The 57,671-nt window shown below is 73.1% G+C and carries 50 protein-coding genes (2 of these 50 only partly in view); 30 read left to right on the top strand and 20 right to left on the bottom strand.

Annotation, left to right across the window (positions count from 1 at the left end; all coding sequences use genetic code 11):
- From dmpG to IE272_RS23125, 10 genes are all read left to right on the top strand, one after another.
- Positions 1–906: the 3' portion of a 4-hydroxy-2-oxovalerate aldolase gene (gene dmpG / locus IE272_RS23170; RefSeq protein WP_057667477.1), read on the top strand. It extends 108 nt beyond the left edge of the window; only the last 906 of its 1,014 coding nucleotides appear in the window; the start codon falls outside the window, past its left edge; the stop codon is at positions 904–906.
- A gap of 39 nt (positions 907–945) precedes the next feature.
- Entirely contained in the window at positions 946–1,815 is an 870-nt protein-coding gene (locus IE272_RS23165; protein WP_198544859.1) for a cupin-like domain-containing protein, read from the top strand.
- The gene (locus IE272_RS23160; protein WP_050362751.1) at positions 1,812–3,065 is read left to right on the top strand and encodes an 8-amino-7-oxononanoate synthase family protein; all 1,254 of its coding nucleotides are present in this window, start codon (positions 1,812–1,814) and stop codon (positions 3,063–3,065) included. Before IE272_RS23165 ends, IE272_RS23160 begins: the two co-directional genes overlap by 4 nt.
- Positions 3,062–3,931 carry an HpcH/HpaI aldolase/citrate lyase family protein gene (locus IE272_RS23155; protein ID WP_190007790.1) on the top strand — a complete coding sequence of 290 codons (870 nt, stop codon included), beginning with the start codon at positions 3,062–3,064 and terminating at the stop codon, positions 3,929–3,931. The genes IE272_RS23160 and IE272_RS23155 overlap by 4 nt, the downstream gene beginning before the upstream one ends.
- The gene (locus IE272_RS23150) at positions 3,928–4,953 is read left to right on the top strand and encodes an ornithine cyclodeaminase family protein (protein ID WP_190007789.1); all 1,026 of its coding nucleotides are present in this window, start codon (positions 3,928–3,930) and stop codon (positions 4,951–4,953) included. The genes IE272_RS23155 and IE272_RS23150 overlap by 4 nt, the downstream gene beginning before the upstream one ends.
- Positions 4,940–6,298 carry a hypothetical protein gene (locus IE272_RS23145; protein ID WP_056704800.1) on the top strand — a complete coding sequence of 453 codons (1,359 nt, stop codon included), beginning with the start codon at positions 4,940–4,942 and terminating at the stop codon, positions 6,296–6,298. The genes IE272_RS23150 and IE272_RS23145 overlap by 14 nt, the downstream gene beginning before the upstream one ends.
- Positions 6,299–6,387: 89 nt before the next feature.
- Positions 6,388–6,939 (top strand): MaoC family dehydratase, encoded by a 552-nt coding sequence (locus IE272_RS23140; protein WP_007454441.1) that lies wholly within the window; start codon positions 6,388–6,390, stop codon positions 6,937–6,939.
- 111 nt (positions 6,940–7,050) lie between these two features.
- Entirely contained in the window at positions 7,051–7,500 is a 450-nt protein-coding gene (locus tag IE272_RS23135) for a nuclear transport factor 2 family protein (protein ID WP_007454440.1), read from the top strand.
- A complete protein-coding gene (locus IE272_RS23130) occupies positions 7,497–8,702 on the top strand; it encodes an MFS transporter (RefSeq protein WP_190007786.1) in 1,206 nt (401 codons plus the stop codon). Before IE272_RS23135 ends, IE272_RS23130 begins: the two co-directional genes overlap by 4 nt.
- Positions 8,703–8,779: 77 nt before the next feature.
- On the top strand, positions 8,780–9,445 hold the full coding sequence (locus IE272_RS23125) for an ATP-dependent endonuclease (protein WP_190007784.1): 666 nt from the start codon (positions 8,780–8,782) through the stop codon (positions 9,443–9,445).
- Between the two features lie 15 nt (positions 9,446–9,460).
- Here the strand turns inward: IE272_RS23125 and IE272_RS23120 are convergent, their stop codons facing one another.
- The 5 genes from IE272_RS23120 to IE272_RS23100 form a co-directional block, all read right to left on the bottom strand.
- Positions 9,461–10,480, bottom strand: coding sequence for a LacI family DNA-binding transcriptional regulator (locus IE272_RS23120; RefSeq protein WP_050362758.1), 1,020 nt, complete (start codon positions 10,478–10,480; stop codon positions 9,461–9,463).
- Between the two features lie 262 nt (positions 10,481–10,742).
- Complete coding sequence (gene rhaS / locus IE272_RS23115; protein ID WP_050362759.1) at positions 10,743–11,825, bottom strand: rhamnose ABC transporter substrate-binding protein; 1,083 nt, start codon at positions 11,823–11,825, stop codon at positions 10,743–10,745.
- Between the two features lie 75 nt (positions 11,826–11,900).
- Positions 11,901–12,899 (bottom strand): ABC transporter permease, encoded by a 999-nt coding sequence (locus IE272_RS23110; protein WP_056704791.1) that lies wholly within the window; start codon positions 12,897–12,899, stop codon positions 11,901–11,903.
- Positions 12,892–13,932: an ABC transporter permease gene (locus IE272_RS23105; protein ID WP_050362761.1), complete on the bottom strand. Its 1,041-nt coding sequence runs from the start codon at positions 13,930–13,932 to the stop codon at positions 12,892–12,894. Before IE272_RS23105 ends, IE272_RS23110 begins: the two co-directional genes overlap by 8 nt.
- A complete protein-coding gene (locus tag IE272_RS23100) occupies positions 13,929–15,446 on the bottom strand; it encodes a sugar ABC transporter ATP-binding protein (RefSeq protein ID WP_190007783.1) in 1,518 nt (505 codons plus the stop codon). Before IE272_RS23100 ends, IE272_RS23105 begins: the two co-directional genes overlap by 4 nt.
- 260 nt (positions 15,447–15,706) lie before the next feature.
- On the opposite strand from IE272_RS23100, the gene rhaI reads away from it, so the two are divergent.
- The 4 genes from rhaI (at position 15,707) to IE272_RS23080 (ending at position 23,848) form a co-directional block, all read left to right on the top strand.
- Entirely contained in the window at positions 15,707–16,867 is a 1,161-nt protein-coding gene (gene rhaI, locus IE272_RS23095; protein ID WP_190007780.1) for an L-rhamnose isomerase, read from the top strand.
- Between the two features lie 226 nt (positions 16,868–17,093).
- Entirely contained in the window at positions 17,094–19,133 is a 2,040-nt protein-coding gene (locus IE272_RS23090; RefSeq protein ID WP_190007778.1) for a bifunctional aldolase/short-chain dehydrogenase, read from the top strand.
- Positions 19,130–20,605, top strand: coding sequence for a rhamnulokinase (locus tag IE272_RS23085; RefSeq protein WP_190007776.1), 1,476 nt, complete (start codon positions 19,130–19,132; stop codon positions 20,603–20,605). The genes IE272_RS23090 and IE272_RS23085 overlap by 4 nt, the downstream gene beginning before the upstream one ends.
- Before the next feature lie 42 nt (positions 20,606–20,647).
- Complete coding sequence (locus IE272_RS23080) at positions 20,648–23,848, top strand: alpha-L-rhamnosidase (protein ID WP_190007774.1); 3,201 nt, start codon at positions 20,648–20,650, stop codon at positions 23,846–23,848.
- Between the two features lie 70 nt (positions 23,849–23,918).
- Here IE272_RS23080 and IE272_RS23075 read toward each other — a convergent pair whose 3' ends face one another.
- From IE272_RS23075 to IE272_RS23065, 3 genes are read right to left on the bottom strand one after another with little or no spacing between them, the layout of a single operon-like run.
- Positions 23,919–26,066, bottom strand: a complete 2,148-nt coding sequence (locus IE272_RS23075) for an iron ABC transporter permease (protein WP_078961500.1) — start codon at positions 26,064–26,066, stop codon at positions 23,919–23,921.
- Between the two features lie 2 nt (positions 26,067–26,068).
- On the bottom strand, positions 26,069–27,043 hold the full coding sequence (locus tag IE272_RS23070; RefSeq protein ID WP_098891239.1) for an ABC transporter substrate-binding protein: 975 nt from the start codon (positions 27,041–27,043) through the stop codon (positions 26,069–26,071).
- Between the two features lie 8 nt (positions 27,044–27,051).
- Positions 27,052–27,852 (bottom strand): ABC transporter ATP-binding protein, encoded by an 801-nt coding sequence (locus tag IE272_RS23065; RefSeq protein WP_050363195.1) that lies wholly within the window; start codon positions 27,850–27,852, stop codon positions 27,052–27,054.
- 526 nt (positions 27,853–28,378) lie between these two features.
- Between IE272_RS23065 and IE272_RS23060 the strand changes: the two genes are divergently transcribed.
- On the top strand, positions 28,379–28,822 hold the full coding sequence (locus IE272_RS23060; protein WP_190007772.1) for a subtilase-type protease inhibitor: 444 nt from the start codon (positions 28,379–28,381) through the stop codon (positions 28,820–28,822).
- A gap of 227 nt (positions 28,823–29,049) precedes the next feature.
- Here IE272_RS23060 and IE272_RS23055 read toward each other — a convergent pair whose 3' ends face one another.
- The 5 genes from IE272_RS23055 to rpmG all read right to left on the bottom strand — a co-directional run bounded on the left by IE272_RS23055 (position 29,050) and on the right by rpmG (position 32,751).
- Positions 29,050–30,663, bottom strand: coding sequence for an MFS transporter (locus IE272_RS23055; RefSeq protein WP_056704768.1), 1,614 nt, complete (start codon positions 30,661–30,663; stop codon positions 29,050–29,052).
- A gap of 76 nt (positions 30,664–30,739) precedes the next feature.
- Positions 30,740–30,988 carry a 30S ribosomal protein S18 gene (gene rpsR / locus IE272_RS23050; RefSeq protein WP_007449729.1) on the bottom strand — a complete coding sequence of 83 codons (249 nt, stop codon included), beginning with the start codon at positions 30,986–30,988 and terminating at the stop codon, positions 30,740–30,742.
- A gap of 99 nt (positions 30,989–31,087) precedes the next feature.
- A complete protein-coding gene (locus tag IE272_RS23045) occupies positions 31,088–32,242 on the bottom strand; it encodes a CobW family GTP-binding protein (RefSeq protein WP_057667505.1) in 1,155 nt (384 codons plus the stop codon).
- The gene (locus tag IE272_RS23040) at positions 32,239–32,493 is read right to left on the bottom strand and encodes a type B 50S ribosomal protein L31 (RefSeq protein WP_007449727.1); all 255 of its coding nucleotides are present in this window, start codon (positions 32,491–32,493) and stop codon (positions 32,239–32,241) included. The genes IE272_RS23045 and IE272_RS23040 overlap by 4 nt, the downstream gene beginning before the upstream one ends.
- Positions 32,494–32,586: 93 nt before the next feature.
- Positions 32,587–32,751: a 50S ribosomal protein L33 gene (gene rpmG, locus IE272_RS23035; protein ID WP_003964410.1), complete on the bottom strand. Its 165-nt coding sequence runs from the start codon at positions 32,749–32,751 to the stop codon at positions 32,587–32,589.
- Positions 32,752–32,822: 71 nt separating this feature from the next.
- Between rpmG and rpmB the strand changes: the two genes are divergently transcribed.
- Positions 32,823–33,059, top strand: a complete 237-nt coding sequence (gene rpmB / locus IE272_RS23030; RefSeq protein ID WP_050362772.1) for a 50S ribosomal protein L28 — start codon at positions 32,823–32,825, stop codon at positions 33,057–33,059.
- Complete coding sequence (rpsN, locus tag IE272_RS23025; RefSeq protein ID WP_057667507.1) at positions 33,059–33,364, top strand: 30S ribosomal protein S14; 306 nt, start codon at positions 33,059–33,061, stop codon at positions 33,362–33,364. Before rpmB ends, rpsN begins: the two co-directional genes overlap by 1 nt.
- Positions 33,365–33,434: 70 nt before the next feature.
- Here rpsN and IE272_RS23020 read toward each other — a convergent pair whose 3' ends face one another.
- Positions 33,435–34,712 (bottom strand): hypothetical protein, encoded by a 1,278-nt coding sequence (locus tag IE272_RS23020; RefSeq protein ID WP_190007770.1) that lies wholly within the window; start codon positions 34,710–34,712, stop codon positions 33,435–33,437.
- Positions 34,713–34,903: 191 nt separating this feature from the next.
- On the opposite strand from IE272_RS23020, the gene IE272_RS23015 reads away from it, so the two are divergent.
- From IE272_RS23015 to IE272_RS22970, 11 genes are all read left to right on the top strand, one after another.
- Positions 34,904–35,887, top strand: a complete 984-nt coding sequence (locus tag IE272_RS23015) for an ABC transporter substrate-binding protein (protein WP_190007768.1) — start codon at positions 34,904–34,906, stop codon at positions 35,885–35,887.
- The gene (locus IE272_RS23010; RefSeq protein ID WP_190007767.1) at positions 35,884–36,945 is read left to right on the top strand and encodes a FecCD family ABC transporter permease; all 1,062 of its coding nucleotides are present in this window, start codon (positions 35,884–35,886) and stop codon (positions 36,943–36,945) included. Before IE272_RS23015 ends, IE272_RS23010 begins: the two co-directional genes overlap by 4 nt.
- The gene (locus IE272_RS23005; RefSeq protein ID WP_190007765.1) at positions 36,942–37,997 is read left to right on the top strand and encodes a FecCD family ABC transporter permease; all 1,056 of its coding nucleotides are present in this window, start codon (positions 36,942–36,944) and stop codon (positions 37,995–37,997) included. Before IE272_RS23010 ends, IE272_RS23005 begins: the two co-directional genes overlap by 4 nt.
- Before the next feature lie 91 nt (positions 37,998–38,088).
- A complete protein-coding gene (locus IE272_RS23000) occupies positions 38,089–38,994 on the top strand; it encodes an ABC transporter ATP-binding protein (RefSeq protein ID WP_078961501.1) in 906 nt (301 codons plus the stop codon).
- Positions 38,995–39,068: 74 nt separating this feature from the next.
- Positions 39,069–39,203: a streptamidine family RiPP gene (gene amiA, locus IE272_RS39150; RefSeq protein WP_007452728.1), complete on the top strand. Its 135-nt coding sequence runs from the start codon at positions 39,069–39,071 to the stop codon at positions 39,201–39,203.
- Between the two features lie 128 nt (positions 39,204–39,331).
- Complete coding sequence (locus IE272_RS22995; RefSeq protein WP_190007763.1) at positions 39,332–40,342, top strand: hypothetical protein; 1,011 nt, start codon at positions 39,332–39,334, stop codon at positions 40,340–40,342.
- On the top strand, positions 40,339–42,042 hold the full coding sequence (locus IE272_RS22990) for a CocE/NonD family hydrolase (RefSeq protein WP_190007761.1): 1,704 nt from the start codon (positions 40,339–40,341) through the stop codon (positions 42,040–42,042). The genes IE272_RS22995 and IE272_RS22990 overlap by 4 nt, the downstream gene beginning before the upstream one ends.
- A complete protein-coding gene (locus tag IE272_RS22985; protein WP_190007851.1) occupies positions 42,039–43,406 on the top strand; it encodes a YcaO-like family protein in 1,368 nt (455 codons plus the stop codon). Before IE272_RS22990 ends, IE272_RS22985 begins: the two co-directional genes overlap by 4 nt.
- Before the next feature lie 14 nt (positions 43,407–43,420).
- On the top strand, positions 43,421–45,049 hold the full coding sequence (locus IE272_RS22980; RefSeq protein WP_229897422.1) for a nitroreductase family protein: 1,629 nt from the start codon (positions 43,421–43,423) through the stop codon (positions 45,047–45,049).
- Positions 45,046–46,785: an ABC transporter ATP-binding protein/permease gene (locus tag IE272_RS22975; RefSeq protein ID WP_190007756.1), complete on the top strand. Its 1,740-nt coding sequence runs from the start codon at positions 45,046–45,048 to the stop codon at positions 46,783–46,785. The genes IE272_RS22980 and IE272_RS22975 overlap by 4 nt, the downstream gene beginning before the upstream one ends.
- The gene (locus IE272_RS22970; protein ID WP_190007754.1) at positions 46,782–48,593 is read left to right on the top strand and encodes an ABC transporter ATP-binding protein; all 1,812 of its coding nucleotides are present in this window, start codon (positions 46,782–46,784) and stop codon (positions 48,591–48,593) included. Before IE272_RS22975 ends, IE272_RS22970 begins: the two co-directional genes overlap by 4 nt.
- A gap of 42 nt (positions 48,594–48,635) precedes the next feature.
- Here IE272_RS22970 and IE272_RS22965 read toward each other — a convergent pair whose 3' ends face one another.
- The 3 genes from IE272_RS22965 to IE272_RS22955 form a co-directional block, all read right to left on the bottom strand.
- Positions 48,636–51,101 (bottom strand): SpoIIE family protein phosphatase, encoded by a 2,466-nt coding sequence (locus tag IE272_RS22965; RefSeq protein WP_190007752.1) that lies wholly within the window; start codon positions 51,099–51,101, stop codon positions 48,636–48,638.
- Positions 51,102–51,326: 225 nt separating this feature from the next.
- Positions 51,327–52,574 (bottom strand): glycoside hydrolase family 26 protein, encoded by a 1,248-nt coding sequence (locus IE272_RS22960; protein WP_190007750.1) that lies wholly within the window; start codon positions 52,572–52,574, stop codon positions 51,327–51,329.
- Between the two features lie 122 nt (positions 52,575–52,696).
- Positions 52,697–53,986, bottom strand: coding sequence for a cytochrome P450 (locus IE272_RS22955; RefSeq protein WP_190007748.1), 1,290 nt, complete (start codon positions 53,984–53,986; stop codon positions 52,697–52,699).
- 254 nt (positions 53,987–54,240) lie between these two features.
- On the opposite strand from IE272_RS22955, the gene IE272_RS22950 reads away from it, so the two are divergent.
- Positions 54,241–54,720: a tyrosinase family oxidase copper chaperone gene (locus IE272_RS22950; RefSeq protein WP_190007746.1), complete on the top strand. Its 480-nt coding sequence runs from the start codon at positions 54,241–54,243 to the stop codon at positions 54,718–54,720.
- 19 nt (positions 54,721–54,739) lie between these two features.
- Positions 54,740–55,603, top strand: coding sequence for a tyrosinase family protein (locus IE272_RS22945; RefSeq protein WP_057667531.1), 864 nt, complete (start codon positions 54,740–54,742; stop codon positions 55,601–55,603).
- Between the two features lie 67 nt (positions 55,604–55,670).
- Here IE272_RS22945 and IE272_RS22940 read toward each other — a convergent pair whose 3' ends face one another.
- The 3 genes from IE272_RS22940 to IE272_RS22930 all read right to left on the bottom strand — a co-directional run.
- On the bottom strand, positions 55,671–55,952 hold the full coding sequence (locus tag IE272_RS22940; protein ID WP_050362787.1) for a chaplin: 282 nt from the start codon (positions 55,950–55,952) through the stop codon (positions 55,671–55,673).
- 137 nt (positions 55,953–56,089) lie between these two features.
- On the bottom strand, positions 56,090–57,238 hold the full coding sequence (locus IE272_RS22935) for a GNAT family N-acetyltransferase (protein ID WP_050362788.1): 1,149 nt from the start codon (positions 57,236–57,238) through the stop codon (positions 56,090–56,092).
- Positions 57,235–57,671, bottom strand: the 3' portion of a protein-coding gene (locus IE272_RS22930; protein WP_050362789.1) for a YveK family protein. Its footprint extends 238 nt past the window's final position; only the last 437 of its 675 coding nucleotides appear in the window; its start codon lies beyond the right edge, outside the window; the stop codon is at positions 57,235–57,237. Before IE272_RS22930 ends, IE272_RS22935 begins: the two co-directional genes overlap by 4 nt.

Raw genomic sequence — 57,671 nt, 5'->3', positions numbered from 1 at the left:
GCGCGGATTCCGGTGGTGGAGGTCGGCCACGGCAACGGCCTGGGCGCCTCGTCGCTGCAGGTCGGGCTGGCCGCCGCGACCGACGACGCGATGCTGTCGACCGTCCGCGAGGCGCTGCGCCACAGCCGGCTGGGCACCTTCATGCTGCCCGGCTGGGGTACCTCCGACGACCTCCGAAAGGCGATCGCTCACGGGGTCGACGTCTTCCGCGTCGGCGTGCACGCCACCGAGGCGTCCTTGGCCGAGCACCATCTGGGCTTCCTGCGCGATGCGGGCGCCGAGGCCCACTGCGTCCTGATGATGAGCCACATGGCCTCCCCGGACGAGCTGGCCGAGCAGGCCGCACGGGCCGTCGGATACGGCGCGCAGGCTGTGGGAATCATGGACTCCGCCGGCCACTTCCTCCCTCCGGACGTCACCGCGCGGATCGGCGCGATCGTCGAGGCGGTCGACACCGTCCCGGTGATCTTCCACGGACACAACAACCTCGGTATGGCCGTCGCCAACTCGGTGGCCGCCGCCGACGCCGGCGCCCTGATCATCGACGGCTGCGCCCGTGGCTTCGGAGCCGGGGCGGGCAATACCCAACTCGAAGTGCTGGTACCGGTGCTGGAGCGCAGCGGTTTCACCACGGGCATCGACCTGTACGCGCTGCTGGACGCCGCCGAGCTCGCCGAGCGCGAACTCATGCCCGCACCACCGGTGACCGCCTCGATGAGCATCGTCAGCGGCCTGGCCGGAGTGTTCTCCGGCTTCAAGCACCGGGTCGTCGAACTCTCCGGGGCCGCGGGGGTGGATCCGCGTGAAGTCTTCTTCGAACTCGGCAGGCGGCAGGCCATCGCCGGCCAGGAGGACCTGATCGTGGACGTGGTGGCGGAGTTGAGCGGCCGCAGGACCGACGGCTGACGAGGCATGAGACCCGGTGAAGAAGGAAGGATCGACGACATGGCAGTACCGGAAGTGGTGCCCGAGTCGAACGGGACAGCGGGTGTCGAGGTCACCCGTATGTCGTTCGACGAGTTCCTCGCCGTAGGCCCCCGGGGGCTGTACGAGGCCGACCGTCCCGTGGTGATCAAGCTGCCGGCCGACGTGCAGGGACTCGGACGCGACGAAGTGGCGGCGCGCCTGGCCGAGATGACCGTCACCCTGTTCACCGAGCCCGGTGACAAGAACCACCCCGGGCGCTGGGAGACACGGGACATCAAGCTCCGCGAGTTCTTCGCGGACGAGCGACACCTGACCAGCTCGGACACCTGGCACCGCGTGGTGTCGAACATCCGCAGCAGTCCGGCCGACGTGAACGCCGTCATCGGCTTCGACGCCGAGGAGTTCTTCGGATACGGCGACAGCCTCTACGCGGCCAACCTGTGGATCAGCCACCGCGGCGTATTCACCAAGAACCACTTCGACGAGTTCGAGAACTTCAACATCGCGCTCGAAGGCCGCAAGCGGTTCATCATCGCCCCGCCCGGCGTGCGGGAGTACTACCCGAGGTCGGTCCTGCGCGGGACCGGCGACAAGTCGAACGTGGTCGACCTCGACGACGTCGACCTGGTGCGCTACCCGAGGCTCGCGGCCAAGCTCGCCCAGCGCCGCGACTTCGTCCTCGAACCGGGGCACATGCTCTACCTGCCGCTCGGCTGGTGGCACCAGGCCGAGTCGCTGGGCGAGATGAACATCAACGTCAACTTCTGGCTCAAGTCCAAGAAGATCCTCCGCAGGCCGCATGTGCTCGGCGTCGCCCTGTACACGTACGCCTACCGGAGACTCAAGGGCGTCTACAGCTACAAGCCCACCGAGGGGAACTCCCGATGAGCGAGCGCAGGACCATCACCCCCACCCACCGCTACCGCAACAACGACAAACTCATCGGGATCGGCAACACCTTCTGGAACGAGTCCTACGAGAACGGGGTCGCGGGCATCGTCGGCGACCTCGACGACGGCGTGTTCCACATGGCCGACGGGCACGAGTTCGTCAACTTCACGGTGTGCTCCTACCTGGATCTGGACACCCACCCCAAGGTCATCGACGGCGCGGTCGCCTCGCTGCGCCGCTTCGGGGTGCTCGACCACTGCATCCCGCGCACCCGCGTCCAGACCCGGGTGCTGCTGGAGCTGGAGGAGTCGCTGGGCGAGCTGTTCGGCGCGATGGTGATCAGCGCGATCTCCACCGCGGCGGCCAGCACCGGGCTGCTCCCGATGATCGCGTCGGGGCACCTCGGCAACGGCACCAGGCCGCTGATGGTCTTCGACAAGAACGCCCACGTCTCGCTGGCCAACGCCAAGCCGAGCTGCGCCGACGAGAGCGAGGTCGTGACCTGCGGCCACCACGACCTCGACTTCCTCAAGGACATGTGCCGCACCTACGAACGCGTCTGCTACGTGGTGGACGGCTCGGACAGTCTCGGCGGCTACGCGCCCGTCGAGGAACTGGCCGAACTGCAGGAGAAGTACAACCTCCTGGTCTTCTACGACGACTCGCACTCGCTGTCCGCGTACGGTGAGCGCGGCATCGGCTACGTACGCACGCACTCCCCGGTGCTGGACGAGCGGACCATCACCGTGGCGACCCTGACCAAGGGGTTCGGGGCCGGAGGCACGGCGATCCTGCTCGACGGGTACCCCGAGGAGACGCGCCGGCTCATCGAACGGTTCGCGGGCCCGCTGGGTTACTCGCAGAAGATGAACGCCGCCGCGGTCGGTGCGGCGCTCGCCTCGGCCGAGATCCACCGGACCGAGGAACTCACCCGGCTGCAGGAGCGCCTGCGGTCCAACATCGCGCTGTTCGACTCGCTCGTCCTGACCGAGCAGGCCGACAGCACCTACCCGATCCGCGTGGTGCCGATGGGCGACGAGACGGTCGTCGAGGCGGCTAAGCAGGTCTTCGCGGCCGGGTTCTACACCTCACCGGTGTTCTTCCCGATCGTCGCACGCGGTACCGCCGGACTGCGGGTGATGCTGCGGGCCGGCCAGAGTGCCGAGCAGATCAAGCGGCTCTGCACCGCGCTGATCGAGGCCGGGGCGAGCCCGGCGGCCGCGCTCCCCGGGACGGTGACCGGGTGACCGGGGCGGCACGGGCGATTCCGCGCAGCATCCTGTACACGCCGGCCCTGTCACTGGAACAGGTGGTGAAAGCCTGGTCGTACGACGCGGACGTCCACCTGATCGACCTGGAGGACTCCGTGCCGCCCGCCGGCAAGCCGGCCGCCCGCACGGTCTGCCGGGCCGCGCTGGAGAAGACGCCGAGGCCGGGACGGGTCGCCGTGCGGATGAACGAGCTCGGCAGCCTCGCGGGGGTCCACGACGTCCTGATGCTGACCGACAGCCCGGTGAGGCCCGGCATCGTCATGATGACGATGGTGACCTCGGCGGACGAGGTCGACCTGCTGCGCCGGATGCTGGCGTCGGGGGGCGCGTTCCCCGAGATCTACGTGACGGTGGAGACGGTCGAGGCGGTCACCCGCATCGACTCCATCGCGCGCTCCGCCGACGGCCTGGTGCTCGGCTCGGCCGATCTGGCCGCCACGCTCGGGGTCGACATCAGCTGGGAGGCCATGCTGGCCGCCCGGCAGGCGATGGCGATGTCCTGCGCCCGGTACGGCACGGCGTGCGTCGACACGGCCAACTTCCGGCTCGCCGAACCGGCGGTCCTCGCCGAGGAGACCACCCGGGCGCGGGCACTCGGCTTCCACGGCAAGGCGACGGTGCACCCGGGCGAACTCGACGTGATCAACCGACTCCTGCGGCCCCGGCCCGACGAACTGGGACTGGCGCGCCGGGTGGTGGAGGCCGTGGCGGCGGCCGACGGCGGGATCGCCGTCCTGGAGGGCAACATGGTCGGCCCGCCGTTCGCCCGGCTGGCCCGCACCACGGTGGCGCGCGAGGACGCCTGGACGAGCCGGTTCGGCCGCGAGGGGGGTACCGCGTGAGCGCGCCGGTGATGGTCCGGGCCGCCGACATGGCCGGTACCCGGCGGATGCTGCGCGTGATCGACGTGCTCGGCGAGATGTTCGTCGACCTGGCCGCGGGCCGGACCCGCTCCCCGGCCCGCACGGTCGTCGAGCACGGCGACCGGCGCGTCCTCCTGGTCAGCCCCGCCGTCTGGGAGCAGCGGGCGGTGGGCAGCGTCAAGATCACCACGCTCACCCCCGACAACCCGGTACGCGGGCTGCCGCTGATCCACGGGATCGTCGCGCTCACCGATCTGGAGACGGGGCAGATCACCGCGCTGCTGGACGGCGCCGAGCTCACCGCCGTCCGCACCGGCGCGGTGGCCGCTCTGGCGACCCGCTGGTGCACGCCCGACGACGCCGACGACCTGGCGGTGATCGGCGCGGGGGTGCAGGCGCGCGCCCTCGTCCGGGCGGTGACGGCGGTGCGCCCGATCCGTACGGTCCGCGTCCACTCGCGCACCCGCGCCGGGGCCGAGAAGCTCGCCGACTGGATCCGCGACACCGCACCGCGGCCCGTCCGCGTGCAGGTCTGCGACACCGCGAGGGACGCCGTCACCGACGCGGCGATCATCTGCACGGCCACCTCGACCGACGACGGCACACCCGTGGTGGAGGCGGACTGGGTGGCCCCCGGGGCGCACGTGAACGTGATCGGCGGAACCCACCCCGACGCCGTCGAGCTCGCCCCGGCACTGCTGGCCGACGCCGTGACCGTCGTCGAGGACCGGACCGCGGCGCTGGACGGCGCGGGGGAGATCCGGGCCGCACTGGCCGACGGCCTGATCAAGGTCGAGGACCTGCGGGACCTGGGCGATCTGGTGAACGGCGAGGTCGACGTCACCGGCCGGACCACGGTCCTGCGCACGGTCGGCATGGCGATCGAGGACACCGCCGCCGCGGTGGCGCTGTTCGAGGAGTGCGGTACGGCCGAGCGGGGAACGGGCGGCCCGACCGCCGTTCCGCCACCACAGGAGGGAGAGTCGGATGGACACGCATGAGGACCTCGGTCCGGGAAACGGGCACCCGTGGTTCGGCGGCCACCGGCTGCGGCCCGCCGCGTCGGCGGACACGATCCGGCAGATGCTGCGGCACGAGCTGAGGGACACCGGCTGGCCGCACCAGAGGGTCCTTCCCGCGGCGCCGATGGCGATCCCGCGCGCGGCCTACGCCGAGATCTTCCGGGCGAGCGTCGCGCTGGTCGATCTGTTGCGCCGTGCCGCCCTGGAGAGCGGGCACACCACCGCCGACCGGCTTGCGGCCTACGAGATGCCCGCCGCCGAGGACCGGCTGTGGGTGAGTGACCCGTTCATCGAGGAGCGGTACGCCGACTCCGTGGTCCGTCCGGATCTGGTCATCGGGCCCGACGGGCCGCAGTTCCTGGAGTTCAACGTCAGCGGTGCGCTCGGTGGCGTGGTGGAGACCCAGAGCCGTCTGGCGGTGTGGCGCGGACTCCACGCCGACGAGGAGGGCCGGACCCCGTTCCGGTCGCCGAGCCCGTTCGCCGTACGCGCCGAGATGTTCCGGTCGCTCAGCGCGGAGTTGGCCGTGGCGCCGAGGGTGGCCGTCGTCGGCAGTGCCCGGGTGACCGGCGTCGAGCGGCGGTACTTCGAGATGGAGGCCGACTACTACAACAGCCACGGCCTGACCGCACGCTTCTTCGAACCGGAGGAGCTGCCCGAGGCGTGGGACTGCGCCCCGCATCTGCGTTATCCGGTCGGACTGCGGAACTTCACCATTCCGGACTGGCTCGACGCGGGCCTCGACACCACACCGGTCCAGGGCGCCCTGGACCATGGCTGTCTGCTGGTGGGCACCCAGACTTCGACCTTCCTGCACAGCAAGCTCACCATGGGGCTGCTGTCGGAGGGACGGCCCTGGATGACCGAGGGGGACCGCAGGCTCGTCGAGCGGTACCTGCCGTGGACACGGATCCTCTCGGAGCGCAGGACCGACCGGGAGGGTCAGCAGGTCGACCTGCTTCCGTTCGTGCTGAAGAACCGCGAGCTGCTGGTGCTCAAGGCCGCCCTCGGGGAGAGCGGACAACAGGTGACCATCGGCCGCGAGGCCGATCAGGCCGCCTGGGAGTCCGCCGTCGGCGAGGCCGTCCAGGGCCGCACCAGCGTGGTGCAGGAGTTCGTGCAGCCGCAGACCTGCCGGGTCGCGCTGATCGCCGACGGGGTCGACGAGCCGTACGACGTCGATGTCGCCCCGGTCCTGGGGCCTCTGCTGTTCGGCGGCCGGCCGGCCGGGCTGTTCTGCCGCTTCTTCGGCGACGGTTCCGCCGGGATCGTCAGTGTCCGAGGAGGCACGAGCAGCTCCGACAACGTGATGGTGGCGATCTGACGGCAGCACCCCCCACGCTCAGCCCGGTGGCGGCGTGCCCGTCCGCGCCGCCGCCCCTCATCCAAGTGACATCACCGGAGAGATGCCGCATGACCCTGCGTCACGTCAAGGACAACGAGTACGTCGAGGAGCACGGCGGGGACTACGAGGACTTCGAGCCGGGCATGGTGATCCGGCACTGGCCGGGCCGTACCCTCTCCGAGGCCGACAACACCTGGCTGACCCTGCTGACGATGAATCAGCACCCCCTCCACTTCGACCAGCACTACGGCGCCGGCGCCGAGTACGGAAAGGTCCTGGTGAACAGCGGCATCACGCTGTGCCTGGTCGGCGGGATGACCGTGCAGGCGCTGTCGGCGCGGGCGGTGGCCAACCTGGGCTGGGACAAGGTCCGTCTGAAGAGCCCCGTCTTCGTCGGCGACACCCTCTACGCGACGAGCCGCATCCTCGACAAGCGGCTGTCCCGGTCCCGGCCGGGGCAGGGGATCATCACGGTGGAGACCACGGGCACGAAGGCGACGGGAGAGACCGTCATCGTCTTCGAGCGGTCCTTCATGGTTCGCTGCCGTGAGCTGCCCGACCCGCCGAAGGGCCAAGGGCCCGGGGAGACGACCGCCGCCGTCGACGGCCCGCCCGCGTAGAGCACGGAGCCGCCGGCCCCGTATCGCCCCGTGTCCGTTCGGTTCCCGGGCGGCCGCCCGCCCGGCCGCCCATGAACTGCGGGCCGCCTGCCCCGCCGCTACGCTCGAACAATGGAAGACAGCGGAGCCGGCTCCGGGCCGCCGCCGAACGGCGCCGACGCCCAGGACCCTGCGGTACAGGCCCGGATCGTCGCCCTGGTGGAGGAATGGTCCGCCGCCATCGTCTCGAACGACATGGAGCGGATCAGGGCCTTCATGGCGGACGAGTGGGTCATCGTCTCCGAGTCCGGCATCACGGACCGGGACGCGTTTCTCGAATACGTCAGGTCCGGCGACCTGACCCACTCGGCGATGCGGACCATCAGCCCGTCGAGGGTCCGCGTCCACGGGGACACCGCCACGGTCACCGCACGGATGACCAACACCGCCCACTACGGTGGCCGACGTTTCGACGCCGACGAATGGGTCACTGACGTCTTCGTCCGGCGCGACGGCCGCTGGCTGTGCGTACTCACCCACATCACGCCCGCCGCCCCGACGGACCCGCCACCCGACGCATGAGCCGGACGACCGGCTCCGCCCACCGGAGGAAACGCCTCGGCTACCCGGCCGCGGCGGCCGTCTTCGCCATCGGCATGGCGGGCACCACACTGCCCACACCGCTCTACGGCCTCTACCGGGAACAGCTCGGCTTCTCCGAACTGATGGTGACCGTGGTGTTCGCCGTCTACGCCCTGGGAGTGATCGCCACCCTGCTGCTCGCCGGAAACGTCTCCGACGAGGCGGGGCGGCGGCCCGTACTCCTGGCCGCCCTGGGCTTCTCGGCGGCCAGCGCCCTGTGCTTCCTCTTCGAGGGCGGGCTCCCCGCCCTCTTCGCCGGCCGCCTCCTCTCCGGGTTCGCCGCCGGACTGCTCAGCGGCGCGGCGACCGTCACCGTGATGGAACTGGCCCCGCCGGGGCGCGCGGCGAGAGCCGGGCTGGCCGCGACCGCCGCGAACATGGGCGGCCTGGGGTGCGGCCCGCTGCTGTCCGGGCTGCTCGCCGAGTACGCCCCCTGGCCCCTGCGGCTCCCCTTCGTCGCCCACCTGGCGCTGATCGCCGTGGCCGCTGTACTGACCTGGTTCCTGCCCGAGACGGTCGCCTCCTCCCGCGTACGGGTACTGCGGCTGCGGCCCCAGGGTTTGGCCGTCCCTCCCGCGATGCGCGGCGTGTTCACCACCTCGGCGCTGGCCGCCTTCGCCGGGTTCTCCCTGCTGGGCCTCTTCACGGCGGTCGCCCCCGCGTTCGTGTCCGAGACGCTCGACGTGCACAACCTGGCGCTGACGGGACTCGTCGTCTTCTCCGTCTTCCTCGCCTCAACGGCCGGGCAGGCGCTCATGGGGCGGGTCGGCGAGCGGCGGGCCCTGCCGGGCGGCTGCTTCGTCCTGGTCGCCGGACTCCTGCTGGTGGGCGCCTCGTTGCTGTTCGCCTCGCTTCCCCTGCTCGTCGCCGGCGCGCTGTGCGGCGGCCTCGGACAGGGGCTGGCGTTCCGCGGCGCGGTGACGGCGATCAGCGCCGCCGCCCCGGCCGAGCACCGGGCCGCAACCGTGTCCGCCTTCTTCGTCATCGCCTACCTGGGCATCTCCCTGCCCGTGGTCGGCGTCGGCGCCCTCACCCTGGGCATCGGACTCAGGAACGCCGGACTGACCTTCTCCGGCTGTGTCCTGGCGCTCGCCCTGGGCGTCGGCCTGTACCTGGCGCGGCGACCTCCCGCACCCCGCTGACCTCCCCGGCTGCAGCCCTCGCCGACGTACCGGAAAACCCTTGCCGTACCCGCCGATCACGGTGCGAGACTGGCCCCGTGGACACAGCGACGCGCTTCCGGCAGACGGTCATCTCCTGGGCCGCGGGTGACGGGGACACGCCCGCGCCCGCCGAGGCCGGGGCCGCCCGTGAACTGGCGGCCGACCTGAGCCTGCGCACCGTGGTGCTCGTCGAGGGTGTCAGCGACCGGGCGGCGGTCGAGGCGCTCGCCGAACGCCAGGGGCGCACCCTGAGCGCGGAGGGCGTCGTGGTCGTGCCGCTCGGGGGCGCCACCAGCATCACCCGCTACCTGCGCCTGCTGGGGCCCGACGGGCTCGACGTCCGGCCCGCCGGCCTGTGCGACGCGGCGGAGCAGCGCTTCTTCCGCCAGGGCCTGGAGCGGACCGGCTTCGGCACCGCCCCGGCCACCGGCGACCTGGAGGCGCTGGGCTTCTTCACCTGCCACGCCGACCTGGAGGACGAGCTGATCCGGGCGCTCGGCACGGACGGCGTCCAGCAGGTCATCGACGACCAGGGAGACCTGCGCACCTTCCGGCTCTTCCAACGCCAGCCCGCCCAGCGGGAGCGGACGGTCGAGGCACAGCTGCGGCGCTTCATGGGGACCATCGGCGGCCGCAAGGAGCACTATGCGCGAGCGCTGACCCAAGCGCTGGACCTCGCACATCTGCCGGGACCGCTGGACGGACTCCTCTCCGACATCTGACCGAGGGCCCGCGGCTCAGCGCGCGGCGAGACTGGAGCGGCGCACCACCAGCTCCGGCTGCAGCACCACCCGCCGGTGTTCGTGCGGTACGTCCGACGTCCCGGTCTCCTCCAGGAGCAGACCCGCCGCCAGCGCCCCCATCGTCGCCGCCGGCTGCCGTACGGACGTCAGCGGCACGGCCGCCGCCGCCGCGAACTCGATGTCGTCGTAGCCCACCAGCGCCAGATCGCCGGGGACGGAGACCCCGGCGGCGAACAGGGACTGCAGTACGCCCAGGGCGAGCAGGTCGTTGGCGCAGAACACGGCGGTCGGACGGTCGGAGAGCCCCAGCAGCCGGGCCCCCGCGTCCCGGCCCGCCGCCACGTCGAGCCGTTCCGTCGGCAGCTCCCGCAGCGCGTCCGGGCCCAGGCCCGCCCCGGCGAGCGCGGCGAGCGCACCCGTACGGCGGTCCCGGACCTGGTTGAAACCGGGCGGCCCGCTCACGTACGCGATGGAGCGGTGCCCGGCGTCCAGCAGATGCCGCACCGCCAGAGTCCCGCCCGCCACGTCGTCGACCGACACCGAGCACTCGGTGGTTCCCTCGGCGACCCGGTCGACTAGGACGAACGGGATGTCGTGGCGCCGGAACGCCTCGATGTTGCGCCCGGTCGCGTCGGCGGGGGTCAGCAGCACGCCCCGGACCCGCTGCTCCGCGAAGAGCGCCAGATACTCCGCCTCCTCGCCGGGGCTCTGCGCACTGTTGCAGACCATGACGCCGAGCCCCGCCTCGCGCGCGGCGCGCTCCGCCCCGCGCGCCACGTCGACGAAGAACGGGTTGCCCATGTCGAGGACGAGCAGCCCCATGATCCGGCTGCGTCCCGCCCGCAACTGCCGGGCCGACTCGCTGCGGACGTAACCGAGGCGTTCGATCGCCGACAGCACGCGGGCCCGGGTATCGGGACCGACCGTGTCCGGGCGGTTGATGACGTTGGAGACCGTGCCCACCGACACTGCGGCGGCCCGGGCCACGTCCTTGATACCCACCGACCGGGCCATCAGACGGAGACCTCCAGAAGGGCGAGGGACGCGGGACTAGGGCCTGTCGTTTGGATCCTGCCGGGCTCGCGGGCCCCGGCACGCGCATCTGCGGCGTTGTCGTCAATCACCAACTTCCCCAAGCTCTCGGCTTCGCTCGAGCAGGGGAGACCCCACTCGCGTTGCCTCAATCCTCCGCCTTGCAGCTGCACGCACCGGACCCCGCTCCCTGATCCGGCCCGATCCAAACGACAGGCCCTAGCCCTCAGCCTATCCGCGTGCATCAGAAGTCGAAGTCGTCGATGTTGTCCTTGTCGAACACCGTCGGCTTGCCGAGGCTGACCACCCCGTCCTTCCCGATCGTGTAGGTGCCCAGGTCGCCCGCCTCGAAGGTCTGTCCCTCCGCGCCGGTGATCTGCCCGGACGCCAGGGCGACCGAGGCATGGCCGGCCAGCTCGCCGAGCTTCGCCGGGTCCCACAGCTCGAACGCCTCGACCGTGCCGTTCTTCACGTACGAGCGCAGGTCGTTGGGGGTGCCGAGACCGGACAGCCTGACCTTGCCCCGGTACTTCGAACCCGACAGGTACTGTGCCGCCGCCTTGATGCCGACCGTGGTCGGCGAGACGATCCCGGCGAGCTTCGGATGCTCCTGGATCAGCCCCTGCGTCTGCTGGAAGGACTGCTGGGCGTCGTCGTTGCCGTACGCCACCTTCACCAGCTTCACGTCCTTGTACTTCGGGTCCTTCAGCTCGTCCTTCATGTAGTCGATCCACAGGTTCTGGTTCGTCGCGGTCTGGGCGGCGGACAGGATCGCGATCTCGCCCTTGTAGCCGATCTGCTCGGCGAGCAGTTGGATCTGGGTCCGGCCCAGGTCCTCCGCCCCCGCCTGCGAGACGAACACATGGCGGCAGTCGGCCGTGGTGTCGGAGTCGTACGTGACGACCTTGACGCCGTTCTTCATGGCCTGCTTGAGCGCGGTGCACAGGGCGCCCGGGTCCTGCGCGGACACGGCGATGGCGTCGACCTGCTGCTGGGTGAGCGTGTTGACGTAGGAGACCTGGCCCGAGGTGTCGGTGGCGCTGGTCGGGCCGACCTCCTTGAAGGTGGACCCCAGCGCCTCGACGGCCTTCTGTCCGCCCTTGTCGGCGGTGGTGAAGTAGGGGTTGTTGACCTGCTTGGGGAGGAAGCCGACGGTCAGGCCCTTCTTGGTGGGCGCGTCCGGGTCCGCCTCGCCGGCGGATGCGGCCGGACCGCTCTCCTTCTTCACATCGCTCTTGGTGGTGCCCCCGCAGGCGGTGACGGCGAGCGCGAGGGAGGTGACGGCCGCGAGGGCCGCACAGGTGCGGCGGATCGATGACGTACGCATGGCAGGAGTCCTTTACGGAGGGAAGGGGGAGCGGGGCACGGAGCCGGTGGTGCGGTTACGGCGCGGAGCGCGTGGTCATGGGGTCGAGGCCGGAGCCGAGGCGGCCCGCCGGCCCGCCCGCGCGACGGAGATCCGGCGCCCGACGCGCGGGCCGAGCACGGAGACGACGAGCAGCACGCCGGTGACGACGATCTGCGACTGCGCCGAGACGTCTCCGAGGCTCATCACGTTCTGGAGTGCGCCGAGCAGGAACACGCCCGCGATCGCGCCGCCGAGCGTGCCCCGGCCGCCGTCGAAGTCGATGCCGCCGAGCAACACGGCCGCAACGACCGACAGTTCGAGCCCGGTGGCGTTGTCGAACCGGGCGCTGGCGTAGTGCAGCGCCCAGAACACCCCGGTGAGGGAGGCCATGAGACCGGTCACCGTGAACAGGATCAGCTTCTGCCGCCTGACCCGTACCCCCGCGAACCTGGCCGCCTCCTCGTTGGCCCCCGTCGCGAACAGGGAACGTCCGAACGGCGTCGCGTGCAGGACGAGTACGGCGACGGCGAGGAGCGCCAGGAACGGCAGGAGGGCGTACGGGACGAAGGTGTCGCCGATCCGTCCGGCGGCGAAGTCCAGGTAGGGGGAGGGGAAGTCGGTGACGGCGTCCGAGCCCAGCACGATCTGCGCGATGCCCCGGTACGCGGCCAGCGTTCCGATGGTCACCGCCAGCGACGGCAGCCCGAGCCGGGTGACCAGCAGCCCGTTGACCAGTCCGCAGACCACGCCGAGCAGCAGACAGACGGGGATGATCGCCTCGATCGGCAGGCCCTGGTTCCACAGCGCCCCCATCACCGCCCCCGAGAGGCCGGCCGTGGACGCCACCGACAGATCGATCTCCCCGGAGACCACCAGCAGGGTCATCGGGAGCGCGATCAGCGCGATGGGCAGGGTGTTGCCGATCAGGAACGACAGGTTGAGGGCGTTGCCGAAGCCGTCGACGAAGCCGAAGGACAGCAGCAGCACCACGATCAGGAGGGCGCCGACGACCGTGTCCCAGCGGACGGCGCGCGCGAGTGCGGAGTCAGCCATGGCGGGCGTTCCTCTTCTTCAGTGCGGACGCCACGCGCAGGGCGACGATCCGGTCGGCCGCGATGGCGAGGATGAGCAGGAAGCCGTTGATCGCGAGCACCCACACGGAACTGACGCCGAGTGCGGGCAGCACGCTGTTGACCGAGGTCAGCAGCAGTGCGCCGAGTGCCGCGCCGTAGACCGTGCCGGAGCCCCCGGTGAAGACCACGCCGCCGACCACGACCGCGCTGACGACGGTGAGTTCGTAACCCGTGCCGGTGCCCGAGTCGACGTTCCCGAAGCGCGCCAGGTACAGCGCGCCGGCGAGACCGGCCAGCGCCCCGCAGAAGGTGTAGGCGAGCAGGATCCGCCGGCGTACGGGAATCCCGGCCAGCCGGGCGGCCTCCGGGTCGGAGCCCAGCGCGTACAGCTCGCGCCCGCTGCCGAAGTGCTTGAGGTAGTACGCCGTCGACACCAGCAGGACCAGCGCGAGCATCGCGAGCCAGGGCACGGCCGAGATCCCGCCGGAGCCGAAGTCCACGAAGCCGCCCGGGAGATCGGCCGCCGTGATCTGCCGCGAGCCGACCCAGATCGAGTCGACGCCCCGGATGATGTAGAGCGTCCCGAGGGTCACGACCAGCGCGGGCACCTGGCCGAGACTCACGAGCAGCCCGTTCAGCAGCCCGAAGCCGACACCCAGCAGGACGGCCAGGACCACGGCCACCACCGGATGCCCGCCGCCCTGGAGATACGTACCGGCGGCGAAGGCGCTGATGCCGAGCGTCGAGCCCACGGACAGGTCGACGTTGCGGGTGATGACGACCAGCGACTGGCCGGTGGCGACCAGCACCAGGATCGTCGCGTTGAGCAGCAGATCCTTGATGCCCTGCTCGGAGAGGAACGCGCTGTTGCCCAGCTGGGTGACCACGATCATCACCAACAGCACGAGCAGGATGGCGAGTTCACGTATCCGGAAGACGCGGTCCACCAGCCGGGTGCTGCCGGAGGCGGGTACCGGCGCGACGGGCGCCGGTTCGGTCGTCGTCACCGTCATGCGGCGGCCCTCCCGGTGGCTGCGGCCATCACGGTCTCCTCGGTGGCGTCGGAACGAGGGATCTCGGCGGTGAGGCGGCCCTCGTGCATCACCAGCACCCGGTCGGCCATGCCGAGGATCTCGGGCAGGTCGGAGGAGATCATCAGCACCGCCACCCCGTCGGAGGCCAGCGCGCTCAGCAGCCGGTGCACCTCCGCCTTGGTGCCGACGTCGATACCGCGCGTCGGCTCGTCCACGATCAGCACGGCGGGCCCGGTGGCGAGCCACTTGGCCAGGACCACCTTCTGCTGGTTGCCGCCGGACAGGGTGGACACGGCATCGGCGATCCGGGCGTACTTCACCTGGAGTCTGAGCGCCCAGTCGAGCGACCGGCTGCGCTCGGCGCCCCGGTCCATCAGCCCCGCCCTCCTGGTGACGCGCAGCCCGGTGAGCCCGATGTTCCGCTCGATGGACATGCCCATCACCAGCCCCTGGGCGCGCCGGTCCTCGGGGACCAGGGCGAGGCCGGCGGCCATGGCGGTGGACGGGGCGCCGTTGACGAGCGCCCGCCCGGACACCTCGACCTCGCCGGCGTCCCACCGGTCCACGCCGAAGACCGCCCGCGCCACCTCCGTACGCCCGGCGCCGACCAGGCCCGCCATGCCGACGATCTCGCCGCGGCGCACATCGAAGGAGACGTCGGTGAACACGCCCTCGCGGGTGAGCCGCCGGACGCTGAGGGCCACCGCGCCGGCCTCCACGTGCTGCTTCGGATAGAGCTCGTCGAGGTCCCGGCCGACCATCCGCCGGACGAGGTCCTCCTCGTCCATGCCCGCCAGCGGTTCACTGGCGATCAGCGCCCCGTCCCGCAGGGTCGTGACGCGTTCGCAGACACGGAAGATCTCCTCCAGCCGGTGCGAGATGAACAGCACGGCGGCACCCTGCTCGCGCAGGGCGCGGACCACGCCGAAGAGCCGTGCCACCTCGCTGCCGGTCAGGGCGGCCGTCGGCTCGTCCATGATCAGGACGCGGGCGTCGAAGGAGAGGGCCTTGGCGATCTCGACGATCTGCTGGTCGGCGATCGACAGGCCGCGCGCCGGACGGTCGGGGTCGAGCGCGACCCCGAGCCGGTCCATCAGGGCGGCCGTGGCGGTCCGGGTGGCCCGGTGGTCGATCCGGCGAAAGCTCCGCCGGGGCTGACGGCCCATGAAGATGTTCTCGGCGATCGACAGGTCGGGGAAGAGCGTGGGTTCCTGGTAGATGACGGCGATACCGGCGTCACGGGCGTCGGCCGGGCCGTGGAACACGGCCGGCTCGCCGTCCAGCAGCAGCTGACCGGAGTCGGGCCGGTGCACTCCGGCGAACGTCTTGATCAGGGTCGACTTGCCCGCGCCGTTCTCCCCGGCGAGGGCGTGGACCTCGCCGGGGAACAGGTCGAGGGACACGTCCCGCAGGGCTCGTACGGCGCCGAAGGACTTGGAGACGTCCCTCAGTGCCAGCACGGGGGCCGGATCCTTGGCGGACCGGTGGGTCATCGGTGGCTCCTCAACGGCGCGGAGGGCGTCCTCACCGCATCGTGAAAGGTTTCAAATGAGTTGCCGGGACGTTAGGCAGGGGCCGTGGGGCGCGTCAATGGGGGCGAACGAGAATTATCAACTGCCCTGTGCATTCACCGGGTTCTGCCGGGTCCGCTGCGCCGGAAGGGTTGACAGCCCTCGGGGGTACTTCTACCTTCAAGCCGCGTGAATCGTTTCAGATTCATTCGCGTTCACACCGACGTCACAGGAGCGACGAAGTGACCGAGCCCGCCACGGTGAAGGCCGCCCTCACGTCCCAGTCCATCGAGACCCCCTCCTGGGCGTACGGGAACTCGGGGACCCGCTTCAAGGTCTTCGCCCGGCCCGGCGTGCCCCGCACCCCCCAGGAGAAGCTGGACGACGCGGCGAAGGTGCACGAGTTCACCGGAGCCGCACCCACCGTCGCCCTCCATATTCCCTGGGACACGGTGGACGACTACGCGGCGCTCGCCGCGCACGCCCGCGACCGGGGTCTCACCCTCGGGACCGTCAACGCCAACACCTTCCAGGACGACGACTTCCGCCTCGGCAGCGTCTGCCACCCGGACCCCGCCGTACGCCGCAAGGCGCTGGACCACCTCCTGGCGTGCGTCGACATCATGGACGCGACGGGTTCCCGGGACCTCAAGCTGTGGTTCGCGGACGGCACGAACTACCCGGGGCAGGACGACGTCCGCGAGCGCCAGGACCGGCTCGCCGAGGCGCTGGACGCCGTGTACGAACGGCTCGGCGACAACCAGCGGATGCTCCTGGAATACAAGCTGTTCGAGCCGGCCTTCTACACGACCGACGTCCCGGACTGGGGGACGGCCTACGCCCACTGCCTCAAGCTCGGGCCCCGGGCGCAGGTCGTCGTGGACACCGGGCACCACGCACCCGGCACCAACATCGAGTTCATCGTCGCGACGCTGCTGCGCGAAGGCCGGCTCGGGGCCTTCGACTTCAACTCCCGCTTCTACGCCGACGACGACCTGATGGTGGGCGCGGCCGACCCCTTCCAGCTCTTCCGCATCATGTACGAGGTCGTCCGCGGCGGCGGACTCACCGCGGACGTCGCCTTCATGCTCGACCAGTGCCACAACATCGAGGAGAAGATCCCCGCGATCATCCGCTCGGTGATGAACGTCCAGGAGGCCACGGCCAAGGCCCTCCTCGTGGACCGGGAGGCCCTGGCCGCCGCCCAGCGCACCGGCGACGTCCTGGAGGCCAACGCCGTGCTCATGGACGCCTACAACACCGACGTACGTCCCCTGCTCGCCGAGGTCCGCGAGGAACAGGGCCTCGACGGCGACCCGATGGCCGCCTACCGGCGCTCCGGCTGGGCGACGAAGACCGCCGAGGAGCGGATCGGCGGACAGCAGGCGGGCTGGGGGGCGTAGGACCGCCCCGCCCCTCAGAGCCCGCGCGCCTGCCCGCCCCCCAGAGCCCGCCCCCCCCCGAGCCCGCGCGCCCTCTGCCCGCCCCGCACAGCCTCCGCGCCCTCTGCCCGCCCCGCAGCCGCGCACCGGCCGCCTCTCCCGGCCACCGCACACCCGGCCCCGTCCGAACCGCCGCACTCCCGATCCGCCTCTTTGCCGCCCCTTCGCGAAGGACACCGAGGAATCCATGGCACTCCACCCCGAAGCCGCAGCACTCCTGGCCCGCTCCCACCGGCTCGGCTCCGACCCGCGCAACACGAACTACGCGGGCGGCAACGCCTCCGCCAAGGGCGCCCAGCCCGACCCGGTCACCGGCGACGACATCGAGCTGATGTGGGTCAAGGGCTCCGGCGGCGACCTCGGCACCCTCACCGCCGAAGGGCTCGCCGTGCTCCGCCTCGACCGGCTGCGCGCGCTGCGGAGCGTCTACGCGGGCGTGGAGCGCGAGGACGAGATGGTCGCCGCGTTCGACTACTGCCTGCACGGCAAGGGCGGCGCGGCCCCCTCCATCGACACCGCCATGCACGGGCTCGTCGACGCCCCGCACGTCGACCACCTGCACCCCGACTCCGGGATCGCGCTCGCCTGCGCCGCCGACGGGGAGAAGCTGACCGCCGAATGCTTCGGCGGGACGGTCGCCTGGGTTCCCTGGCGGCGCCCCGGGTTCCAGCTGGGCCTGGACATCGCCGCGGTCAAGGAGGCGAACCCGGAAGCAGTCGGCTGCGTCCTGGGCGGCCACGGCATCACCGCCTGGGGCGAGACGTCGCAGGAGTGCGAGGACAACGCGCTCCACATCATCCGCACCGCCGAGACCTTCCTGGCCGCGCGCGGCAGGCCCGAGCCGTTCGGACCGGTCCTCGACGGGTACGAGGCGCTGCCCCGGGCCGAGCGCCGCGCGCGGGCCGCCGCCCTCGCCCCGCACCTACGCGCCCTCGCCTCCCGGGACCGCCCGCAGGTCGGGCACTTCGACGACTCCGACGCGGTCCTGGACTTCCTCGCCCGCACCGAGCACCCGAGGCTCGCGGCCCTGGGCACCTCCTGCCCGGACCACTTCCTCCGGACGAAGGTCAGGCCGCTGGTCCTCGACCTGCCGCCGGCCGCCGGACCGGACCGCGCCGTCGAGCGCCTGGGCGAGCTGCATACCGACTACCGGGAGGAGTACGCCGCCTACTACGCCCGCCACGCGGAGCCCGGCTCGCCCCCGATGCGGGGCGCTGACCCGGCGATCGTGCTGATCCCCGGCGTGGGCATGTTCAGCTTCGGCAAGGACAAGCAGACCGCGCGCGTGGCGGGGGAGTTCTACCTCAACGCGATCAACGTGATGCGCGGCGCGGAAGCCGTCTCCTCCTACGCGCCGATCGAGGAGTCGGAGAAGTTCCGCATCGAGTACTGGGCCCTGGAGGAGGCCAAACTCCGGCGGATGCCGAAGCCGAAGCCGCTCGCCACCCGGATCGCCCTGGTGACCGGCGCCGGCAGCGGCATCGGCAGGGCCATCGCCCGCCGCCTCGTGGCGGAGGGAGCCTGCGTGGTCGTCGCGGACCTCGACACGGAGAGCGCGGCCGCCGTCGCCGAGGAACTGGGCGGCCCCGACAAGGCGGTGGCCGTCACCGTCGACGTCACCAGCGAGCAGCAGGTCGCCGGGGCCTTCGAGGCGGCTGTGCTCGCCTTCGGCGGCGTCGACCTGGTGGTCAACAACGCGGGCATCTCCATCTCCAAGCCGCTCGCGGAGACCACGGTCCGGGACTGGGACCTCCAGCACGCCATCATGGCCCGGGGCTCCTTCCTTGTCTCCCGCGAGGCCGCACGCGTCATGCGCGCCCAGGGCATCGGCGGCGACCTCGTCTACATCGCCTCGAAGAACGCCGTCTTCGCCGGCCCCAACAACATCGCCTACTCCGCCGCCAAGGCCGACCAGGCCCACCAAGTGCGTTTGCTCGCCGCCGAACTGGGTGAGGACGGCATCCGGGTCAACGGCGTCAACCCGGACGGAGTCGTACGCGGCTCCGGCATCTTCGCCGGGGGGTGGGGGGCGCAGCGCGCCGCGACGTACGGGATCGAGGAGGAGAAGCTCGGCGAGTTCTACGCCCGGCGCACCCTCCTCAAGCGCGAAGTGCTGCCCGAACACGTCGCGAACGCCGTCTTCGCCCTCACCGGCGGCGACCTCACCCACACCACCGGCCTCCACATCCCCGTCGACGCCGGGGTCGCCGGGGCCTTCCTGCGATGAGCGCCCGCCCGCAGATCCTCGCCGCGGCCGACCTGGGAGCCTCCAGCGGCCGGGTCATGGTCGGCCGCGTCGGCCCCGACACCCTGGACCTCACCGAGGTCCACCGCTTCCCCAACCGGCCCGTGCACCTCCCGGAGGGCCTGCGCTGGGACGTCCTCGGCCTCCACCGGGGGGTGCTCGACGGGCTGCGCGCGGCCGGCCCGGTCGACTCCCTGGGCATCGACAGCTGGGCGGTGGACTACGGGCTGCTCGACGCCGGCGGGTCCCTCCTCGGCAACCCCGTCCACTACCGCGACCGCCGCACCGAAGGAGTCCCGGAGCAGGTGTGGGCCACGGTCCCGCCCGAGGACCTCTACCGGGCGACCGGCATCCAGCACGCCCCCTTCAACACGCTCTACCAACTCGCGGCCGCCCGCGACACCCCCCAACTCGCCGCCGCGGAGCGGCTCCTGCTGATCCCGGACCTGATCTCGTACTGGCTCACGGGGGAGCAGGGCACCGAGCTCACCAACGCCTCCACCACGCAGCTCATCGACCCGCGCACCGGTGACTGGAACCGGGACCTGGCCGGCCGCCTCGGCATCGACCTCGGGCTCTTCGCCCCGCTGCGCCGCCCCGGCGACCCCGCCGGGGCGACGCTGCCCCTGGTCCAGGAGCTGACCGGACAGCCCGGCCCCGTACCGGTGACGACGGTCGGCTCGCACGACACCGCCTCCGCCGTCGCCGCCGTCCCGGCCCGGCGGGGGGAGCGGTTCGCCTACCTCTGCACCGGAACCTGGTCCCTGGCCGGGCTCGAACTCGACGCCCCCGTCACCACCGGGGCGAGCCGCGCCGCGAACTTCACCAACGAACTGGGCGTCGACGGCACCGTCCGCTTCCTGCGCAACATCATGGGCCTGTGGCTCCTCCAGGAGTGCATGCGCGCCTGGGGCCGGAAGGACATCGACCCCCTGCTCGCCGAGGCCGCCCGCACGCCCGCCCTGCGGTACGTGGTGGACGCCGCCGCACCCGAGTTCCTGGCCCCCGGCGACATGCCCGGACGCATCACGGACGCCTGCCGGGCCGCCGGGCAGCCGGAGCCCCGCACCCCGGGGGAGACCACGCGCTGCATCCTCGACTCGCTGGCCCTCGCCCACCGGCGCGCGATCCACGAGGCGCGGCGCCTGGCCGACCGCGCGGTCGACGTCGTGCACATCGTCGGCGGCGGGGCTCGCAACGCCCTGCTCTGCCAACTGACCGCCGACGCCTGCGGACTGCCGGTCGTGGCAGGCCCGGCGGAGGCCGCCGCGTTCGGCAGCGTCCTCGTCCAGGCGCGGGCCCGCGGACTGCCCGGCGACCTCGCCGCAACCCGTGAACTCCTCGCCCGCACCCAGCCCCTGACCCGCTACGAACCGACCGGCGATCCGTCGGCCTGGGACGCGGCGGCACGGCGGATCGAGGGGGCGGACCGCCCCCTCACCGCCTCCCCCTGACGCACCCCCCCACCCCATCCCCTCGCAGCATCGGAGCCGAGTGTGATCAGCAGACGACGACTGCTCAGCACGTCCGCCACCGTCCTGGGAACCACCCTCATCGCCGGAGCCGTACCCCCCGCGCAGGCCGCCGGACGGGGAGGCGGCGGGGCCGCGTCCCTCCGGGTGGGCGGCTCGACCGCCGAGTACGTGCGGCGCCCGCTCGGCATCGGCAGCGCCCGCCCGCGCCTCGGCTGGCCGCTGTCCGCCACCGCGCCCGGACGCAGCCAGAGCGCCTACCAGATACGCGTCGCCCTCAGCGAACGCGCCCTGGAACACCCCGACGTCTGGGACAGCGGCAAGGTCGACTCCCCGGATTCGGCCCAGGTGACCTACGGCGGACCGGAGTTGCGCTCCCGTACCCGCTACCACTGGACCGTGCGCGTCTGGGACGACGAGGGCCACGTCTCCGCCTGGTCCGAGCCCGCGTGGTGGGAGACCGGCCTCAACGAGGCGTCGGACTGGTCGGCGCGCTGGATCGGCGCCCCAGCCTCCCTCGTCGGCGCGCCCGCCCTCGGCGCGGCGTCCTGGATCTGGTTCCCGGAGGGTGATCCGGCGACCGGCGCTCCGGCCGCGACCCGCTGGTTCCGGGGCGTGTTCGAGGTACCCGAGGGGGTGACCCGGGCCCGGCTCGTGCTCACCGCCGACGACGGATACGTCGCCCATCTGGACGGCGCCGAGATCGCGCGGGCCGAGGCGGACCAGGCCGCCGAGACCTGGAGGCGCCCCTCGCTCACCGACGTCACGGCGCGGCTCACGCCCGGCCGCCATGTGCTCGCCGTCGCCGCGACCAACGATGTGCCCGGCCCCGCCGGGCTGCTCGGGGCCCTGGAACTCACCACCGCCGACGGCGTGCGCACCATCGCCACCGACGGCGATTGGAAGGCCGCCGACGCCGAACCCGCAGGCGAGTGGCGGGCGTTGGACTACGACGACGGAGCCTGGCCGGCCGCGAAGGTCCTCGCCCCGTGGGGGTCGGGCCCCTGGGGGAAGGTCGCTCCCGCCTACGCCCCCGTCGCCCAGCTGCGCCACGAGTTCCGGCTGCGGCGCAAGCCCGTCGAGCGGGCCCGGCTGTACTCCACGGCCCTCGGCCTGTACGAGGCCCACCTCAACGGCAAGCGCGTCGGCACGGACCGCCTCGCACCCGGCTGGACCGACTACGCCAAGCGGATCCAGTACCGGACCCATGACGTCACCGAACTGCTCACCTCCGGGGACAACACCCTGGGCGTGGAGCTGGCGACCGGCTGGTACGCGGGCAACGTCGGCATGTTCGGCCCGCACCAGTACGGCGAACACCCGGCCTTCCTCGGTCAGTTGGAGGTCACCTACCGGGACGGCACGACCGAGTGGGTGCTGTCCGGCACCGACTGGCGTGCCGCCACCGGGCCCATCACCCTGGCCGACCTCCTCACCGGCGAGAACTACGACGCCCGCCGCGAGACCGAGGGCTGGCTGCGCCCCGGCTTCGACGACGCGGCCTGGGAACGGGCCGTGCCCACGGCGGAGAAGGTCACCGCCGAGCTGGTGGCGGAGCCCGACGGACCCTGCCGGGTGATCCAGCAGCTCACGGCACGGAAGATCACCGAACCCCGGCCCGGCGTCTTCGTCTTCGACCTCGGCCAGAACATGGTCGGCACCGCCCGGCTGCGCGTCACCGGCCGGGCCGGCACCACCGTGCGACTGCGCCACGCGGAGGTGCTCAACCCCGACGGCACCGTCTACACCGCCAACCTCCGCTCCGCCGCCGCGACCGACCACTACACCCTCAAGGGCGGCGGCCGGGAGACCTACGAGCCCCGCTTCACCTTCCACGGCTTCCGCTACGTCGAAGTGACCGGCTACCCCGGCAGGCCGCCGCTCGACGCCGTCGTCGGGCAGGTGATCCACACCGACGCCCCCCTCACCATGGAGTTCGAGACCGACGTCCCCCTGCTCAACCAGCTCCACAGCAACATCACCTGGGGCCTGCGCGGCAACTTCCTCTCCATCCCCACCGACACCCCCGCCCGCGACGAACGCCTGGGCTGGACCGGCGACATCAACGTCTTCGCGCCCACCGCCGCGTACACGATGGAGTCCGCCCGCTTCCTCGGGAAATGGCTGAGCGACCTCCAGGACGACCAGACCGCCGACGGCGCGTTCACGGACGTCGCGCCGCACGTCGAGGGACTCGGAGCGGGCTCGGCCGGCTGGGGCGACGCGGGCGTCACCGTCCCCTGGGCGCTCCACCAGGCCTACGGCGACACCCGGGTACTGGAGCGGGCCTGGCCCTCGATGCTGAAGTGGCTCGACTACCTGGACGCGCACAGCAGCGGCCGGCTGCGGCCCGCCACCGGGTACGGCGACTGGCTCAACATCGCCGACGACACCCCCAAGGACGTCATCGCCACCGCCTACTACGCCCACAGCGCCGACCTCGTGGCCCGCACCGCCCAGGTCCTGGGCAAGGACCCGGCCCCGTACACCGCACTGTTCGCGGAGATCCGCGAGGCCTTCCGCGCCGCCTACGTCACCGACGGCGGCCGGGTGAAGGGCGACACCCAGACCGCCTACGTCCTCGCGCTCTCCATGGACCTCCTGAGCACCGCGGAACGCGTGACCGCGGCCGACCGCCTCGTCGCCCTCGTCGAGGCGAAGGACTGGCACCTCTCCACGGGCTTCCTCGGCACCCCGCGCCTGCTCCCCGTCCTCACCGACACCGGGCACACGGACGTGGCGTACCGCCTGCTGCTCCAGCGGACCTTCCCGAGCTGGGGCTACCAGATCGACCGCGGGGCCACGACCATGTGGGAGCGCTGGGACTCCATCAAGCCGGACGGGAGCTTCCAGGACGCCGGGATGAACTCCTTCAACCACTATGCGTACGGCTCCGTGGGGGAGTGGATGTACGCCCACATCACCGGCATCGCCCCCGCCGAGCCAGGCTTCCGCAAGGTCACCGTGCGGCCCCGCCCCGGCGGCGGCATCACCCGCGCCCGGGGCCGGTTCGCCTCCCTCCACGGCCCCGTCACCACCGACTGGAAGACGGAGAAGGGCCGCTTCCGACTGACCGTGACCCTGCCCGTGAACACCACCGCCGACGTGTGGATCCGGGCCGGCCGGGCCGAGGACGTCACCCACACCGGAGCCCGCTTCCTGCGGATGGAGGACGGCTGCGCGGTCTTCGCCGTCGGTTCCGGGCACCACCGCTTCGAGGCCTGACCCTCCGGGGGAAACGCCGGAGCCGCGCGGTCGTCGACCGCGCGGCTCCGGAACCGGGGCAGCTCCCCCCTCACCCCTCGCGGCGCGACCGCCAGAGCAGCCAGATGAAGTACGGGGCGCCGATCACGGCCGTCAGCAGCCCGACCGGGATCTGTGCCGGAGCGATGATCGCCCGGCCGACCAGGTCGGACACGACCACCAGCAGCGCGCCGAGCAGCGCGCTCACCGGGATGACCCGCACGTGACTCCGGCCCACCAGGGCGCGTGCCGCGTGCGGGGCGACGAGGCCGACGAATCCGATCACGCCGACCGCCGCCACGGCTCCGGCCGTCAGGAGGACGGCCAGGCTCAGCAGGGCCAGCCGGGTGGCGCCGATCCGCACGCCGAGCAGGGCGGGCGTCTCGTCGTCCAGCCCGATCAGGTCCAGTTCGCGGCGCATCAGCGCGAGGAGGGGCAGCGCGACGACCAGGCCCACCAGTACCGGGATCAGCTCCGGGAACGTCCGCCCGTACGTCGAACCGCCCAGCCAGGCCAGCGCCTTGGTCTCGTTGTGCGGGTCGGTGAGCACGATCAGCAGACTCACGAACGCGCCCGCACCGGCCTGGACGCCGATGCCGATCAGCACCAGGCGGTTCTGCTCCAGCCCGCGGCGTGCGGCCAGACCGAACACCAGCGCCGCGGCGGCCGTCGCACCGGCCAGCGCGGAGCCGCCGATCAGCCAGAAGCTCGCCAGCGGTACGACGGTGAGGACGGCGACCGCCCCGACCCCCGCCCCGCTGACCACGCCGAGGACGCCCGGCTCCGCCAGCGGGTTGCGCGACACCGCCTGGACGACGGCTCCCGCGACGGCCAGCGCCGCACCGGCCAGCAGAGCCGCGGCGACCCGGGGGACGCGCGTGTCGAGGACGTAACCGACGAACTGCCCCGCGCGGCCGGTGAGCCAGTTGCCCACATCGCCCAGGAGCAGCGTCGCGTCGCCGAAGAGCGTCGCCGCCACCACCGCGCCGAGGAGGCCCACGACCGTCGCCACCAGCGTGAGGACGAACGCCCGCCGGCTGCGCAGCCGGGCGAACGCCGTCGAGCCGCTGTCCGTGCCCATGTCGCGCGAACGGTAGGCGAGGACGATCAGGACGAGCGCGCCGAAGCAGGTCGTGACGATGCCGGTGGGCACCTCGGCCCCCGCCTGGGCGCCGAACACCGCGCGCAGAGCGACGTCCGCGCCGAGCACCACCAACACACCCGCGAGCGCCGACGCGGGGATGAACGCGTGGTGCCGGACCAGGCCCGGGATCCACGTGCTGAGCAGGCGGACCACGGCGGGCGCGCACAGGCCGACGAAGCCGACCGGCCCCGCGACCGCCACGGACACCGCTGCCAGCAGCACCGCGAGGATGACGGCGATGCTGCGGGTCAGCCGGGGGCTCACGCCCACGACCGCGGCGCCGTCGTCGCCGAGGGCGAGGATGTCCAGCCGCCTGCCGAGCAGCATCAGTCCGGCGAACGCCAGGAGCGCGACCGGGGTGAGCCGGTCGATGGACTGCATGCCGATCTGGGCGAGCGAGCCGTTGCCCCAGGCGAACAGCCCGGTCGTCTGCTGGGAGCGCAGGAGCAGCAGCATCCCGCTCAGCCCGGACAGGGCGAGGGTGAGCGCCGAACCCGCCAGCACCAGCCGGATCGGTCCGGCTCCCGCCCGGGAGAGGCCGAGGACGACGCCCGCCGCCAGCAGCCCGCCGAGGAACGCCGTGGCCCCCGCCGGCAGCGCGGGCAGCGTGATGCCGAACGCGGCGACGGCGACCACCGCGAGGTACGCGCCCGCGTTCACGGCGAGCGTGTCGGGGGAGGCCAGCATGTTGCGCGACACCGACTGGAGGGCCGCGCCCGCCGCGCCGAGCGCGCAGCCGACGAGGAGCCCCGCGGCGAGCCGGGGCAGCCGGGAGTCCAGGACCACGGCGGCCGTCTGCTCGTCGGCGCTCCGGTCGGAGGCGGCCCCGGTCGCCAACTGCCAGAGCGTGTGCAGGTCCACGGCGGCGGTGCCCTGGCCCACGTGCACGATCGCGAGTGCGGCCAGGGCGACGAGCCCCGCGAGCGCGAGGAGGAACATCCGGCCGCGACGGGCCGGCGGGCCGGCCGTCACCGGGGACGTGGCCCCGGCCGGACCGGCCGCGCCCGCCCCCGTCTTCACGGGGGCGGGCGGGGCGGTTGTGGTGCGTGTGCTCATCGTCAGGCGGTCAGTGCGCCGACGAGGGCGTCGATGTACTCGCGCATCGACGCGGTGCCGCCGAACATCCAGATGCCGTCGGGCAGCCGGTGGACCTCGTCGTTCTTGACGAACGGGAGGGACTTCCACACCGCGTTGTCCTTGAGGCCGTCGGCGAACGGGTCGCCGCCGTCGGAGTCGTTGGCGATGTACGCGAACTGGGCGTCGCCGATCTTCGTGAGGCCCTCGACATCGGTCGCCGCCAGGCCGTAGGCCGCGTCGCCCTTCAGCTTCCACGGGTCGACGAGGCCGAGTTCGGTGTTCACGTCGGAGAGCAGCGAGCCCTTGGCGTACGGGCGCACCGAGACCTGGTTGCCCTCCTGCCAGCCGTCGGCGAAGGCGACCTTCTCGCCGTCGAGACCGGCGTCCGCGAGCTTCTTCTTCCCGTCGGCGACCGCCTTGCGGAAGGAGTCGACCTCGGACTCGGCCTTGTCCTCGTTGCCGGTGGCCTTGCCGATGAGCTCGACGGTGTCGACCATCTGGTCGATCTGCCGGCTCGCGTCGGCCGAACGCACCACGGCGACCGGGGCGGCCTTGGACAGCTGCGCGATGGCGGAGTCGGTCAGGTCGGTGGTGGCGATGATGAGGTCGGGCTTGAGACCGGCGACGGTGGCGACGCTGGGCTCGCCCCGGGTGCCTATGTCCTTGACGCCCTTGGTGAGCGGCGCGGCCGTGTTGTACGCGGTGTAGCCCTTGACGTCGGCCACGCCGACCGGCTGGACGCCGAGGGTCACGAGCGACTCGACGACGTTCCACTCGGTGCCGACGACGCGCTTGGCCGGCCCGTCGAGCGTGATCTTCTTGCCGCGGGAGTCGGTGATCGTCACCGCGCTGTCCCCGGCGGACTCCTTCTTCGGCGCCTCGGTGGTGCCGCAGGCCGTGAGGGCGAGCGCGGCCGCGGCGGCGAGGGCGGACCACGTCAGGTGCTGGTTCTTCATGAGGGTGTTCAGGGCCTTTCGGAACGAAGGTGGTGGCGGCCGACCGCACGGGTGCGCGGGATGCCGGTGGAGGAGTCGGGTTCGACGTCGATGCGGATGCCGTACGCGTCGCTGAGCCGCTCGGGGGCGTACACCTCCGCGGGCGTGCCCGCGGCGACGATCCGCCCGGACGAGAGGAGGACGACCTGGTCGGCCACGGCGGCGGCCTGGTCCAGGTCGTGCAGCACGACCCCGACGGTGACGCCGTGGGTGTCGGCGAGATCGCGGACGAGGTCGAGGATCTCGACCTGGTAGCGCAGGTCGAGATAGGTGGTCGGCTCGTCGAGGAGGAGGACGTCGGTGTCCTGGGCCAGGCAGCAGGCGAACCAGACGCGTTGCAACTGCCCACCGGACAGGCTCTCCACCCCGCGGTCGGCGAACTCGGCGAGGTTCGTGACGCTCAGCGCGTGCTCGACCATCCGGGCGCCGTCCGGATCGGTTCCCCGGAGCCGGCCCCGGTAGGGATGCCGGCCGAATCCGACCACGTCGCGCACGCTGAGGCCGGCCGGCGCGTTCCGGCTCTGCGCGAGCAGGGTGACTCGGCGGGCGAAGTCGGAGCGAGACAGGGCGAGGGCGTCGACGGGCTCGGCGTCCTCGGCGCCGGCCGCCACGGTCACGCTGCCGGTGCGGGCCTTGTGCAGCCGGGCCACGGCCCGCAACAGGGTCGACTTCCCACTGCCGTTCGGCCCGATGAGCGCGGTGACGCGACCGCGCGGCAGCCGGAGGTCGGCGCCGTGCACGACGTCGGTACGGTCGTACGCGATCGTCATGTCGCGGGCGTCGAGGCCGGCGTCGGGTTCGGGGGCCGCCAAGGGCACGGCGGTGGCACCGGCAGCGGGCGCGGAGCGCCGACGCGGCGGTGGCTTTTCTCGGTCGAGGGCAGGAACGATCACGACCGTGAGGTTAGCCTAACCTAAATTGCCCTGGTCAAGCGGGATCCGGAATCGTGTCCTCCATGTGACCCTCGGGTGGTTCGCCGCTCGGTCGCGGTCGGCGCCGGAGGGGTGGCCGGGGGGTGCGAGCGTTCCGTGCGGCGGCGCTTTCCGGTCGAAGCGACGGTTTGGCGCATCGAGGGGTCCCCGTATATTCGCAGGTCAGGCGGTAGTTTCGCGTTGAACCGCCGAGGTTCGTCCATATGCTGGACGGCCCGCGCGAGGCGCCTGAGCTGCCCGAATGACCATTCGGTCGGCTCGAACGCCCGTCTGCGGCCGGAAGCTGGCCGTCGATGTGCGCTCACTTTCCGCATGCGTAAGACTCCTGACCGCAATCAGGCATACGACCAAGGAGTCTTCACTCATGCGACGCAACTCTCACGCGATCTTCGCAACCATCACGGCGAGCACCCTTCTGTTCGGCGGTTTCGCGACCGCCACCGCCCAGGCCGCACCGGCGAAGGCGGAGAGCCTCTACGCGCCTTCCGCGCTTGTTCTCACCGTGGCCCGCGGCGAGGACCCGCTGACCGCCACCGTCGAGCGGGCCGTGACGCTCACGTGCGCCCCCACCGCCGAGGGGACACACCCCGATCCCGCTGCGGCCTGCAAGGAACTGGCCGAGGTCCGGGGGAAGTTCTCCGAACTGACCGCCGGCCCGTCGAACCGCACCTGTACCCGCCAGTGGGACCCGGTCGTGGTGACCGCCCACGGCGTCTGGCAGGGCAAGCAGGTCCAGTTCAGCACCACGTACGGCAACGCCTGCGAGATGGCGGGCAGCATGAACGACAACGCCGTCTTCGCCTTCTGATCCACCGGGGCGTGCCGACGCCGGGGTGACGGAGTACGACACCGTCCCGCCCGACCGCGTCCGGCGACCCGCCCCGCCCGGCGTGCCCCGCACACGCCACCCGTCCGGACGATCGGGAGCCATGCGGTCGCCCCGGCCGTTTCCGCCGCGGCCGACAGCGACCCGCCCCGGTCGGTTCGTCACCGGACCTGCCCGATTCCGAGCCTGCCCGCAGGTGTTCCTCCCCGCTAGCCGGAGGAGTTCCCGGTCACCCGGGTCCCGGGATGGCGCAGAGAGATCAGGAAAGCGACGGCCAGGGCGATGGCCATCCCGTAGAACACCCACTGGTTCGCCTCGGCGAAGTCCATCCGGATCGCCGACATCGAGTCCCTCACGGTCTCGGCCACCGGTCCCGAGCCCGAAGGTCCCCGGGAGTCCGCCTGGCCGGTCACCGACTGCGCGATGGACTCGGCGGCATCGTGCGACGCGCCCTCCGGAACACCCTTGGCCCGCAGGGTCTCGTCCACCTTGGTGATCGTCGTATGGGTCAGCACGGTGCCGTAGACGGCCAGCCCGATGCTGGCCGCGAAGTTGCGCACGGTCTGGGTGATGCCCGTGACCTCGCCGTACGAGGCGTCGATCGCCCGGTTCACCGCGTCCGTCGATGCGGGGGCCAGCAGCAGTCCGATACCCGCGCCCGCCATCGCCGCGTACAGCCACTGGTCGTGCATGGACAGCGTCGTCAACTTCCCCGCCCACAGCGCGAACCCGACCGCACCGAGCGCGGTGCCGAGCTTCATCGCGGGACGGGCGCCGCGCTTGTCGAGGATCCGGCCGCCCCACTGGGAGGCGAGACCGAAACCGATGAAGAAGTACAGGAGATACAGCGCCGCCTGGTTCGGCGACGCGCTCAGCGATACCTGCGCGTACACGGAGGCGAAGAAGAACACCGGGACGAACGCCATCATGGCGAAGAACAGCACGGCGTTGTCGATGCGGAACGCCAGGTCGCGGAAGACCCGCAGGTTGATCAACGGGGAGCGCGTCCGCAGCTCGAACCGGCAGAAGGCCGCCAGCACCAGCAGCCCGCCCGCGATGCACGCCCAGGTGGCGACGCTGTCCCAGCCCCAGACCGAGGCCTGTTGGAGACCCAGCACCGTCAGCCCCATGCCGAGGGCGACCAGCACCGCTCCGGGCAGGTCCAGCGGTTCGCGGCGGGTCCGGTCCGGGATGCGGGCCAGCAGGGTCAGCACGACGGCGATGACGGCGATCGGGACGTTGACCCAGAAGATCGCCCGCCAGGTCCACGCGGTGAGCCAGCCGCCGAGCAGCGGCCCGATCGCGGTGAGCGCCCCGGACACCCCGAAGAACAGGGCCAGGGCACGTCCGCGCCGCTCCACCGGGAACACGGCGATCACCACGGCGAGTGCGGCGGGGAACATCAGGGCCGCACCGATGCCCTGGACGGCGCGGAAGCCGATCAGCCAGGCCTGGGCGAAGTCGCCGGAGGGCACCGCACCGCACAGCGCGGAGGCGATGACGAAGACCAGGGTGCCGATCAGCATCACCCGGCGGTGCCCGAACAGGTCGGACAACCGCCCGCCCAGGGCGAAGAAGGCGGCCAGCGTCAGCAGATAGGCGTTGACGACCCACTGCATCTGCGACGAGGTGAGCCCGAGTTCGTCGATGATGTCCGGGGCGGCGATCGCCACGATGGTCTGGTCGATGAACGTCATCGACACGGCGAACAGCATCGCGGCGAGAGCGAGACCCTGGTTCGGCGGGCCGCCCCGTCGACCCGCTGTTCCCGGATCCGACGGCCTCGGACCCGGGGCGTCCTTCTCGGGGATGTCACTGCCCATGCGTCCATGGTCGCCGGGCTGCGGCCGTGCTGCATCCCGAGCCTCGGGGCGCGCCCCGAGGCGGGGACATCGAGCCCTACTTGCCCGCCGCGGATCCGGAGTACGGCAGCAGCGCCATCTCACGGGCGTTCTTGATGGCCGCGGCCACCTGGCGCTGCTGCTGGGCGCTGATCCGGGTGACCCGCCGGCTGCGGATCTTCCCCCGGTCGGAGATGAACCGCCGCAGCAGATCGGTGTCCTTGTAGTCGATGTACGTGATCCTGGCGGCGTCCAGGGGGTTCGGCCGGTTCTTCAGAGGCTTGCGGGGGTCCTGCTGACGTGTCATGAGGATTCCTCGTGGTCGACGTGCGGAAAGTGCCGGGCATGCGGCAGACGGCTACGGGCCGGGGGCCGGGGGTCGGGGATTCGGATGGAACGGAGCCGGTCAGTGGACCGGGTCGAGGAGAGCGTCGAAGGCGGCGGGCAGGCTCTTCCACGTCTCCCGGCCGGAGCCGTACTCCTCGTCCGTGAGCAGGCAGGAGTCCAGCAGGCCGGTCAGGCCGTCGCGGTCGAGGCCGGGGGAGACGAAGACCAGGTGCTGGCAGCAGTCGCCGTGCTCCGGATGCCAGTCCAGCGCGGCGGCCGCCCGCCGGTAGGGCGGCACCATGGACCACGCGGCGTCCGGGAGGGAGGCGAGCCAGGGGCCGGTGTTCTCCACGCAGAGCGCGCCGCCCGCCGCATCCCAGGAGAGCAGGGTGTCGGGCCGGTCCGCGAGCCAGAACCGTCCCCGGCTGCGGGCCGCCGCGCAGCTCAGGTCCTCCAGCGCGTCGAGCAGGCGCTCGGGGTGGAAGGGCCGGTGCCGCCGCCAGACGAGCGTGCCCACTCCGGCCTCGTCCGCCTCCTGGGGAAGGAGCGCGCAGGCCGGGTGCTGGCCCGCGTCCGCCGCCTCCACGTCGAATCCCGCGAAGGCGAGCCGGGCCAACTCGGCCGAACCGGAGGCGGCCTGGCGGGCCGTCGGGTTCAGCTGCCGGATCAGCGCGCGGTCCTCGTCGTCGGCCGCCGGGCTCGGCGCCATGGCCAGGACGGGCGCGTACTCCACCTGCCGGGCCCACGTGTCGCCGATGGTCCGCCGGTCGGCCGGGGCCGCCGCGAGTCCGGCCTCGGCCAGATCGTCGCCGTTGGAGAGGCAGGGCAGGACGAGCGTCGGGTCGACCGCCGCGAACACGTTGGTGACCTCGGCGGCGGTGGTGTGCGCGGCGATCACCTCGGCCATGGACTTCGGCTCGACGGAGTCCCAGAGCTCCAGGACGGCGAGGCGGGTCCGCCCGTCCCCGGCGAGACGTTCGAGTTCGGGGACGAGATCCTCGCGCAGCGCGCAGCAGGCGCATGCGTTCACCAGCGGCGTTTCGCCGGAAGCCAGCTGGCCGCCGGCGTCGCGCAGGGACCGGCGGACCGTCCCGCCGGTGGCCGTCGACAGGTCGTGGTGCAGCGCGACGCTGTGCGGGACGTCCCGCAGCAGCCCTTCCACGACTTCGCGGCGTGCCTCGGAGTGCAGGCCGCAGACGATGACGACGGGCAGTTTCGTGCGGTGCCCGCTCACCGGGCCTCACCGCGTCCGTAGCGGCGTTCGAAGCGTTCGACGCGTCCGGCGGTGTCCAGGACGCGGGCGGTGCCGGTGTAGAAGGGGTGGCTCGCGGAGGAGATCTCCACGTCGACCACCGGGTAGGTGTTGCCGTCCTCCCATGCGACGGTGCGGTCGCTGGTCAAGGTCGAACGGGTCAGGAACGCGAAGTCGGCGGCCTTGTCGCGGAAGACGACGGGGCCGTAGGAGGGGTGGATTCCGGGCTTCATGACGGTGTCCTGGGGGTTGGGCCCCAGCGGGGCGCAGGGGGCGGGGCCGGCGATGCCGGCGGAAGGCGAGGGAGGGGCGCGGACGGGCGGGCCTCAGCGCTCCTCGCGGAAGTCGACATGGCGACGGGCGACCGGGTCGTACTTGCGCAGCACCATCCGGTCGGGATCGTTCCGCCGGTTCTTGCGGGTGACGTAGGTGTAGCCGGTCCCCGCGGTGGAGCGGAGCTTGATGACCGGGCGTACTTCGTTGCGAGCCATGGGCGCTACCATATGGCAATGGTTTCCATTTTCAATAATGGATGCGTCGAACGAGAGGCAGGTAACTCTTCATGTCCGCCCACTGCCAACTGACCGGCTCGAAGCCGGGATTCGGCAACAACATCTCCCACTCGCACCGCCGGACGTCCCGCCGGTTCGACCCGAATGTCCAGCGCAAGCGGTACTGGCTGCCCGGCGAGGGCCGCTCTGTGCGCCTCACGCTGAGCGCTCGGGCGATCAAGACCGTCGACAGCATCGGCATCGAGGCCGCGGTCGCGCGCATCCGTGCGCGGGGAGGAAAGGTCTGATGGCGAAGAAGAGCAAGATCGCGCGGAACGACCGGCGCCGGGCGACCGTCGACCGCTACGCCGCCCGCAGGGCCGAGCTGAAGGAGATCATCCGCCGGCCCGGCACTTCTGAGCGCGAACGCGCCTCGGCCGTCGAGGAGTTGCGGCGTCAGCCGCGCGATGCCAGTGCCACACGGGTGCGCAACCGGGACAGCGTCGACGGCAGGCCCCGGGGGTATCTGCGCAGGTTCGGACTCTCCCGGGTCCGGATGCGTGAGCAGGCCCACGCGGGATTCCTTCCGGGAGTGACCAAGTCCTCCTGGTGAAGGCGGGCTGAGCGCCCAGGGGCGGGTGGTGGTGCGGCGGCCGTGCCGCGCCACCACCCGCGACGCGTCTCTAGCGGCCGACCGGGTCGGCGTGCGCCCCGTCCCCGGGGGTGAAGAGGGCCAGGTGGCCGCCGTCGTCCAGGGGTGTCGGAACGGTCAGCGTCGTGAGCAGGTCCGCCCGGTCCGCGTCGAAGACGTGGACCTCGCCGTGTCCTCCCCGGCTGACCGCCACCAGGCCCCCGCCGGGGGAGGCGGCGACGGCCCGCCGCTGCACACCGTCCCAGGGGGTCCCGCCGGGCCGGGGCGCACCGGACATGGCGGGCAGAGGCAGGCGCGCGCCGACCGCCGGTCGGGATCCGGCCGCCGGGGGCGCGGTGAGCAGGACGAGTTCGTCACCGTCCGGGTGGACGCGGGTGTACGCGATGTGGCGGGCGGTCACCGCGAGCCGGAACACCAGTCCGGGGCCCAGGTCCAGCCGGCCCGTGACGCCGGTGTCGAGGTGGTGCCACCAGGCGTCGTTGGACCAGTCCGGCCACTGCCCGGGGTCGCCCGGTCCGCCGCGCACGCAGGACCAGAGCATCCGCCGCACGGGGTCGAGCCGGAGGTAGTAACCGCGCCCGCCGGAGCGCCCGTCGGCGGACCAGGCCAGGGGGGCTTCGGGGGTGAGGCCGTCCCCCTCCCGGCGTGCGCGATGCACGCCCGAGCCCGCGGCGGCGAACACCCGGCCGGTGAGCGGGTCGTGGGCGTCGCCGTGTCCGTCGTCGTCCGGCAGGGCGATCCGCCGGACCGGGGTCGCCGGAGGGCATGCGGGGGCCGAGCGCATCAGGTCGCGGTGCCGGTGGACCAGCAGCTCGCCCGGCTCCCGGTGGCGCAGCACCACGAGGGGGGACGGCCCACCGAGGACCGTGACCCCCGGTTCGCCCGTCCGCCCGCGTACGCGTACGGCGACGGCGCCGTCCGGTGCGTCGAGGTCGACGGCCGTCAGGAGCCCGGTCCAGGCCTCCTCGTTCCTGCCGAGGCCGGTGGTCACCGCCAGGTGTCGCCCTGCCGGGTCCGCCGCCAGGTGTTCGGCGGGGACCGCGACCGGTATCCGCCGCCGGATCAGCGGCCGGCCGGCGTCGGGGCCGTACGGGTCGAGGAGCAGCAGCTCGCCCGCCCGGTCGTCCACGCAGGCGGCCAGATCACCCGGCAGGGCGAGGAAGCCGGCGTGCTCGGCGAGGTGCCGGTGGTTCAGCTCCGCGCGCTCCGTGCCGTCCGGGAGGTCCAACAGGCTGATCCGACCGGCGACATGGTCGGAGACCAGCAGGCGCGGCGGTGCGTGGGGTGGGGTCTGCGGGGACTGCGGCATGGCGAACTCCTGCGGTCGGCGGGGGCGTAGAGGCGGCGGGGGCCAGTGGGGTTCGGGCGAGGACCCCGCTCACTTTATTGGAAATGATAATCATGTGTAAGGTTTCGGTTTGTGGCGGGGATCGCTCCCGGGGCTCCGCCGCCGTCTCTGCCGCATCCCCGGGACCGCACAGGAACGTTGAGGGACCGTCGATGCCACGAACCGCGCTGAGAGTCCGCCGCTGGGCCGCGATCGCCGTACTGGGAGGCCTGCTGGCCGGCTGCGGAACAGGGGAGGCCGACACCGGAGGACCGGCCGCCGCTCCGGGGAGTGCCGACGCCCGTACGGGCACGGACGTGCGGCCCATCGAGGCCGCCACCCGGATCACCGACGCAAAGGGCGTCACCGTCTCCCTGCCGAAGCCGCCGGAGAAGATCGTCTGCCTGGTCGCCCTCTGCGACGACATCCTCGTCGAGCTGGGCATGACCCCCACCGCCACCAACTCCCAGGTGTTGGCGCACCCGAAGTTCCTGGGCGAGAAGAAGGCGGCGGAGATACCGGTCGTGCCCGGCGGCTTCCTCAGCCCCGAGGTCGAGGCGATCCTGTCCCACCGGCCCGACCTGGTGATCGGCCTGGAGGACACGCACGGCAAGCTGGCCCCCGCGCTGAAGGGCGCCACGACCTTCTGGCCGGTCCAGCCCGGATCCTGGCAGGACAGCGTCGGCTACCTGCGGGACCTGGCCGCGCTCACCGGCCGCACCGAACAGGGCGAGAAGGCGGAGAAGACCTTCCGCACCCGCCTGGCACAGGCGGAGAAGAGGAAGAGCGACAAGACCGCGCTCATCGTCTACGGCAGCGACGAGAACTTCGGCGTGGCCACCCCGGAGACCGATGTGGCGGCCGGGCTGTTCCCGAAGTTCTCCCACTACCCCTGGAAGAGCCGGGGCGTCGACGGCAGCTACAGCCTGGAGGAGATCCTTGCCCGGGACGTCGACGTCCTGTTCGTGGAGACCCTGTCGTTCGGCGCCCCGGACGGCAAGCTCTCCGACAAGCTGGCCGAGAACCCGCTCTGGTCACGGATCCCGGCCGTGAAGAACGGCAAGGTCATCGAGGTCGACTCCGAGGTGTGGGCCAAGGGGCGCGGCACCCGGTCCCTGGGCGTCGTCCTCGACGAGGCGACGGCCGCACTGCGGTGAGGCGCCCGCCCGTGGCACCGCTCTGCCTGGGCGCGGCGGCCCTGGCGAGCGCGGTCTGCGCGCTCAGCCTCGGCACGCCGTACGTCCCGCCCGCCAGGCTCCCGGCCACGCTGGGGGCCGACGGGCTCGCGGGGCTCGTCGTCACCGAACTGCGGCTGCCCCGCCTGGTGCTGGCGTTGATCGCCGGGGCCTGCCTGGGCGCGGCGGGCCTCGTCCTCCAGGAAGCCCTGCGCAACCCGCTGGCCGTGCCCGAGATGCTGGGGGTCTCCTCCGGCGCCGCCCTGGGCGTCGCCGCGCCCCTGGTCCTGGCCCTGACCGTCCCTCTCGGACTGCAGCCGTTCCTGGCCCTGGCCGGGGCGGCGCTCGGCGGTCTGCTGACCCTGGTCGCTGCCGGATTCGGACGGAGCCCCTCGGCCGTCCTGCTGACCGGAGCCGCCGTCGCCGCCGCGCTCCAGGCGGGCCTGCTGGTGCTCATGGTGATGGCCGACCAGCTCGACCTCCAGCTCATCTACCGCTACCTGCTGGGCAGTCTGTCCGCCCGCACCTGGGACGACGTCACCGGCCTGCTGCCCTGGCTCGCCGTGGCCGTCCCGGCGCTGGTGCTGTGCGTACCGGTGCTCGGTGTGCTGCGTCTCGGCGACGACGACGCCCGTGCGCTGGGCGTACGGGTCGAACGCGCGCGAGTGGCCGCGCTGGGCATCGCCGTCGTCCTCATCGCCCCCGTCGTCGCGGTCTGCGGGCCGGTGGCCTGGGTCGGCTTCCTCGCCCCCCATCTGGCCCGCCGCCTCCGCCCGGACGGCGGCGCGGCCGGGTGGCTCGTCCGGTCCGCCGTGTGCGGCGCGATCGTCGTGCTGTGCGCCGATCAGCCGGCCCGGCTGGCGCTCGCCCCGGTCGAGACGCCCGTCGGCGCCTGGACCGCCCTGGTCGGGGTGCCGGTCGGGGTCGTGCTGCTGAAGCGGGGAAGACGGCCCGCCCGGAACCGGGGGCCGCTGGCCCCGCCCGTACCGGGGACGCCGCCGGATCTGCCCGCCCCCGTCCTGCGGAAGGCGGAACGATGACACTCATCGAGACCGTGCCCGGACCGGCCCGTCGGGCCCTGCGTGCGCCGGGCGTCCGGATGGCCTGCCTGGCGCTGCTCGTCGCCGCGGTGGCCTGCGCCGATCTGTTCGCCGGGCGGGGCGTCACCCCCGAAGGCGTACGGGAGGTGCTGCTCGGCGGCGGCGACCCCACCGCCGAGCACATCGTGCTCCAACTCCGTTTGCCCCGGCTGCTGGTGGCGCTGGTCGCCGGGGCCTGCCTCGGGGTGGCCGGGCTGGTGCTCCAGTCGGCCCTGCGCAACCCGCTGGCCGGACCCGAGGTCACCGGCGTCACCCCCGGTGCGGTGCTCGGCGCCGTCGCCGCGACCGGCCTCGGCCTCGCGGGCTGGGAATCCCCCACGGCGGTGGTCGTGGCGGCCTGCCTCGGCGGCTTCGCCGGAGCGGGCCTGCTGTGGCTGCTCGCCGGGCGGGAGGCGGGCGACCCGGAACAGACGGCCGTCTACGGGGTCCTCGTCTCGGCGGTGCTCGCCGGGCTCACCGCGGTCGTCCTTCTGGTGGCCCCCGGCGAACTGGGCAGCGTCGTCCAGTGGTTGATCGGTTCCACCGAGGGCCGGGTGTGGCAGCACTGGAATCTGCTCTGGCCGTGGGCCGCCTTCTGGGGCGCGGCGGCCTGGCTGCTCGCCGGGCCGCTGACCCTGTTGCGCTGCGGCGACGAACAGGCCTCTGCCGCGGGCCTGGCCACCGGCCGGGGCCGGGGTGCGGCGCTCGTCTGCGCCGTGGCACTGACGGCCGGCGCCGTGTCGGCCGTGGGCGCGCTCGGCTTCGTGGGGCTGCTGGTGCCCCATCTGGCGCTGGCCGTCTTCGGGGCCGACCTGCGCATCACCCTTCCGGGTGCCGCGCTGCTCGGCGCGACGGTGGTGTGCGGGGCGGACGCCGCCGCCCAACTGCTGTCCCGACTGCTGGCCACCGCGCTCGAAGCGGACCGGCTGACCCTCCCGGTCGGCGCCCTGACCACCTTCGTGGGGGCGGGGCTGCTGATGGCCGTGGCACGGCGACGGGCGGACGAGCGATGACGGAGAGCGGTACGTGGACGGGACACGCCGACGTCGGCGATGCCGTCGACTCCGTCGACGGAAGTGGAGGACAACGGATGAGGAGGGTGGCATGGCGGAAGGCCTGACCGGACGAGTGAAGCCGAGCCCGGCTGAGGCGGCCGGGCCGGAAGCGGAACCGGGCGCGAGGCCCGGACCGGAGGTCGTCCGGGCGGAGGGGCTGGCCTTCGGCTACCCCGGACGCATGGTCCTGCGCGGCGTCGACCTGAGCGTCCGCGCCGGCGAACTGGTCGCCCTGATCGGGCTGAACGGCTGTGGCAAGAGCACCTTCCTCAAACTCGCCGCCGGACTGCTCACCCCGAGCGGCGGGCGCGTTCTGCTCGACGGCGACGACGTGACGCGGCTGCCCCGCCGCACCGCCGCCCGGCGCGTCGCCCTGCTCCATCAGTCGGCGCCCACCGTGCCAGGGCTGACCGTGCGTCAACTCGTGCGACAGGGGCGCTATGCCGCCCGGGGGCCGCTCGGGATGCTGCGGGAGGGCGACGACGAGGTGACGTCCCGGGCGCTCGCGGACGTCGGCGTCGCCGCCTGGGCCGACCGGCCCGTGGACGCGCTGTCCGGAGGCGAACGCCAGCGGGTCCGGCTGGCCATGGCGCTGGCCCAGGACGCCCGCGTGCTCTTCCTCGACGAGCCGACCACCTATCTCGATCTGCGGCACCAGCTGGAAGTGCTCCAGACGGTGGTACGGCTGCGCGCCGAACGCCGTCTGACGGTCGTGATGGTGCTGCACGACCTCAACCACGCCGCTCGGTTCGCCGATCGGATCGTCGCGCTGCGCGAGGGCCGCGTCGCCGCCGACGGGCCTCCGGCCGAGGTGGTCACCCGGCGTCTGCTGGCCGAAGTCCTGGGCGTGGAGGGCCGGGTGGGGATCGACAGCGAGGGCGGCTGGCCCGTCTGTTACCCAGATCACCCTCTCGATCCGCTCCAGCTATTGCGGAATGAAAATCATATTCATTAGTGTCTGTGCTGCGGCACGCACCAACGCCGCGACCGAAACACCCATCCGATCCGACCGAATGGAGACGTCAACTCATGGAGAACAACAAGGTGTTCAGCCCGATCGCCGATCAGGGTCAGCTCGCCCACCTCTCCGCCACCCACTCGAACGCCCTCGTCGAGAACCCCTTCGACGACGCGGTCGAGGCCGACACCGCGGCCGAGAAGTAAGCGACGCCTGCCGCTGACGGCAGGTTCCCCGCGCAGCGCGGGGGCGGGCCCGCCCGGTGACATCCCGGGCGGGCCCGCCCCGTTCAGCCCCCGAACGTTCCGCCCCGCATTCCGCTCCGGAGGATTCCGTGACCCGCAGTCGACTCGCTCCCGGCACCGGGATCGTCACCGTTCCCGGTGGTGCCCCCGTGCTCCGGACCTCCGGAGGGGAGTTCCTGCGCATCGACACCGGCGGTGTCACCGGCGAGGACCTGGTGCGCCGGCTGACGGGGAAGGGGGCGCCGGAGAAGGAGACGCCGGACGAGGGCGCGCACGCGGCCGAACTCGCCCGGCTCGTAGCGGCGTTCGAAGCCGCCGGGTACGCGCTGTCCACCCCGCCGCGGGCCCCGCTGGCCGGCCGTACCGTCCATGTCCTCGGCGACCCCGTGCTCACCGCGCCGGTGGCGCGCTGCGCCGGGGCGGAGGGGGCCGAGGTCCACCGGATCACTCCGGACGGTGTGGCGGAGCTGGCCCGGGCGGCCCCGGACGACGGCGCCGAAGGGCGCGTCGCCGTGGTGTGGTGCCTCGACTCGCCCGTGCCGAATGGGCTCTGGGACACGGCGGACCGGCTGCCCGGGCGGCGCATCGCCTGGCTGCGCTGCCACCGCGAGGGCGCCCACAGCTGGATCGAACCCCTCGCCGCGGCCCCGGGCGACGTCACCTCCCGTCACATCCGTCTCCGCAGACTCGCGGCCACCCCCGCCCATCGCGAACTCGCCGCGTACTGGGCCGGACACCGGACCCCCGACACCGGACCCCACCCCACCGAAGCCTCGGCCGCCCTGATCGCCGCGCTCCTCACCGCCGATCTGATCGCCTGGGCCGAAGCCGAAGCCGAAGCCGAAGCCGAAGCCGAAGCCGAAGCCGAAGCCGAAGCCGAAGCCGAAGCCGAAGCCGAAGCCGGTGAGGTAGAGGGAGTCGGATCCGGAACGAGTCGGGCGGCCGTTCTTCCGGTGCGCCGTCGGCTCCGCCGGATCGACCTGCGCGATCTCACCCTCACCGAGCACCCCGTGCTCCCCGTCCCGGACGTCGCCCCCCTGCCCGCCCCGGCGGCTGTGCGGACGCGTGCCGGGGCCGGGACCGCCGAGGCGGGCCCGTGAACACCCGTACCGTGTACGTCCCCACGGCGGACGGCACCGCGCTCGCCACCGACGTACGCCTCCCGGACGGGACCCGCCCCGTTCCCGCCGTCCTGATCAGAACCCCCTACGGGCGCGAGGCCCACCGCGCCGAGCTGCGCGGCTGGTCGGCGCACGGATTCGCCGCACTCGCCCAGGACGTACGCGGCCGCCACGGCTCACCGGGGGAGTGGCACCCCTACCGGGGCCACGAGGAAACGGACGGCGCGGCCACCGTCGCCTGGGTGCGCGCACAGGCGTGGAGCAACGGGGAGGTCGTCGCCGTCGGCGCTTCCTACGCCGCGTACTGCGCCCTCGTCACCGCACTCGCCACCCCTGAAGCCGCCTGCGATGCGGGCCCCGAAGCCGACCTCTATGACTTCCACCGCGACGGAGCGACCGACAACCTTCGCCGCGACGGAGCGCCCGGAGACCTCCACGGTGACGACGGAGTCCCCGACGCCGTCATCGCCGCCGTGCCCGCGCTCGGTCTCACCGAGACGGCGCGCGAGCCCGGGGGGCCGGAGCGGCTGTGGGCCCGGGCCGGCTGGTGGGCGGCGCACGGCGACCGTCGCGACTCCGACCCGGACGCGCTGGCCCGCGCCCTGGCGGACGACCCCCGACTGCTCGAACACCTCCCGGTAGCCCGCCTCGCGGAGCGGCTCGCCGTGAGCCTGGGGCGCGAACTGCCGTCCTGGCCCGGGCTCTGGGCCGACCGCGCACGAGGCCGGCTCGTCGCGCTGGGCTCCTCCGCCCGCCTTCCGCTGCTCGCCGTCGGCGGCACCCGTGACCCGTTCGCCGAGGACACCGTGGCCCTGTGGCGCGGCTGGGGCGGACCGTCCCGTCTGCTGCTCGGGCCCTGGGGCCACCGCCTCACCGCCGACCCCGCCGCACCGGCGCGCGTACGCGTCAACCTCGGTGCGCTGTACGTACGGTGGGCCCGCGCGGCGCTCGCCGGGCGGCTGGAGCCGACACGGCACGGGGCCATCGCCCTCGGCGACAGCGGTCGCTGGCACAGCACCCGGCTGCGGAGCACCCCCCGCCCCGCGAGCACGCAGGATGCCACCCCGCAGGACGCCACCGCCCAGGAGGGGACGGAGTGGTGGCCGGAGGCGGAGAGCCGCTGGTCCTTCGACTCGCCCACCGGTCTGCGGCTCCTCCACGGAGCCGAGTTCAACGCCGACCCGGACCGTCCCGTGCGCTCCGACGACCTCGCCGTCCCGGCCGAAGGCGAGCGTGCCGACCGCTGTCTGCTCCTCTCGCCGCCGTTGCCCCGCCCGCTCGACCTGGCGGGAGCCGCCGTCGCCCGGATCAACGTCACGGCCGACACGCCCTGTGCCGACTGGGCCGTACGCCTGACCGCACTCGACCCGACCGGCCGCGCGGATCCGCTCGCTTTCGGCATCGTCCGGCGCACCGGCCCGCCCGGCGAGGCCGCGGACATCAGCGTGCCGCTCGGCACACTGGGCCGTCGGCTGCCCGCCGGGACCCGATTGCGCGCGGAGATCGCCGGACACCACTTCCCCGCCCACGCCCGCAACCCGCACACCGGCGAGGACCCCGTCACCGCCACCCGGCTCGCCCCGTCCCGCCGCACCGTGAACACCCGGGGCAGCGCCCTCCACCTGCCCGTCGTCGCCCGACGCCGCTACGTCGAGCCCGCACCGGAGATATGCCGTTGACCAGCGCCCTGCCCATCGAAGCACTCGTGGACCCCGTCAGCGGGATCATCCGCGACGTCGCGCCCGTCGAGCACCCCACCGGTGCGCCGCCCCGCTACACCGCGATGACCGCCGATGTCGCCGACGCCCGCCGTCTCGGCGCCTGGCCCGCCGACCGCGTCTCGCTCGGCACCACGTTCGGCGACCCCCGGGGCGCGTGGATCGCCGCGGTGGCCGAGGCCGTCGAGCGCTACTGCGGCAACCGCCTCCCACCGCCCGGCCACCCCCAGGAGCCCCGCCGGGCCACCGCCGCCGAACTGACCGCCGAGGGCCACCGCCTCTACGGTCCCGGCGCGCTGCCGACGTACGCCCCCTGGCAGTTCGCCCGCCCGGGATTCCCGTACGCCGAACTCACCCCCGACACACCGGCGTTGTGGACCCCGGCCACCGAGAACGGGCGACCCTGCTGGGCCCCCGTCGCGCTGACCCATCTCAACTGGCGTCAGGGCGAGCTGCGTTCACTGCCCCGCACCCACCACCTCAACTACGCGGGCATCGCCACCGGGCAGGGCCTCGACGACGCCGTCGAGCGCGGCCTCCTCGAAGTCGTCGAGCGCGATGCCCTGGAGCTGTGGTGGCACCTGGACGGTCCCACCCGGGGCATCGACCCGGCCAGCGTCCCCGGACTCACCGAGGACCTGGCCGGCTGCGGGCTGGACGTGCACATCGTGGAGATGCCCTCCGAGTTCGCCCCCTGCGTGGCGGCCCTAGCGCACGATCCCGTACGCGGCATCTACGCGGCCGGGTTCGCCTGCCGGTACGACCCGGCGGAGGCGGCCCGCAAGGCCGTGCTGGAGGCCGTGCACACCTGGGTGTTCACCCAGGGCGCGGTGGACGCCGACGGCTGGGTGTACCGGGCGGTCGAAGCCGGGATGCTCGCCCGTGGCCTCTACCTCGACCACCGCGCCGACCGGCGCTATCTCGACGACTGCGGGCCCGAGTTCGCCGCCGTCCGGGACCTCGGTGCCCATGTCCAGGTCTGGCTGGACGACCGGATGGCACCGCTCGCCCGACGTTTCACCGAACCCGCTCTCGGCACGGTCCCGGTCACCGCGATCGACCCCGGCAGCCGCACCGCGCTCGACACGGCGCTCGCCGCCGGGGGGCACCGGGTGATCACCGCGGACCTCACCACGGAGGACGTCGCCGAGACGAGCCTGCGCGTCGCCCGCGTACTTGTCTCCGGGCTGATCCCGAACGCGCCTGCGGCCTTCGGTTACTTCGGCTGCCCGCGATTCGCGGACGCCGCGCTCGCCCGGGGCTGGCGAACCCGACCGCCCGCCGCGCCGGGGGACTTCACCCTCGCCCCGCCCCCGCACATGTGAAGGAGCGCGCCGCCATGCCCGACACCTCGTCCCGGACCGCCGCACCCGAATCCGGGACGCGCCCCGCGTCCGGCCTCCTGCGCCGGGCCCTCGCAGAGACCCGCTCCTCGCGCGCGCCGGGCCTCGCCCTGTACGTTCCCGAGCGCCCGTTCCCCTGGGGCGGGGCGGGGATGCCGTTGGCCGGGGACGAGGCACGGCCCGGGGTGGGGGGCCGGGCCACGGTCGACCTGGACCGCGTCCTGCGGCTCTCGCTGGCCGCGCCCGCCGGCACACCGGGCCGGCTGCGCCCCGTCCCCTCGGCGGGAGCACTGCACCCGGTGCGCGCCCACCTCCTGATCGGGCTGGGGTGTTCGCTGCCGCCCGGACGCTACGCCTACGACCCGCGCGCCCACCGCGCCCACCGGCGCGGCCCGGCGCCCGACGGCGTGTCCCCGGGTGTGCTCGTCGTCCTCACCGTGGCCGCGTCGCGCACCGTCGCGCACTACGGCCACCGCGCCTGGCCGCTGCTGCTGCTGGACACGGGCCACGCCGCCGCCGCCCTGGCAGTGGCCGGACCCCCGGCCGCCGATGTACTGGTCTGTTTCGACGCGGACGCCGCCCTCCTCTCCGCCGCCGCCGCCGGGCTGCACGCCGCCCCGGACCGGCCGGACACCCGGCCCGGAGCCGAGCCGGAACTGCCGCTCGCAGCCGTCAGGCTGACACCCACGGGCGTGACCGCCGACGCCCCCGGGACACTGACCGCCTGGGCGGGCCCGATCCGTGCCGGAACCCCGTCGGCGCGACCCGGCGCGGAGACCGCAGCGCCCGCCGAACTCGCGGCGGCACGGCACCTGTTGCACCACATCGCGCGAGCCCCCGAGCTGCCCGGCGGCACCTGGCACCCGGCCCCCCGCCCGGAGCCGGTGACCGACGGGGCGCTGGAGAAGCGCCGGAGCGCACCGCCCGACGACCTGACCCACCCGCCCGGCGAGGACCTGCTCGCCCGGCTCCTGACCACCGCGCGGACAGCACGGCCGGACGGCCCCGCCTGGACAGCGGCGGTCGGGGGTGACGCCCCGGGCCTGTACGCCAAGGCTCCCGGCAGTCGTGGTCTCGACGTCCGCGCCTCCGGGGACGCACGTCCCACCCTCGCCCGCTGGGCCGCGGGCCAGCAGTGGATCGGCGGCGCGGGCGCCGTGCTCCTCGCCCACGGCTGCCCCGGTGACGCCCCGGCGGCCGCTGTTCGCACCTGCCACCTAGCCGCCGGGTACGCGGCCGGAGCGGTCCAGGCCCATGCCACCGCACTGGGCCTGCGCTCGCGGCCGATCGGCTCCTGGCAGCGGGCGGACCTGGGCGCGGCGCTCGGCGAGGCCCCCGGACGCGACTGGATCGTGCACGGCCTGGCGGTAGGGGCGCCCCCACCTCCAGGCCGTGCCGCCCCGGGCTTCGTCCGACACCCACCGACAGCCGAAAGGCCAGCCGCCTTGACGCCACTCGCCTCAACGCCGCCTGTCACGACGGCACCCGGCTCAACGCCATCCGCCTCAACGCCACCCGCCCCAGAGGCACGTCTCCCGACGCCACCTGCCCCGACGCCACCCGCCACAGCGACCACGACACCCGCCGCCCCGGCGACTCCGCCCGTCGAGGAAGAACGCCCATGATGCTCCACCCCGAACTCCTGCGCGCCGCGAACACCGCGCGCCGCCCCCTCGGCCTCGCCACCGCACTGCTCGCGGCGGTCACCGCCACCCACCTCGCCCAGGCCGTCCTGCTCGCCCTCGTGCTCGCCCGGATCGCCCGGGGGGAGACGGCCGCCCTCGCCCCGCTGCTGGCCGCCGTCATCGCCGTCGTCCTGGTCCGCGCCGGCCTCGGCCGCGCCCAGCGCCTGACCGCCGTCACGGCGGGAGCCACCGTACGGATCAGGCTTCGCGACACCCTGCTGGAGCGGCTCGGCGCCCTCGGCCCCACCGCGATCACCGGTGCGCGCGCCGGAGCCGTGCGCGCCACGCTGGTGGACGGCGTCGAGGGCGTCGACGCGTACGTCTCGCGCTATCTGCCCCAAGCGCTCATCACCTGCGCCGTTCCGCCGCTGCTGCTCTTCGCCGTCGCCCTCGTCGAGCCGTACGCGGCCCTCGCCCTCGGCCCCGCCCTGCTGCTCGCCCTCCTCGGGCCGCGCTGGTGGGACCGGCTGCTCGCGCGGCGCGGCAAGGAGCACTGGGACTCCTACGAAGCCCTCGCCGCCGACTACCTGGAGGCACTCCAGGGGATGCCGACCCTGCGTGCCAGCGGTGCGGTGGGCCGCGTACGGGAACGGCTGGAGCGGCGGTCGGCCGCCCTGCACCGGACCACCGTCGCCAAACTCCGGGTCTCGCTCGTCGACACCGGCCTCACCGACCTGGCCGTCCAGGGCGGCACGGCCGCCGCCGTCCTCGTGGCGTGCTCATCTGCGGCCACCGGCCGTACCGCCGCCACCGGCACCTACCTCCTGCTGCTCCTCGCCTCCGAATGCTTCCGCCCCGTCCGCGACCTCTCCCGCGAGTGGCACGCGGGCTATCTCGGGGTGTCCGCGGCCGACGGGATAGCAGGCCTGCGCACCGCCGAAGCCGCCGTGCCCGACCGCGGCACCGTGGCCGCCGACTGGGCGAGCGCACCCGAAATCCGGTTCGAGGACGTGCACTTCACCCACCCGGGGAGCGGGCGGCCCGCCCTCGACGGCGTCAGCTTCACCGCCGCCGCCGGGCGGACCACGGCGGTCGTCGGCCCGTCCGGGGCCGGGAAGTCGACCCTGCTGAGCCTGCTGCTGCGGCAACGGGACCCGGACCGGGGCAGCCTCACCGTCGCCGGGACGGCCACCGCCGCGTACACCCTCGCCTCACTGCGGCGGGGCATCGCCGTGGTCTCGCAGGACACCTACCTCTTCCACGCCACGATCGCGGAGAACCTGCGGATCGCCCGCCCGGCCGCCACCGACGAACAACTGCAAGCCGCCGCCCGCACCGCCGGGATCGACCAGGAGATCGACCGGCTGCCGGACGGTTACGCCACCCTCGTCGGCGAACGCGGTGCCACGCTCTCCGGCGGACAGCGCCAACGAATCGCCCTCGCACGGGCGTTGCTGGCCGACGCCCCGGTCCTGATCCTGGACGAGGCCACCAGCGCGGTCGACGAACGCGGCCAGGCCCGCATCGTGCGGGAACTGTCGACGGCCGGCCGAGGACGCACCTGCGTCGTCGTCGCCCACCGGCTCGACGCCGTACGCCACGCCGACCACATCGTCGTCCTCGACGCGGGCCGTGTCGCCGCGACGGGCGACCACACCACCCTGCTCGCGGGCGGCGGCGTGTACGCCTCGCTCGTCGCGGCCGGGCGCACCGCACAGGAGGAGCGCGCCGCATGACCCCGACCCCGGCCCCGACCGACCCCGCCCGTTCCCCGGTCCCCGCCACCCCCGACGACGCCGGGACCGGCGCCCTGCGCTCGCTCCTCCCGGTCCTCGGCGCGCACCGCGCCACCGTGCTGCGCACCTGCCTGGCCGCCCTAGTCGACCAGGCGGCCCTGGTCGCCCTCGTGACCCTCGCCGCGTACACGGTGGGCACAGCCGTCACGGAGCACCGCCCGCCCACCACCGGGACCGTCGCCGTCCTGATCGGGCTCGTCCTGCTCCGGGCCCTCGCCACCTGGCGGGAGATGGACCTCTCGCACGACCTCGCCTACCGGGTCCTCGCCGAACTGCGCGTGCGGGTCTTCGACGGGCTGGCCCGCAGCGCCCCCGCCCGGATCGCGGGCCGGCGCAGCGGCGACCTCGCGGCCACCGCACTCGGGGACGTCGAGGCACTGGAGTTCTTCTACGCCCACGCCATCGCCCAACTCCTCGCCTCCGGGCTGGTCTTCGCGGTGTCGGCGGCTGTGCTGGCGGCCCTCGGCCCCTGGCTGCTGCTCGCCGTCGTGCCCGCCGCGCTCCTCCTGATCTGGTCGCCGCTGTTCGAAGCGCGCGGGCGCGCCGAACGCGGGGCGCGGACCCGGAGCGCGCTCGCCGAGGTCTCGTCCGAGACCGTGGAGAGCGTCGACGGGCTGCGCGAACTCCTGATGGCGGGGGCGCTGAACCGCAGGCGGGCCCGGCTGCGGTCCGCAGGCCGCGGGCTCGCCCGCGCCCAGCGCGCGGAGCAGTCCTGGGAGACCGGGGCGGGCGCGACCCGTGATCTGCTGGTCGTCGCCGCCGTCATCGGGGTGGTGGCGGCCGCCGCCCACGCCGCGTCCGCCGGACGTCTGGACGGGGCGTGGGCCCCCGCCGCCATGGCCCTGGCGCTGGGAGCCCTGGCCCCGGTCGCCGAATCGGCGGCCGCACTCGGCCGGGCGGGCAGCCTGCGCGCCGCCGCCTCACGGGTCCGGGCCGCCCTGCACGCCCCCGCCGGAGCCCCCGCTCCCGCCGCCCCCCGCCCCGTACCGGCGGGGCCGCTGGGCCTGCGGCTGCGCGGCGTCCGGTTCGGCTACGGGGGCGAGCCGGTCCTGGACGGCCTCGACCTGACCGTCCGGCCGGGCGAGACCGTGGCCCTCGTCGGAGCGTCCGGGGCAGGCAAGTCGACCTGCGCCCACCTCCTGGCGCGGTACTGGGACCCCGAGGCCGGCGCCGTGGAGCTCGTGCCCGCCGCCCCGGCCCGCCCCGTGGACCTGCGGGACCTCACCGAGGAGGACCTGCGTGCCGCCGTGTCCGTGGTGGGGCAGGAGGCCCCGCTCTTCCACGGCACCCTCGCCGAGAACCTCCGCCTGGGTACTCCGGACGCCACGGCGGACGACCTGGGCGCGGTGACCCGGATCTGCGGCATCGCCCCCATCGCCGACGCCCTGCCCGACGGGCTGGACACCGCCGTCGGCGAGCGCGGCGCGACCCTGTCCGGCGGCCAGCGCGCCCGGGTGGCCCTGGCCCGGGGGCTGCTGAGCGGGCCGCGCGTACTCGTCCTGGACGAGACGACGGCCCATCTGGACCACCGGGGCGACGCGGAACTGTCCCGGGCGCTCGCGGCCGACTCCGCCACCCGGACGACCCTGGTGATCGCCCACCGCCCGGCCACGGTCCGCAGGGCCGACCGGATCGTGGTCCTGGACGGCGGGCGCATCGTCGAGGAGGGCACCTGGGACGAGCTGATCCGGGCGGGCGGGCCGCTGACCCGCCTCTTCGCCCGCGAGGACGCGGCGGCCCACTCCTAAGGGCTGTCCCGCATTTCCCGGCGGGCATCGATCAGGGGAGGGTCAGGGAAGGGGCTGCTCCGCCCAGATGATCTTCCCCTGGGGGGTGTAGCGCGTGCCCCACCGGTGCGCGAGCTGCGCGACGAGGAACAGCCCGCGCCCGCCCTCGTCGGTCGTCCTGGCGTGCCGCAGCCGCGGTGAGGTGTTGCTGGCGTCGGACACCTCGCAGGTCAGCGCCGACTGGAACAGCAGCCGCAGCCGTACCGGCCCCGCGCCGTACCGGATCGCGTTGGTCACCAGTTCGCTGACGATCAGCTCCGTCGTCATCGACAGATCCTCCAGCCCCCACGCCTCCAGCCGGCGGGAGACCTTGGCCCGGGTCTCCCCGACCGCCGCGGGGTCCACGGGCACGTCCCACGAAGCCAGGTGTTCGGGGCTCAGGCGATGCGTCCGGGCGAGGAGCAGCGCGATGTCGTCCGGCTGGGGGACGGGCAGCAGTTCCTTGACCACCGCCGGACACAGGTCCTTCAGCGGCATCCCGTCCCGGGACACCGCCCGGCCCAGCCGCTCCATGCCGCGCCCGAGGTCCTTGTCGGCCCCTTCGATGAGCCCGTCGGTGTAGAGGCCGAGGAGACTCCCTTCGGGCAGCTCGATCTCCAGGGACTCGAAGGGCAGCCCGCCGAGTCCCAGGGGCGGCCCGGTGGGCAGGTCCGGGAAGCTGACCGTGTTGTCCGGCGTGACGACCACCGGCGGCGGGTGACCGGCCCGCGCCATCGTGCAGCAGCCGCTCGCCGGATCGTAGACGGCGTACAGGCAGGTGGCCCCCACCACCGTCGTCCCGCCCCGCTCCGCCGGTCCCCCCGCGCGCTCCTCCTCGCTGAGCCGGAGGACGAGATCGTCCAGGCGGGCCAGCAGCTCGTCCGGGGGAAGATCCATGTCGGCCAGCGTCTGTACGGCGGTGCGCAGCCGGCCCATGGTCGCGGCGGCCCCGATGCCGTGCCCGACGACATCGCCGATGACCAGACCGACCCGGGCGCCGGACAGCGGGATCACGTCGAACCAGTCGCCGCCCACCCCGTCCTTCGCGTCCGCCGGAAGGTACGACGACGCCACGTCCAGCGCCGTCCCGCCGCGCAGCGTGTGCGGCAGCAGGCTCCGCTGGAGCACCAGCGCCGCGGTGTGCTCCCGGGTGTAGCGGCGGGCGTTGTCCACGCACACGGCCGCACGCGCCACCAGCTCCCGGGCGGGCGCCACATCGTCCTCGTCGAACGGCACCGGATTCTGCGACCGCATGAAGGTGGTCAGCCCCAGCACGGTGTCGCGCGCCCGCATCGGTACGGAGATCAGCGAGTGCAGCCCGAACTCCCGGAGCCGTGCGGCCCGCTCCGGCTGCTCCACCGTCCACCCGTGGCTGTCCGGGTCGAGCGCCGGGAGCAGGACCGGGTCGCCGTCCAGGAGGAAGTGCGCGTCGTGCGGCGGCGGTACGAAGTCGACCGTCTCCCCGACCCGTACGACCGCCTCCGGGCAGCCCTCCCGCACCGAGCTCATGCCCGCCCGGCGCATGGCGGGCCGCTCGCCCTCGGCCGGTGCCGGCGCCCCCGGCCGGTCGCCGCCGAACGGGTTCTCCAGCAGGTCGACGAAGACGAAGTCCGCGAACCGGGGCACCGCGAAGTCGGCGAGCTCCTGCGCCGTGCGCTGTACGTCCAGGGTGCTGCCGATACTCGCTCCGGCCTCGTTCACCAGCGCGAGCAGTCGGCGCGCGTTCCACCGGTCGGTGACGTCGAGGACCATGTAGCCGATACCGATCTGCCGGTCCCCGGCGTCGGCGAGCGGGAAGAACGAGCTCGCGTACGCCCTCCGGCGGTGCGGATCGGCCCAGCTCCAGCCCAGGTACTCGTAGTCCGTGATCGCCTCGCCGGTCGACAGGACCTGCCGCATCAACCGCTCGATGGGCGCCGCCAGCGCTGTGGGCAGCACCTCGCTCGGCCGGCGTCCCAGCCGCTGCTCCCGGGGCACGCCGCCGAACCGTTCCAGGGTGTCGTTCAGCCACAGATAGCGCAGCTCGGGGTCGAGCACCGCCATCCCGACCGGCGACCGGGTCAGGAAGTCGTCCAGCACGGACCCGCGCATCGTCCAGTGCGGGGTGAGTTCCCGCCCGGACACCAGGAAGCCCTCCCGCCCGGCGATCAGGAACGAGGCGGTGGCCCGTACGTCGATGTCCAGGGACCGGCCGTCCCTGGCCCGCAGGGGGACCAGCCCGCTCCATCCCGAACCGGCCCGGCAGCGGGCGGCCACCGCGGCCGTGCGCCGGGCGTCCGGGGGGCCCGTCAGCAGCAGGGCGGCGGACCGGCCGACCACCTCGGCCGCCGGATACCCGAGCAGCGCCTCGGCCCCGCGGGTCCAGCCGATGACCGTGCCGTCCCCGGCGATCACCGCCGCCGCGCCGTCGGTCGTCCGCGCCGGTTCCGGCCCGTCCCCGGAGGGCAGCGGGCCGGGCTCCGCCGGGGAGCCCTCATCGGCGGATGCCATTGCACCTCACCACCCTCTGTAGGTTTCCATGGTCGCTCGTCGCCCCGGACCGCGCCCGGCGCGAGATCCCGGGCTGTCCCTCGTTCGGCGGCGTGACGGAGCGGGCGGTGTCCGCGTTGGTGGTGGTGACAAGCGGTTGCTTGTCCACCTGCCCCCGCGCTGGACCCGTGTGGGTGGACGGCTCCGGCCCCGACAGGAGGGCCGGAGCCGTTTCCATGCCCGGGGTCAGTAGCGGAAGCAGATCTCGCGCTCCCGCAGCCACGGGCCCAGCCAGTCGCCGAACGGGACGGATACGCACCACGTGCGGGTGGGCGGCGCCTCGGCCCCCGGCAGCACCGGCGAGGGTGTCACCGGGGAGGGCCCCACGGACGGCGGGACCGTCGGGGCCACCGCCGGATCCGTCGGAGTGGCAGTAGCCGTAGGAGTAGGAGTAGGTGTGGGGCTGGGCGCGGGCGAGGCCGGCGCGGCCATCTCGGTCAGCATCGTCCGGAACACCTTCGAGGACCGCGGATTGCTCCTGCACTGCCAGACGCCGTGCGGGCAGTAGTCCGTCACCGTCTGGTAGAGCGGCTTGTGCCGGTCGATCCACTCCAGCATCCGCCGCATGTACTCGGGGTTGTCGCCGTTGCGGAAGAGCCCCCACTCCGGGAACGAGATGGGCTTGCCGTGCTCCGCCGCGAAGTCGACGTGCTTCTGGAGCCCGTACGGGTCGGTGATCTGGTCGTCGAAGGTCTCGCCGGGGGGCTGGTCGTAGGAGTCCATCCCGATGATGTCGACGACGTCGTCGCCCGGGTAGCACTCGGTCCACGGCACCGCGTCCCGGCCCCGGCTCGGCGTGAAGTCGAAGCGGAAGTCCTGACCCGGCACCGCGCGCATCGCCGTGACGATCCGCTCCCAGTACGCCTTCCAGGCCGCGGGATCGGGACCGCACCGATGCGTGTACGTCGTGCCGTTCATCTCCCAGCCGAGCACGATCACGGTGTCGGGAACGCCCAGCCCCACCAGACGCTCCGCGAGCCGCGTGAAGTGCTGGTCGTAGTCTCCGTCCGCGCCCGCCCGGAGCAGGGTGCGGACCTCGCCGTCCGGGACCCGCTCCTCGTTGCGCTCCAGCATCGGCACGTTCAGGACGAACATCCGTTCAGGGTCCGCCTGTCTCCAGTCCGCCCAGGCTTCGAGGAAATCGGGCGTCCCTTCGATGTTCACCCAGAGATCGCCCGGCAGGTACGTGTGTCCGACCCGCAGCTCCGCCCCGCCGAGCCAGCGCGACAGCTCGGCCATTCTGCGGACCCCGGCGGGCCCGTAGTCCAGATACGCGCCGTGCGCCGTACTGCTCGCCGCCCCCGGCGGGCCGGGAGCGGCGCCGTCGACGGAATCGGTGCCCGGAGGCGACTGGCCCGCGATGCCGCCACCCGCCAGGAGGCTGAGAGCAGCCGCCGCGATGCACGAAACGATGAGACGGCGTTTAGCCGGCATTGCTCCTCCTGGCTGCGGTGAATTCCGGCCGGTTCGGCCTGATAGGGAGAGAATCGCATCATCGTGCACCGGGGGCATGCGCAGGAGTCCATTTATCGTATTCGGCGTTGCGGGCGTGCCGTTCAGGTGAATGTGGGGCCGAACGTGAAGGGCAGCGAGCCGACGCGGTTGTCGAAATTCGAGTCGACCAGTTCCGGATCTCCCAGATTCCGCATGACGGGACGACGGCCGATCAGTTCCCGGAACAGGGCCGTCATTTCGAGACGGGCCAGATGTGCTCCCAGGCAGTGGTGCGGGCCCCCGCCTCCGTACCCCAGATGGGGATTCGGCGACCGGGTGATGTCGAAGCGATCCGGATGGGTGAAAACCGCCTCGTCGCGATTGGCGGACGCATAAATGAGAGCGACTTTCTCCCCCGGGAGAAACGTACGGCCGCCCAGTGCGCATTCCGCGATCACCGTCCTACGGAACTGGATGATCGGCGTCGAATGCCGCACGATCTCGTCGACGGCGCCACCGATGTACCGGTCGAAGTCGGACCGCAGCAGCTCCCGCTGCTCCGGATGCCGGTCGAGCAGGAACAGCCCGTGCGCGATGGCGTTGCGGGTCGTCTCCACCCCGGCCACCAGCAGCAGCGAGAAGAAGGCCCCGAGCTGCTGCCCGGTCAGCGCCTCGCCGTCGATGTCCGCGCTGACGAGCGCCGAGACGAGGTCGTCCTCGGGGTGCCGGCGCCGTTCCCGGGCGAGCCGCCCCATGACGAACTGCATCCGGGCCAGCGACGCCAGCCCACGACCGGGAATCCGCAGCCGGGCCCGGCCCCGGCGCTCGACGCCGACATGCTCCGACGCGTGGTCGATCTGATCCGCGATCCGCGCCCGGTACGCCTTCGGGATGCCCATCAGGTCGCAGATCACCTCCAGCGGCAACCGTGAGGCCGCCGACGGCATGAAGTCCCGGGGGCGCTCGGCGATCAGCTCGTCCACCAGCCGACCGGCGAGCCGGCCGACGTTCTCCTCGACGTCCGCCAGCAGCCGGGGGGTGAACCGCCGCGAGATGATCCGGCGCAGCGCCGCGTGCTCGAGCCCGTCCATGTTGACCATCGAGTTCCCGAACAGTGCCTTCGCCCAGCCGGCCGGCTCCGGGGTGGTGACCCCCGGAGCGCTCGCGAACACCTGGGGCGTGCGGCTCGCGGTCCGGACGTCCGCATGGCGCACCAGGGCGTGGAACGGCTTGCCGGCGGTGCGCGCGGTACCGGCCCGCGGAGTGAACAGGACCGGCGCGTCCAGCTCCCGCAGCAGGGCGAAGGCCCTGAGCCTCTCGGGGCGCGGCAGCCGCCAGAAGGCCGGGTCGGCCAGATCGACGTCCGCCGCGCGCAGTACACGGTCCCCGGACAGCTGGTACGGAACGGTCATGCCCATCACCTCCACGGTTCGCCAGGCCATGGTCCGGCCCGCCGGCCGCCGGAGGCCTCTTCGACGCGGCCCGTCGCCGCCGATGACCCCGCACCCTCACGCGTTTGACGGAACGGAACCACCGCGAGTGCGCCGTACGCCGCACGCACGAGAACTGTTTCGCTCCCGTCTCGTTGTCAACATCGCCATCAGCAGCACCTCGGACGAGTTAACGAGTCAATGAGGCGAGTCAACGAGAGGCAGGCAGTCATCTCATGAGCCCCACCCCCGCGAAACCGGGCGGCACCCGCATTCCCTCCCGCCGGACCGTCCTGCGCGGAGCCTTCACCGCCGCGGTGGTCACGGGCACCGCAGGCGCCCTGCTCCCGCTGCTCGACCATGAGCGGGCCGCCGCGGCCCGGCCGGCACCGGCGCCCGAGGCGCCCGCGCCCGGCCCCGGATCCACGACGGAAGAGTTCGCCGAGATGTACCGGGGCCGGGAGATCCGGGGAACGGCGACCGTCGTGGTCCCCGCCGGCGCCCGGGACGACGACCGCGTGATGGTCGCCGCCGAACCGGGTTCCGAGATCCGCATCGACGGCAGGCCGCTGCACGTCATGAGGCGGGCGGACGGCACCTATCTGAGCGACGTCCGGCACTACGAGTCGTATCCGACGCTGCTGGAGACGGCCCGTGCCGCCGTCGACGAGCTCGGAGCCGCCGGACTCGCGCACCCCGCCGCGCACCGCATGTGAACCAGGAGGACCAGCACCGGTGTACACCCGCAAGAACCAGCGCGACCTCACGCGCACTGAGAAGCGTCGGCTCGTCGACGCGATCCTGAAACTGAAGCGCTCGGGCCGCTACGACGACTTCGTCGTCATGCACCGGGAGTACTACGTCATGGACACCGAGAGGCGCCCGCGTCCGGCGCACATGACGTCCTCCTTCTTCCCCTGGCACCGCCAGTACCTGCTGGAGTTCGAGAAGGCGCTCCAACGCGTCGACGCGGGCGTCAGCGTCCCCTACTGGGACTGGACCCAGGACGACAGGCCGACCTCCTCGCTCTGGGCGGAGGACTTCCTCGGCGGCAACGGCAGACAGGGCGACCGCCGGGTCACCACCGGAGCGTTCGCGTACGAGGCGGGCAACTGGAGCGTCGGCAGGGGCGTCACCGACGAGCACTACCTCACCCGCAACTTCGGCAGGCCCGGCCGCGACCCGGTCTCCCTCCCGACCAAGAACGACGTGGCGCGGGCGCTCAAGGACCCCGTCTACGACACCGAGCCCTGGAACAGCGTCTGCACCGAGGGCTTCCGCAACCGCATCGAGGGATGGGGGATCCGGGGCGTGCGCACGGTGGGCCTCCACAACCGGGTCCACCAGTGGGTCGGCGGTCCGATGGCGGGCGCGGCCTCCCCCGAGGACCCGGTGTTCTGGCTCCACCACTCCTACATCGACCTGCTGTGGGACCGGTGGCGCAAGGCCCACCCCAAGTCCGCCTACCTGCCGGGCCGCAAGCCCGCCTCGCCCGGCCCGGACCGCGACTACGTCTTCGGCCTCGACGACGCCATGCCCCCCTGGAGCGTGACCCCGAGGAAACTCCTCGACCACGGCAAGACCTACCGCTACGCCTGAGCCCGGACGAAGGAACGGCCGGCCCCCTCCGTGAGGAGGGAGCCGGCCGTTCCCGGACTGCGGGAGATCAGCGGCCGTAGCCGTAGCCCCCGTTGTCGTGGTGGCCCGCGTCGGCGTTGACGCAGGTGTTGCCGAAGGCCGGGTTCAGCAGGCCGATCACGTTGATCGTGTTGCCGCAGAGGTTCACCGGCACGTGCACGGGGACCTGGACGGCGTTGCCCGAAAGGACGCCGGGGGAGGCCGCGGCGAGGCCCTGCGCACCGGCGTCCGCGGACGCCATGCCGGCGCCGCCGGCGATCAGGGCGCCGGTGCCGGCCATGACAGCGGCAACCTTCGTCATACGAGACATTCAGAACTCCTTGTAAAGAAGGGGTGTGCTGCGGACGCGAGGCCCGCACCCCCTGACAACGCGGGAGAGGCCGGACGGTAACGGATCAGCTCATAGGTGATATCTCCGACGCCGCTGTCCGGCGTACGCCCGGCGCGTCAGCGCCCGATCACCGGCAGCCCCGTCAACCGCTCGTGCCAGTCCCGCGCCGCCGGGAACCGCGTCTTCACGGTCTCCACCGCCCGCTCCCGTACGGCCACCTGCGACTCGCGCAGCCGCAGCAGCGGCTCCAGCCCCGGCCGGGCCAGCAGCAGCCGCTGATTGACCACCGGCACCGGCCCCCAGTGGTTCTTGTACCGCTCCACGCCGCGCAGCAGGCTCAGCACCTCGCGCCCGCTGTCCGAGGCCTGCTGGGCGACCTCGCGGAGCAGCATCGTCGACACATCGACCTTCCGCTCGCGCAGCGCCGGATCCGCGCCGTACAGATAGCCGCCCGTCAGCAGCCCGGACTGCAACGACAGGTTCGACGCCACCACCTCGCCGTTCAGCCGGAACTCGGTCATGGCCGCCGTGCCGTCCCCCACCATCCGCCCCACCGACCGGATCAGATGGTCCGAGAACCGGGCCCGGAGATGCTCGGGGTTGACCGCCCGGCCCTCCCACTGCCGCTCGTGCAGCCGCAGCAGCGTGCCGATCGCGGCGGGCACCCCGTCCCGCGGGATCCGGTGCGCCTCGATGCCCAGGGCGTCGACCTTGCGCAGCTTGGAGCGCAGCCGCTGACCCCGCGAGCCCGTCAGCCGCGCCACGACGTCGCCCAGCGGCTCGGCCGGCATCTCCATGCACGTCGAGTCCGTGAGCCGGCTCCGGGCCCCGGCCCACCGCCCGAACAGCAACTGCGCCGACGCGTCGGGCCTGACCTCCCGCAGGTCCACCACGGTGTGCCGGGCCGCCCGGTCCAGACCGCGCCCCAGCGCCCCCACCGCGTACCCGGCCTCCTCCTCGTCCAGCAGGATGTCGAAGAAGTCGGAGATCGCCCCGCCCATCGGGACGAGCAGCGGCATCGGACGGTGCACCAGCATCAGCGGCGCCGCCCCGATCAGCCGCCCCGCCCGGCGGACCAGCAGCACCCGCAGCCGGCCCTCCTGGCCGTAGGAGATCCACCACGAGTGCAGCCAGGCGTGGCTCTGGAACGGGGTCGCGGTGGCGCAGCGGCGGTGCAGCGCGTCCCACTCCCCGGCGAGCGCGCCGAACTCCCCGAAGTCCCGGCACAGGGTCACGACGAGGCCGCCCGCCCGCTGCCCCGTCATCGGACGAGCTCCCGGTCTTCCTGGGCGACGGTGCCGCCCCCGGCCGTCGGACCGGGAACCTGCGCCGAGACGGGCCGGCCCGCCCGGCGCGGCCGCACCAGCAAGACCAGGCCGCCCAGCAGTCCGCCCGCTGCGGCCCCCACGGCGGCGCCCAGCGGCACGGACGGCGAGACCGGCTGGTCCGGCGTCATCGCATGGGTGAACTTGATCAGCTTCACCCCGGTGTCCTTGGAGACATGGCCGCTGCTCACGATGACCGCCTCGATGACCGCGTTGGCGATGTCGGCCGCCTTGTGCCGGTCCTCGGACGTACCCGTCACCGCGATCATCGGCGAGTCGGGAGAGGTCTCCGACCGGACGTGGGACCGCAGTTCGCGCATCGGCTCGCCCGCCGCGCCCTGGGCGTACGAGAGCGTCGCGTCGCTCGTCGTCA

Origin of the sequence: Streptomyces anulatus, assembly GCF_014650675.1 — a bacterium.
In the GTDB taxonomy this organism is placed as follows: Bacteria; Actinomycetota; Actinomycetes; order Streptomycetales; family Streptomycetaceae; genus Streptomyces; species Streptomyces anulatus.
This window is presented reverse-complemented; position numbering and strand designations above follow the sequence as displayed.

Excerpts from the sequence above, each read along its gene's own strand:
- rpmG (WP_003964410.1), bottom strand. The coding sequence starts at position 32,751 with ATGGCTCGCAACGAAGTACGCCCGGTCATCAAGCTCCGCTCCACCGCG.
- IE272_RS23040 (WP_007449727.1), bottom strand. The coding sequence starts at position 32,493 with ATGAAGCCCGGAATCCACCCCTCCTACGGCCCCGTCGTCTTCCGCGAC.
- IE272_RS23085 (WP_190007776.1), top strand. The coding sequence starts at position 19,130 with ATGAGCGCCCGCCCGCAGATCCTCGCCGCGGCCGACCTGGGAGCCTCC.
- IE272_RS23020 (WP_190007770.1), bottom strand. The coding sequence starts at position 34,712 with ATGCCGCAGTCCCCGCAGACCCCACCCCACGCACCGCCGCGCCTGCTG.
- IE272_RS23005 (WP_190007765.1), top strand. The coding sequence starts at position 36,942 with ATGACACTCATCGAGACCGTGCCCGGACCGGCCCGTCGGGCCCTGCGT.
- rpsN (WP_057667507.1), top strand. The coding sequence starts at position 33,059 with ATGGCGAAGAAGAGCAAGATCGCGCGGAACGACCGGCGCCGGGCGACC.
- IE272_RS23075 (WP_078961500.1), bottom strand. The coding sequence starts at position 26,066 with ATGAGCACACGCACCACAACCGCCCCGCCCGCCCCCGTGAAGACGGGG.
- IE272_RS22970 (WP_190007754.1), top strand. The coding sequence starts at position 46,782 with ATGACCCCGACCCCGGCCCCGACCGACCCCGCCCGTTCCCCGGTCCCC.
- IE272_RS22980 (WP_229897422.1), top strand. The coding sequence starts at position 43,421 with ATGCCCGACACCTCGTCCCGGACCGCCGCACCCGAATCCGGGACGCGC.
- IE272_RS22960 (WP_190007750.1), bottom strand. The coding sequence starts at position 52,574 with ATGCCGGCTAAACGCCGTCTCATCGTTTCGTGCATCGCGGCGGCTGCT.
- IE272_RS23105 (WP_050362761.1), bottom strand. The coding sequence starts at position 13,932 with ATGACGGTGACGACGACCGAACCGGCGCCCGTCGCGCCGGTACCCGCC.
- IE272_RS23165 (WP_198544859.1), top strand. The coding sequence starts at position 946 with ATGGCAGTACCGGAAGTGGTGCCCGAGTCGAACGGGACAGCGGGTGTC.
- IE272_RS23000 (WP_078961501.1), top strand. The coding sequence starts at position 38,089 with ATGGCGGAAGGCCTGACCGGACGAGTGAAGCCGAGCCCGGCTGAGGCG.
- IE272_RS23100 (WP_190007783.1), bottom strand. The coding sequence starts at position 15,446 with ATGACCCACCGGTCCGCCAAGGATCCGGCCCCCGTGCTGGCACTGAGG.
- IE272_RS23120 (WP_050362758.1), bottom strand. The coding sequence starts at position 10,480 with ATGGCCCGGTCGGTGGGTATCAAGGACGTGGCCCGGGCCGCCGCAGTG.
- IE272_RS23060 (WP_190007772.1), top strand. The coding sequence starts at position 28,379 with ATGCGACGCAACTCTCACGCGATCTTCGCAACCATCACGGCGAGCACC.
- IE272_RS23110 (WP_056704791.1), bottom strand. The coding sequence starts at position 12,899 with ATGGCTGACTCCGCACTCGCGCGCGCCGTCCGCTGGGACACGGTCGTC.
- IE272_RS22950 (WP_190007746.1), top strand. The coding sequence starts at position 54,241 with ATGAGCCCCACCCCCGCGAAACCGGGCGGCACCCGCATTCCCTCCCGC.
- IE272_RS23160 (WP_050362751.1), top strand. The coding sequence starts at position 1,812 with ATGAGCGAGCGCAGGACCATCACCCCCACCCACCGCTACCGCAACAAC.
- IE272_RS23070 (WP_098891239.1), bottom strand. The coding sequence starts at position 27,043 with ATGAAGAACCAGCACCTGACGTGGTCCGCCCTCGCCGCCGCGGCCGCG.
- IE272_RS23090 (WP_190007778.1), top strand. The coding sequence starts at position 17,094 with ATGGCACTCCACCCCGAAGCCGCAGCACTCCTGGCCCGCTCCCACCGG.
- IE272_RS23055 (WP_056704768.1), bottom strand. The coding sequence starts at position 30,663 with ATGGGCAGTGACATCCCCGAGAAGGACGCCCCGGGTCCGAGGCCGTCG.
- rhaS (WP_050362759.1), bottom strand. The coding sequence starts at position 11,825 with ATGCGTACGTCATCGATCCGCCGCACCTGTGCGGCCCTCGCGGCCGTC.
- IE272_RS23140 (WP_007454441.1), top strand. The coding sequence starts at position 6,388 with ATGACCCTGCGTCACGTCAAGGACAACGAGTACGTCGAGGAGCACGGC.
- IE272_RS22975 (WP_190007756.1), top strand. The coding sequence starts at position 45,046 with ATGATGCTCCACCCCGAACTCCTGCGCGCCGCGAACACCGCGCGCCGC.
- rpsR (WP_007449729.1), bottom strand. The coding sequence starts at position 30,988 with ATGACACGTCAGCAGGACCCCCGCAAGCCTCTGAAGAACCGGCCGAAC.
- IE272_RS22940 (WP_050362787.1), bottom strand. The coding sequence starts at position 55,952 with ATGTCTCGTATGACGAAGGTTGCCGCTGTCATGGCCGGCACCGGCGCC.
- IE272_RS23130 (WP_190007786.1), top strand. The coding sequence starts at position 7,497 with ATGAGCCGGACGACCGGCTCCGCCCACCGGAGGAAACGCCTCGGCTAC.
- IE272_RS23065 (WP_050363195.1), bottom strand. The coding sequence starts at position 27,852 with ATGACGATCGCGTACGACCGTACCGACGTCGTGCACGGCGCCGACCTC.
- IE272_RS22965 (WP_190007752.1), bottom strand. The coding sequence starts at position 51,101 with ATGGCATCCGCCGATGAGGGCTCCCCGGCGGAGCCCGGCCCGCTGCCC.
- IE272_RS22935 (WP_050362788.1), bottom strand. The coding sequence starts at position 57,238 with ATGACGGGGCAGCGGGCGGGCGGCCTCGTCGTGACCCTGTGCCGGGAC.
- IE272_RS23015 (WP_190007768.1), top strand. The coding sequence starts at position 34,904 with ATGCCACGAACCGCGCTGAGAGTCCGCCGCTGGGCCGCGATCGCCGTA.
- amiA (WP_007452728.1), top strand. The coding sequence starts at position 39,069 with ATGGAGAACAACAAGGTGTTCAGCCCGATCGCCGATCAGGGTCAGCTC.
- IE272_RS22955 (WP_190007748.1), bottom strand. The coding sequence starts at position 53,986 with ATGACCGTTCCGTACCAGCTGTCCGGGGACCGTGTACTGCGCGCGGCG.
- IE272_RS23145 (WP_056704800.1), top strand. The coding sequence starts at position 4,940 with ATGGACACGCATGAGGACCTCGGTCCGGGAAACGGGCACCCGTGGTTC.
- IE272_RS23135 (WP_007454440.1), top strand. The coding sequence starts at position 7,051 with ATGGAAGACAGCGGAGCCGGCTCCGGGCCGCCGCCGAACGGCGCCGAC.
- rpmB (WP_050362772.1), top strand. The coding sequence starts at position 32,823 with ATGTCCGCCCACTGCCAACTGACCGGCTCGAAGCCGGGATTCGGCAAC.